This is a genomic window from Bradyrhizobium betae (assembly GCF_004123905.1).
In the GTDB taxonomy this organism is placed as follows: Bacteria; Pseudomonadota; Alphaproteobacteria; order Rhizobiales; family Xanthobacteraceae; genus Bradyrhizobium; species Bradyrhizobium betae_A.
Window position 1 is genome coordinate 113,786 of record NZ_MZXW01000024.1, and the last position, 57,259, is coordinate 171,044.

The 57,259-nt window shown below is 64.9% G+C and carries 53 protein-coding genes (2 of these 53 cut by a window edge); 25 read left to right on the forward strand and 28 right to left on the reverse strand.

The genetic code is table 11. The features are described 5' to 3' along the window. Positions 1-70, reverse strand: the start of a protein-coding gene (locus B5V03_RS22165) for a hypothetical protein (protein ID WP_129272515.1). The gene continues 257 nt to the left of window position 1, outside the view; only the first 70 of its 327 coding nucleotides appear in the window; its start codon is at positions 68-70; the stop codon falls past the left edge of the window. Positions 71-654: 584 nt separating this feature from the next. Here B5V03_RS22165 and B5V03_RS22170 point away from each other — a divergent pair. Then, entirely contained in the window at positions 655-1,335 is a 681-nt protein-coding gene (locus tag B5V03_RS22170; protein ID WP_129272516.1) for a helix-turn-helix domain-containing protein, read from the forward strand. 92 nt (positions 1,336-1,427) lie between these two features. Here the strand turns inward: B5V03_RS22170 and B5V03_RS22175 are convergent, their stop codons facing one another. From B5V03_RS22175 to soxC, 6 genes are all read right to left on the reverse strand, one after another. Next, a complete protein-coding gene (locus B5V03_RS22175; RefSeq protein ID WP_129272517.1) occupies positions 1,428-2,186 on the reverse strand; it encodes an outer membrane protein in 759 nt (252 codons plus the stop codon). Between the two features lie 161 nt (positions 2,187-2,347). Beyond that, a complete protein-coding gene (locus tag B5V03_RS22180) occupies positions 2,348-2,614 on the reverse strand; it encodes a hypothetical protein (protein ID WP_129272518.1) in 267 nt (88 codons plus the stop codon). 201 nt (positions 2,615-2,815) lie between these two features. Next, positions 2,816-3,133 (reverse strand): hypothetical protein, encoded by a 318-nt coding sequence (locus B5V03_RS22185; RefSeq protein ID WP_129272519.1) that lies wholly within the window; start codon positions 3,131-3,133, stop codon positions 2,816-2,818. 21 nt (positions 3,134-3,154) lie between these two features. After that, positions 3,155-3,625: a DUF302 domain-containing protein gene (locus B5V03_RS22190; RefSeq protein ID WP_129272520.1), complete on the reverse strand. Its 471-nt coding sequence runs from the start codon at positions 3,623-3,625 to the stop codon at positions 3,155-3,157. An 8-nt stretch (positions 3,626-3,633) separates the two neighbouring features. After that, positions 3,634-4,179: a c-type cytochrome gene (locus B5V03_RS22195; RefSeq protein WP_129272521.1), complete on the reverse strand. Its 546-nt coding sequence runs from the start codon at positions 4,177-4,179 to the stop codon at positions 3,634-3,636. Continuing rightward, positions 4,166-5,437 carry a sulfite dehydrogenase gene (gene soxC / locus B5V03_RS22200; RefSeq protein ID WP_129272522.1) on the reverse strand — a complete coding sequence of 424 codons (1,272 nt, stop codon included), beginning with the start codon at positions 5,435-5,437 and terminating at the stop codon, positions 4,166-4,168. Before soxC ends, B5V03_RS22195 begins: the two co-directional genes overlap by 14 nt. 226 nt (positions 5,438-5,663) lie before the next feature. Between soxC and B5V03_RS22205 the strand changes: the two genes are divergently transcribed. After that, complete coding sequence (locus B5V03_RS22205) at positions 5,664-6,161, forward strand: GNAT family N-acetyltransferase (protein WP_129272523.1); 498 nt, start codon at positions 5,664-5,666, stop codon at positions 6,159-6,161. A 12-nt stretch (positions 6,162-6,173) separates the two neighbouring features. On the opposite strand, the gene B5V03_RS22210 is transcribed toward B5V03_RS22205, so the two are convergent. Beyond that, positions 6,174-6,659, reverse strand: a complete 486-nt coding sequence (locus tag B5V03_RS22210) for a YkgB family protein (RefSeq protein WP_129272524.1) — start codon at positions 6,657-6,659, stop codon at positions 6,174-6,176. 680 nt (positions 6,660-7,339) lie between these two features. Between B5V03_RS22210 and B5V03_RS22220 the strand changes: the two genes are divergently transcribed. Together B5V03_RS22220 and B5V03_RS22225 are read left to right on the forward strand one after the other, a co-directional pair. Continuing rightward, on the forward strand, positions 7,340-8,854 hold the full coding sequence (locus tag B5V03_RS22220) for an ATPase domain-containing protein (protein ID WP_129272525.1): 1,515 nt from the start codon (positions 7,340-7,342) through the stop codon (positions 8,852-8,854). Next, a complete protein-coding gene (locus B5V03_RS22225; protein WP_129272526.1) occupies positions 8,851-10,557 on the forward strand; it encodes an ATP-binding protein in 1,707 nt (568 codons plus the stop codon). The genes B5V03_RS22220 and B5V03_RS22225 overlap by 4 nt, the downstream gene beginning before the upstream one ends. Before the next feature lie 38 nt (positions 10,558-10,595). Here the strand turns inward: B5V03_RS22225 and B5V03_RS22230 are convergent, their stop codons facing one another. From B5V03_RS22230 to B5V03_RS22245, 4 genes are all read right to left on the reverse strand, one after another. After that, the gene (locus tag B5V03_RS22230; RefSeq protein WP_129272527.1) at positions 10,596-10,829 is read right to left on the reverse strand and encodes a hypothetical protein; all 234 of its coding nucleotides are present in this window, start codon (positions 10,827-10,829) and stop codon (positions 10,596-10,598) included. A 33-nt stretch (positions 10,830-10,862) separates the two neighbouring features. Beyond that, positions 10,863-11,987, reverse strand: a complete 1,125-nt coding sequence (locus B5V03_RS22235; RefSeq protein ID WP_164988198.1) for a DUF2336 domain-containing protein — start codon at positions 11,985-11,987, stop codon at positions 10,863-10,865. Positions 11,988-12,314: 327 nt separating this feature from the next. Beyond that, positions 12,315-15,950: an AsmA family protein gene (locus B5V03_RS22240; RefSeq protein WP_129272529.1), complete on the reverse strand. Its 3,636-nt coding sequence runs from the start codon at positions 15,948-15,950 to the stop codon at positions 12,315-12,317. A 130-nt stretch (positions 15,951-16,080) separates the two neighbouring features. After that, on the reverse strand, positions 16,081-17,313 hold the full coding sequence (locus B5V03_RS22245; protein ID WP_129272530.1) for a cytochrome P450: 1,233 nt from the start codon (positions 17,311-17,313) through the stop codon (positions 16,081-16,083). Between the two features lie 134 nt (positions 17,314-17,447). Here B5V03_RS22245 and B5V03_RS22250 point away from each other — a divergent pair, with 134 nt between their 5' ends. Continuing rightward, entirely contained in the window at positions 17,448-18,059 is a 612-nt protein-coding gene (locus B5V03_RS22250; RefSeq protein WP_129272531.1) for a TetR/AcrR family transcriptional regulator, read from the forward strand. Positions 18,060-18,087: 28 nt separating this feature from the next. Here B5V03_RS22250 and B5V03_RS22255 read toward each other — a convergent pair whose 3' ends face one another. The 3 genes from B5V03_RS22255 to B5V03_RS22270 form a co-directional block, all read right to left on the reverse strand. Continuing rightward, positions 18,088-20,673, reverse strand: coding sequence for an EAL domain-containing protein (locus tag B5V03_RS22255; RefSeq protein ID WP_129272532.1), 2,586 nt, complete (start codon positions 20,671-20,673; stop codon positions 18,088-18,090). Between the two features lie 158 nt (positions 20,674-20,831). After that, entirely contained in the window at positions 20,832-22,133 is a 1,302-nt protein-coding gene (locus tag B5V03_RS22260; RefSeq protein WP_129272533.1) for an MFS transporter, read from the reverse strand. A 230-nt stretch (positions 22,134-22,363) separates the two neighbouring features. Then, positions 22,364-24,793, reverse strand: coding sequence for a putative bifunctional diguanylate cyclase/phosphodiesterase (locus tag B5V03_RS22270; RefSeq protein ID WP_129272621.1), 2,430 nt, complete (start codon positions 24,791-24,793; stop codon positions 22,364-22,366). Between the two features lie 280 nt (positions 24,794-25,073). On the opposite strand from B5V03_RS22270, the gene B5V03_RS22275 reads away from it, so the two are divergent. Beyond that, positions 25,074-26,240 (forward strand): ABC transporter substrate-binding protein, encoded by a 1,167-nt coding sequence (locus B5V03_RS22275; protein WP_129272535.1) that lies wholly within the window; start codon positions 25,074-25,076, stop codon positions 26,238-26,240. Here the strand turns inward: B5V03_RS22275 and B5V03_RS22280 are convergent. The 4 genes from B5V03_RS22280 to B5V03_RS22295 form a co-directional block, all read right to left on the reverse strand. After that, positions 26,237-27,214: a hydroxyacid dehydrogenase gene (locus tag B5V03_RS22280; protein WP_129272536.1), complete on the reverse strand. Its 978-nt coding sequence runs from the start codon at positions 27,212-27,214 to the stop codon at positions 26,237-26,239. The genes B5V03_RS22275 and B5V03_RS22280 overlap by 4 nt on opposite strands. A gap of 12 nt (positions 27,215-27,226) precedes the next feature. After that, on the reverse strand, positions 27,227-29,086 hold the full coding sequence (locus tag B5V03_RS22285; protein ID WP_129272537.1) for a TRAP transporter large permease: 1,860 nt from the start codon (positions 29,084-29,086) through the stop codon (positions 27,227-27,229). 1 nt (position 29,087) lies between these two features. Next, on the reverse strand, positions 29,088-30,119 hold the full coding sequence (locus B5V03_RS22290) for a TRAP transporter substrate-binding protein (protein ID WP_129272538.1): 1,032 nt from the start codon (positions 30,117-30,119) through the stop codon (positions 29,088-29,090). Positions 30,120-30,458: 339 nt separating this feature from the next. Next, positions 30,459-30,902 carry a DoxX family protein gene (locus tag B5V03_RS22295; RefSeq protein ID WP_129272539.1) on the reverse strand — a complete coding sequence of 148 codons (444 nt, stop codon included), beginning with the start codon at positions 30,900-30,902 and terminating at the stop codon, positions 30,459-30,461. Positions 30,903-30,998: 96 nt separating this feature from the next. Here B5V03_RS22295 and B5V03_RS22300 point away from each other — a divergent pair, with 96 nt between their 5' ends. From B5V03_RS22300 to B5V03_RS22310, 3 genes are all read left to right on the forward strand, one after another. Then, complete coding sequence (locus tag B5V03_RS22300; protein ID WP_129272540.1) at positions 30,999-31,919, forward strand: LysR family transcriptional regulator; 921 nt, start codon at positions 30,999-31,001, stop codon at positions 31,917-31,919. A 144-nt stretch (positions 31,920-32,063) separates the two neighbouring features. Then, positions 32,064-33,563, forward strand: a complete 1,500-nt coding sequence (locus B5V03_RS22305; protein WP_129272541.1) for a caspase family protein — start codon at positions 32,064-32,066, stop codon at positions 33,561-33,563. Positions 33,564-33,763: 200 nt separating this feature from the next. Then, complete coding sequence (locus tag B5V03_RS22310) at positions 33,764-35,437, forward strand: SulP family inorganic anion transporter (protein WP_129272542.1); 1,674 nt, start codon at positions 33,764-33,766, stop codon at positions 35,435-35,437. Between the two features lie 71 nt (positions 35,438-35,508). Here B5V03_RS22310 and B5V03_RS22315 read toward each other — a convergent pair whose 3' ends face one another. Both B5V03_RS22315 and B5V03_RS22320 read right to left on the reverse strand, forming a co-directional pair. Beyond that, positions 35,509-35,847 (reverse strand): hypothetical protein, encoded by a 339-nt coding sequence (locus B5V03_RS22315; RefSeq protein WP_245502294.1) that lies wholly within the window; start codon positions 35,845-35,847, stop codon positions 35,509-35,511. Between the two features lie 121 nt (positions 35,848-35,968). Continuing rightward, on the reverse strand, positions 35,969-36,934 hold the full coding sequence (locus B5V03_RS22320) for a Spy/CpxP family protein refolding chaperone (protein WP_245502295.1): 966 nt from the start codon (positions 36,932-36,934) through the stop codon (positions 35,969-35,971). A 42-nt stretch (positions 36,935-36,976) separates the two neighbouring features. Between B5V03_RS22320 and B5V03_RS42410 the strand changes: the two genes are divergently transcribed. Next, the gene (locus B5V03_RS42410) at positions 36,977-37,342 is read left to right on the forward strand and encodes a hypothetical protein (RefSeq protein ID WP_245502296.1); all 366 of its coding nucleotides are present in this window, start codon (positions 36,977-36,979) and stop codon (positions 37,340-37,342) included. A 71-nt stretch (positions 37,343-37,413) separates the two neighbouring features. Here the strand turns inward: B5V03_RS42410 and B5V03_RS22325 are convergent, their stop codons facing one another. Next, positions 37,414-38,838 carry an FAD-binding oxidoreductase gene (locus B5V03_RS22325; protein WP_129272545.1) on the reverse strand — a complete coding sequence of 475 codons (1,425 nt, stop codon included), beginning with the start codon at positions 38,836-38,838 and terminating at the stop codon, positions 37,414-37,416. 87 nt (positions 38,839-38,925) lie between these two features. Here B5V03_RS22325 and B5V03_RS22330 point away from each other — a divergent pair, with 87 nt between their 5' ends. Then, positions 38,926-39,432, forward strand: coding sequence for a thioesterase family protein (locus B5V03_RS22330; RefSeq protein WP_129272546.1), 507 nt, complete (start codon positions 38,926-38,928; stop codon positions 39,430-39,432). A 3-nt stretch (positions 39,433-39,435) separates the two neighbouring features. On the opposite strand, the gene B5V03_RS22335 is transcribed toward B5V03_RS22330, so the two are convergent. Next, the gene (locus B5V03_RS22335; protein ID WP_129272547.1) at positions 39,436-39,606 is read right to left on the reverse strand and encodes a DUF1328 domain-containing protein; all 171 of its coding nucleotides are present in this window, start codon (positions 39,604-39,606) and stop codon (positions 39,436-39,438) included. Positions 39,607-39,847: 241 nt separating this feature from the next. On the opposite strand from B5V03_RS22335, the gene B5V03_RS22340 reads away from it, so the two are divergent. From B5V03_RS22340 to B5V03_RS22375, 8 genes are all read left to right on the forward strand, one after another. Further along, complete coding sequence (locus B5V03_RS22340) at positions 39,848-42,451, forward strand: ATP-dependent helicase (protein ID WP_129272548.1); 2,604 nt, start codon at positions 39,848-39,850, stop codon at positions 42,449-42,451. Between the two features lie 8 nt (positions 42,452-42,459). Beyond that, positions 42,460-42,750 (forward strand): type II toxin-antitoxin system HicB family antitoxin, encoded by a 291-nt coding sequence (locus B5V03_RS22345; RefSeq protein WP_129272549.1) that lies wholly within the window; start codon positions 42,460-42,462, stop codon positions 42,748-42,750. Between the two features lie 88 nt (positions 42,751-42,838). Next, positions 42,839-43,255: a hypothetical protein gene (locus B5V03_RS22350; RefSeq protein ID WP_063921531.1), complete on the forward strand. Its 417-nt coding sequence runs from the start codon at positions 42,839-42,841 to the stop codon at positions 43,253-43,255. Beyond that, positions 43,255-43,923, forward strand: coding sequence for an OmpA family protein (locus B5V03_RS22355; RefSeq protein WP_129272550.1), 669 nt, complete (start codon positions 43,255-43,257; stop codon positions 43,921-43,923). The genes B5V03_RS22350 and B5V03_RS22355 overlap by 1 nt, the downstream gene beginning before the upstream one ends. Before the next feature lie 172 nt (positions 43,924-44,095). Then, complete coding sequence (locus B5V03_RS22360; protein WP_129272551.1) at positions 44,096-44,614, forward strand: DUF962 domain-containing protein; 519 nt, start codon at positions 44,096-44,098, stop codon at positions 44,612-44,614. A gap of 29 nt (positions 44,615-44,643) precedes the next feature. Next, a complete protein-coding gene (locus B5V03_RS22365) occupies positions 44,644-45,675 on the forward strand; it encodes an NAD-dependent epimerase/dehydratase family protein (RefSeq protein WP_129272552.1) in 1,032 nt (343 codons plus the stop codon). A gap of 27 nt (positions 45,676-45,702) precedes the next feature. After that, entirely contained in the window at positions 45,703-46,329 is a 627-nt protein-coding gene (locus B5V03_RS22370) for a methyltransferase family protein (protein ID WP_129272553.1), read from the forward strand. Between the two features lie 364 nt (positions 46,330-46,693). Next, positions 46,694-47,998, forward strand: coding sequence for a PQQ-dependent sugar dehydrogenase (locus B5V03_RS22375; RefSeq protein ID WP_129272554.1), 1,305 nt, complete (start codon positions 46,694-46,696; stop codon positions 47,996-47,998). Positions 47,999-48,216: 218 nt separating this feature from the next. Here B5V03_RS22375 and B5V03_RS22380 read toward each other — a convergent pair whose 3' ends face one another. Then, complete coding sequence (locus tag B5V03_RS22380; protein ID WP_164988200.1) at positions 48,217-49,041, reverse strand: aspartate dehydrogenase; 825 nt, start codon at positions 49,039-49,041, stop codon at positions 48,217-48,219. Positions 49,042-49,079: 38 nt separating this feature from the next. Beyond that, positions 49,080-49,997, reverse strand: a complete 918-nt coding sequence (locus B5V03_RS22385; protein ID WP_129272556.1) for a LysR family transcriptional regulator — start codon at positions 49,995-49,997, stop codon at positions 49,080-49,082. Positions 49,998-50,219: 222 nt separating this feature from the next. On the opposite strand from B5V03_RS22385, the gene B5V03_RS22390 reads away from it, so the two are divergent. From B5V03_RS22390 to B5V03_RS22410, 5 genes are all read left to right on the forward strand, one after another. Continuing rightward, positions 50,220-51,518 (forward strand): MFS transporter, encoded by a 1,299-nt coding sequence (locus tag B5V03_RS22390; RefSeq protein ID WP_129272557.1) that lies wholly within the window; start codon positions 50,220-50,222, stop codon positions 51,516-51,518. 21 nt (positions 51,519-51,539) lie between these two features. Further along, positions 51,540-52,613 (forward strand): tartrate dehydrogenase, encoded by a 1,074-nt coding sequence (locus B5V03_RS22395; protein WP_129272558.1) that lies wholly within the window; start codon positions 51,540-51,542, stop codon positions 52,611-52,613. A 215-nt stretch (positions 52,614-52,828) separates the two neighbouring features. Further along, positions 52,829-53,284: a small heat shock protein HspD gene (hspD, locus tag B5V03_RS22400; protein WP_129272559.1), complete on the forward strand. Its 456-nt coding sequence runs from the start codon at positions 52,829-52,831 to the stop codon at positions 53,282-53,284. 121 nt (positions 53,285-53,405) lie between these two features. Beyond that, positions 53,406-53,723: a hypothetical protein gene (locus tag B5V03_RS22405; protein WP_129272560.1), complete on the forward strand. Its 318-nt coding sequence runs from the start codon at positions 53,406-53,408 to the stop codon at positions 53,721-53,723. A gap of 28 nt (positions 53,724-53,751) precedes the next feature. Beyond that, positions 53,752-53,988: a hypothetical protein gene (locus B5V03_RS22410; protein WP_129272561.1), complete on the forward strand. Its 237-nt coding sequence runs from the start codon at positions 53,752-53,754 to the stop codon at positions 53,986-53,988. A 337-nt stretch (positions 53,989-54,325) separates the two neighbouring features. Here B5V03_RS22410 and B5V03_RS22420 read toward each other — a convergent pair whose 3' ends face one another. From B5V03_RS22420 to B5V03_RS22430, 3 genes are all read right to left on the reverse strand, one after another. Beyond that, a complete protein-coding gene (locus tag B5V03_RS22420) occupies positions 54,326-55,258 on the reverse strand; it encodes a LysM peptidoglycan-binding domain-containing protein (RefSeq protein ID WP_164988201.1) in 933 nt (310 codons plus the stop codon). Positions 55,259-55,401: 143 nt separating this feature from the next. Further along, positions 55,402-55,731 carry a hypothetical protein gene (locus B5V03_RS22425; RefSeq protein WP_245502297.1) on the reverse strand — a complete coding sequence of 110 codons (330 nt, stop codon included), beginning with the start codon at positions 55,729-55,731 and terminating at the stop codon, positions 55,402-55,404. 109 nt (positions 55,732-55,840) lie between these two features. After that, the gene (locus B5V03_RS22430; protein WP_129272563.1) at positions 55,841-56,704 is read right to left on the reverse strand and encodes a DUF3313 domain-containing protein; all 864 of its coding nucleotides are present in this window, start codon (positions 56,702-56,704) and stop codon (positions 55,841-55,843) included. 167 nt (positions 56,705-56,871) lie between these two features. Here B5V03_RS22430 and B5V03_RS22435 point away from each other — a divergent pair, with 167 nt between their 5' ends. Continuing rightward, positions 56,872-57,259 carry the 5' portion of a TetR/AcrR family transcriptional regulator gene (locus B5V03_RS22435; RefSeq protein ID WP_129272564.1) on the forward strand. Its footprint extends 275 nt past the window's final position, so 388 of the gene's 663 nt are visible here — the first part of the coding sequence; its start codon is at positions 56,872-56,874; its stop codon lies off the right edge, out of view.

The following is a 57,259-nucleotide window of genomic DNA, read 5'->3' on the forward strand; positions in this document are numbered from 1 at the left end:
ACCAGTTCAAAGACATCGATGCTGCGCACGCGAACGCAGCAGCCGCGATTGTAAGCCGTTTCGCATCCATATTGGCCTCCGTCGGCTGGTGAACTCCAGCATGCGGAGCATGGAATGGCGTCACGATGGAGTGTTGCGCTAGATCAAGCCGGGGCCGCCGATCTCGCCCGTCGATCTGCGCCGTTCAAACCAAGTGAGGTCACGATACGTCAGTGAGGCTGAGCTGGATGGATGGCTGATTCACTCCGGCTCAATTCGTTAGTGCATCCGAAACCACGCTTCTGGCGTTTCGCCCAGATGGAGCGAACGCCTCAGTTCGGTTGCGGCGGCCATCGGCGACCCAGTGGAATCGCATGAAGTCCATGCAAGGCTGCGCTCAAATCTCAACTGTTGCTTTGACGACTTTGCCGATTTGATACTATTCGTCTGGTGTCTCCCGATGCGACCGTCCCGCTCGCGGTCACGGCGGCGACTCACATCTACTGCAGTCGGACCAGCAGCATTTTCTGTCTGCTCGGACAGCGAACTTCAGGGACGCTGGCCATCGCTTCATCTTTCAAACAAGCTCTAGAGCGACGGAAGTGAAAGTATGGCCTGATTGTTGCGGCGAACGCCGCGCCGACCGATCGATCTCGGGGATGAGGAGTTACTCCGATGCTTTTTCACTCGACCTGGACATCCCTCCCCCGCCCGCATTCCTTCAGCGAATTCGGAATGACGGCAGAATCGAACCCATCAATCAGCCTGAACGAATTCACCTACAGACGAGGCCGCGAGATCTATGGTGAGAAAGAGCCCGCCGACTATGTTTACCAGGTGATGTCGGGCGCGGCTCGAAGCTACAGGTTGTTGTCCGACGGGCGCCGACAGATCAGCGCCTTTCATCTTCCCGGGGACATCTTCGGACTGGGAAACGGCGTTCACCGCTTCACGACGGAAGCGGTAATTGACACGGCTGTGAGATTAGTCAAACGCGAAAGCCTCGAGACCCTTGCGAACAATGACAACGCCTTGGTCAAGAATCTGCTCTGCATGACCACGACAAATCTCCAGCACGCGGAAGACCACCTGCTCCTGCTCGGGCGCAAGACCTCGATGGAGCGGGTTGCTGCCTGCCTGATCGAAATGGATGGGCGGCTCATCGCCGCCGGCGTTCTCGCGCTACCGATGACCCGGCGCGACATCGCGGACTATCTTGGCCTGACGATAGAGACCATCTCGCGGTCGCTGTCGTGTTTGCGCGAGTTGGGCGTCCTGCACTTCATGGACAACAACCAGCGTCACGTCGTCATCATGGACAGAAACAAACTCGCCGAACTCGACCGGCAGAATTGACGTTGAATGCGGCGGACATCCTCGCGTTTGTTCGCCTAAGAAAAAGGCCCCGGTCGACGCCGGGGCCTTGAGTTCACTGGGAAGACCCAGGGTCAATAGCGAGCCGTGACCGGCGCCCCGTATCCGCCGAAGCGATAGTTCAACCGAAGCGTGACCATGTCCACATCCTGGGTGACCCCGCTGCCGGTGAGGGTCAACCCTCCGGGCGTGACCACGCCGGCAAATCCCGCATTGTCACGCCCCATCCAGAGATGGTCGTACTCGATGCCGAACGACCAGTTCGGCGTGAAGCCGTATTCCCAGCCGACACCCAGGGCTCCGCCCCAGCGCGTGTGGCCTGCCGACGCCAGGCCGACACCGGTGACATTGTTGAATATATCGAAGCGATTGCGTGTCACGGCGGCGCCGCCCTTCACGTAGAGCAGCGAGGCGTTCCAGGCCCAACCGAGTTGGGCCGTAAACAGTCCGATACCGTCGATCTTGCCTGTGGTCGAGATCAATGGATCGATCAGGCTGACACGCGTATTCTTGATTTCGGCCCAATCGCCCTGCGCCTCCAGGCCGAGCACAAACTGATTGGTTTGCCAGCGATACCCGATCTGTCCGCCCGCGAGACCTCCGGAGCGATCTGCGCAACCAGCTGCAACTGTCCCTGCGGGCGTTACGAAGTCCACGCAGCCATGGCTCTGCCCCCAGCCGCCGTTGCCGCCAATGTAGAAGCCGCTCCAACTGTAGACCGCCGCCAGCGGCGCCGGCGGCGGCGCCGCTTTGACGGCCATGTCGGCCGCCATGGCCGGGGCGGTCATGCTCAGCGCTGCGAAGCCGATCGCAGCTATCGAAAATGCCTTCATCGTCTCATCCCCTTTGGTCGTATTCTTTCGTCAGAACGAGCCCCTTATGCAGGGTGGCGTGCACAAGTGCTGCGAACAACCTGAAGGTTAGGCGCAAGGAAGCTCTCGGCCCGTAACAAAATGGCAACACTGAAGGCCGATTGCTACGCACGCTAACGTGCTCAGTCGACATCGGATGTTCCAGGCGCTGCGGCGCCACCCTGCCCCTCCGCAAGCCATGCGGCGATGCAGGATGCTGGAATGACCCGCCGGGGAAGATGAGGATTGATCGTGCCAGCGAAGACAGCGAGGCCCTCATCTAGCTTTGCGCGCGCGAACAGCTTGGCATCGCCCTCTGTCGCGAATGTCTTGGTCTCGCGCGGGCTCCGCTGTCTCACGAGCAGGCCGCGCTTGCGAATTTCAAAGGTGACGTACCAGGTCGCGATCATGGAGCACACCAGGATGGCACCAGCCCTTATGGCTGGTGTGGTGCGGCTGGCATTGGCATCCTTGATTCAAATCAAGCTCCTCGCTTGACCACATTCGCGAACAGTGGACACGCAGAGTACCGGGAGCCCGGAGTGAGCGCCGCCCGGAAAACCAGGAGCGCGATCGTGCCTTCGATCTCGCCGGCAGGACCGTATCGCCCGCTAGCGCGACCGGTCGCTCCCTTCCGCCGGATCGTTCTCCGGCTCCGGGATCAGCACTGCGGGTTCGTCATAGCCTTTGCGGCTGCTGTAGAACACCAGCGCCATCAGGCCGACGCCGACGATTAGCGAGAACACGACGCCGAGCACCAGCGCGACATAGCCCGACGCCGGCACACTCGTGTCCGTGCTGGTCCAGCCGAGATAGCCCAGAACGCACGCGGCCACGAGCATCCCGCATAACAGCGCGATGACCAGCCATCTCGCGAGCTTGCCGCCTTGCGGAGCGGATGATGTCTGTTGCCCGTCGGTGCTGTTCATGGACCTCTCCTCAAGCGCACGTTAGGGCGCAGTCGCCTTGGTTGCGATCGCATGCAGGGCGCCGGTCATTGCGGCAACGGCAGCCTTGGCCGGCTCGCCAACCCCGTGACGCCCGGCAAGCCAGGCCGGATCATTGTAGGACAGGAAGGTCGCGCCTTGCTCGTCCTGCCAGACCAGCGCCTTCAGGGGCAAGTCGATGCCGACAGTCTGCGCCTGCTGCATCAACGGTGTGCCGCCCTTGGCGTTGCCGAAGATCAGCAGATCAGTCGGCCGCAACGTCTGCCCCACGGCCGTGGCGCCCGCGGCATGATCGACACGGGCAAACACGGTGAGGCCCTTCGCCTTCACCTCGGCCTCAAGCCGATTCATGGTGTCTTCGGGCCCGAAACTGCTCTTGATGGTGATGAGTCCGTCGATGGCCATTGCCTGCGTCTCCCATGAACCTGTCGCTGCAATAAGAGCGAGGATCGTGATCAGTGCCGAAGACCTCATGACCCCGCTCACTTCTTGCGGAACAGTCTGGCGGGATCGAATTCAGGCTCCGGAATGAAGCCGTCGCGATTGGGCATCTTGATTTTCGGCAAGCTGTCCTTGTCGACCTTGCCGTCCGCGGCAACGATGCCGTTGAGGCTGAGGATGTAGGCGGTGACGGCGTAGGTCTCATCAGTGCTGAGCGAGCCCGGCGTCGGATACGGCATCGCGCGACGAACATAGTCGAACAAGGTCGTTGCATAGGGCCAGAAGCTGCCGACGGTCTTGACCGGCATGCTGGAGGTGAGCGTGCCCTGTCCACCGGCGAGGCGATCCTTGATGCCGCCCTGGCCGTTGTCGCCATGACAGGCTGCGCAATTGTTGGCAAAGATCTGCTTGCCCTGCACCGCCGTACCACTGCCGTCAGGCAAACCCTTGCCGTCAGGACCGACGTCGATGTCCCACAGCTTGATTTCCTCCGGTGTCGCCGGACGGCCGAAATCGAAGGCCAGTGCGGGTGCTGCGAGTGGGCCGATGGCGAGCACGCCGGCGAGAACCAACTTATGCGAGGACATTGCGAACCCTCCCGGCCTCGTCGATGCTCCAGGTCTGCTGGGCATTGTAGTGAAACAGCGCATTGGTCCCCATCGCGGCGATGAAGGACTGCCGGTCCGGCTGAACATTGCCGTGATCATCGGTCGAGCGGCTCACGATCTTCGTCGGCTTGCCATCCCAGACCCAATCCATCTGGAATCGCATCTGCGCCTTGGACAGCACCGGCTGGCTCAATTGCGCCTGTGTCCAGGTCTTGGCGCCGTCGGTCGAAATATCGACCTTGGCGATCTTGCCATGGCCGCTCCAGGCAAGACCCGAGATGCGGTTATAGCCCGGCTGGATCTGCATCATGCCCGAGGGCTGGGTGATGACGGAGTTGGTTTCCATCCTCAACTGGAATTGTCGCGCCTTGCCGTCGGCCAGCAGCTGCGTGTAGCGCGCGGTCTCCCAGCGCGTCATCCAGGGCGCGTTGCCGAATTTGAGGCGGCGCAGCCATTTGATGTTGAGATTGCCCTCGAAACCCGGCATCACCAGCCGCATCGGAAAGCCGTGCGCGGGCCGCAGCGGCTCGCCGTTCTGCCCATAGGCGACGAAGGCCTCATTCACGATCTCGTCCGTGAGGGGGATGCTGCGGTCGACGCCGGCGCCGTCGCCGCCCTCCGCGAGCATCCAGCTCGCGTTGCTGTCCTTGCTCACGAGGTCGATCAGGAATTTGAGCGGCACGCCGGTCCACTCATTGGTGCTGACGAGGCCATGCGTGTTCTGCACGGTGATGTCTGGATCGGCCTTTTTCCAGTTTTCCCATCCGTTGCCGGTGCATTCGATGAACACGATTCGCGTGATCGACGGCATCCGCTTCAAATCTTCGACGCTGAAGATCAGCGGCTTCTCGACCATGCCATGGATGAGAAGCCGGTGCTGCGCGGGATCGATGTCGGGTACGCCGGAATGGCTGCGCTCGTAATGCAGGTCGGTCGGCGTGATGTTGCCCACCAGCCTTTGGTGCGGCGTCTTGGAATTGATGGCATCGCCGGGGTCGATGTTGCGCTTCCCCGGCGTGGATTCGGGGATGCGATCGATCTTGGCGAAACGGGATCGGTCGCTGTGCGCGCTCAGATCGGCGCCGGGCCCGCGATCGGGGACGTCGGCCAGCGTTTCGGCACCGGCCGCCCCGGTCGCGACCGCGCCAAGAACGCCCGCCGAGAGGCCCCCCACGAAGCCGCGGCGCGAAACATTCGCAGGCCGCGGCAACAGATCGTCTGGCGCCTTGAACGACATCTGTATCATCTCCCGTTGAAATCGTGCGTTTTGGAAATCGCGGCCGCTTTCGTTGCGCGACATTTAGCGCAGGCCGTGGAAATTGCTCGTTAGGTTGTGTTAGTAATCATGAGGAGCCATCGAGGCAGGGCTGCTTGCCGGTTGACCCGTCGGGCAAAACACCGGAACAATGGCATCATCGGCTTCACCGTCATCGAGATCCCGACCCAAGCGACTGCCTGCTTCCATGGATCACTTCAGCACGACGAGACTGACCGCCGAGAGGCTGAACGAAAGTCACCTCGTCGATCTCGTCGCGTTGCATCTTGATGCAGAGGTGTCCCGCTATCTCGGCGGCGTGCGCCCGGCGGAGACCACGAAGACATATCTCGCGACCAACATCGCCCATTGGGATCAGCATGGCTTCGGGCTGTTTGTGCTGCGAACGAAGGACGGCGCCTTCGCCGGACGGGCGGGCGTCCGGCACCTCCTGGTGGACGACGTCGACGAGATCGAGATCTTCTACGCGTTCAAGCGCGAATTCTGGGGCCAGGGGCTCGCGAGCGAGATCGCGGACGCGCTGACCGAGATCGGGCTGTCAAAGCTCGAGCTGCCGTCCCTCATCGGCGTCGTCTACGCCGGCAACGTCGCATCGCGCCGCGTGCTGGAGAAATCGGACTATCTCCTGGAGCGAAACGCGATCCGCCACGGCAATGACGTCGTGATCTACCGCAAACAACGGTGAAAGACCCGACGCTCAGCCGGTGCGCAGCCGGGCGACCGATTGCGGCAGGGAGGCGAGAAACAGCACCACACAGACGCACAGCAGGACGATGTCCTTGAACAGGAATTCGCCGGTCAGATTCCAGGCCATCGGATCGGTTGAAAGGCTCCACGTGACCACGCCCGGCGTCGTGAAGAAGAACGACCACGTGACCGCGAAGGTCACCATGCCCAAGAATGAGCCGAGCGCGGACAGGACCGGGCTGAAGCTGCCTGCCGCGAGCAGCGCGGCACTAACGAATTCGGCGACACCGAGAAAATACGCCTCTCCCCGCAAGCCGAACACCGACAGCCAGGAGATGAATGGGCTGTTGATGATGAACTGGACGATGCCCTGGGCCGATTGCAGCGTGAACTTCTGCATCCCGAACGATATGAATATGATCACCATAACCCAGCGGAGAATGGCGAGCGGACGATAAGAACCGCCACCATTCTCAGCGATATTGAACCCTTTCATACGACGTGGTCTCCCCGGATTGTTGATCCATTAGCGCGCAAAAATGCGTTAGCTAAAGGCTGTACGAAGACGAGCTTCGCTCGTTACCTGCATCCGCAGGTTCGTTAGATCACAGCTGCGTGCAATCCGCGTGTCCGCACGAAGCGTCGCCCGTTGGTGCAATCCGGGATCTCGACGCGGACGATCTCTCGGACTACAGGCTATGCTCCGGAGCTACGGACTGCCCCGGTTGACCCGGTGGGCGAGACACCGGCACGATGGCATCGTCGGCCTTCAACGCCGTCAGGATCGCGACGAACCCCAGATCGCTGCCAGCTTCCGTGAATCGCTTCAGCACGGAAAGGCTGATCGCCGAGCGCCTGCACGCAGATCATCTCTCCGACCTCGTCGCGCTGCATCTCGATCCCGAGGTGTCCCGCTGTCTCCGGTCGCGTACGTGCGCCCGAGGTCACACCGCGTCCAGCGGTGACAGTCCGGTTCGCACGGATGGGACATTCTTCCTGGATTCCCGCATCATTTTTGCAAACGCGGCTCCGGCGGGCCCCTTTCTCCGGACGGGAACCCGAGGCGAACCCAAGAGTTCTTTACACAGACCTTTTCGAGCTCGAGTCCCGGTCGCTGGCACCAGGGATCCTTGAGACACACACCAGCCATCGAGGAAAGAAGTGCAGGGGGGTTCAATGACCGGTACGTCCACGGACGCTCCAGACAGTGGCCCCAAATATCTGCCACGGGTTTCAACCGGCAGTGCCGGCCTGGATGACATTCTGGGCGGCGGCTTCGACGCCAATCGGATGTATCTGTACGAGGGACGGCCGGGCACCGGCAAAACAACGATCGCGCTGCAATTCCTTCTCAGTGGCGTGCGTGACGGCGAACGTGTGCTCTATATTTCCCTCTCCGAAACCAAGCGGGAGCTGACCGTGGTGGCCCAGCGGCACGGCTGGTCCCTGGAAGGCGTCGACATCTTCGAGCTGGTGCCGCCGGAGACGACGCTCGATCCGGACCGCGAGCTCACGGTTTTTCATCCCGCCGAAATGGAGTTGAGCGAAACGACCGGCCTGATCTTCAAGGAGGTCGAACGGATCAATCCAACGCGCGTGGTGCTCGACAGTCTGTCCGAGCTTCGTCTGCTTGCCCAGAACCCGCTTCGTTACAGGCGGCAGGTGCTGGCCCTGAAGCATTTCTTCACCAACCGCAACTGCACGGTCGTCCTGCTCGACGATCTCTCATCGTCTCAAGACGACCTGCAACTGCATTCGATCGCGCATGGCGTCGTCATGCTCGAGCAGCTCGCGATCGGTTACGGGGCAGAGCGGCGCCGGATCCGCGTGATCAAGATGCGCGGCATTCGATTTCGCGGCGGCTTCCACGATTTTACGATCGAAAGAGGAGGCGTGCGGATCTTCCCCCGGCTCGTCGCGGCCGAGCATCACAAGCCGTTTGCCGGCGAGTTCACTCCCAGCGGCAACGCCGAGCTGGACCAACTCCTGGGGGGCGGCCTCGAACGCGGTACCAACGCGCTCTTCATCGGCGCGGCCGGCGTGGGCAAATCCTCGCTCGCGCTCACCTATGCGATAGCGGCCGCGCAACGTGGCGAGCATGCCGCCTTTTTCGCCTTCGACGAAGGACGCGGGACCGTGGAGGCTCGCGCCCGGGCGCTCGGCCTGCCGCTCGAAAAGTACGCCGATTCCGGGCTTATCCGGTTCCAGCAGATCGATCCGGCCGAGCTGTCGCCGGGTGAGTTCGCGGCAACCTTGCGCAGCAGCGTTGAAGTCGACAACGCCCGCGTGGTCATCATCGACAGCCTGAACGGCTACCTGAACGCGATGCCGGACGAGCGGTTTCTCATCCTGCAAATGCACGAATTGCTGACCTACCTGGCGCAACAGGGCGTGCTCACCATCCTGATCCTCGCCCAGCACGGGCTGGTCGGCCCGATGGAAACGCCGCTCGATATCAGCTATTTGAGTGATTCAGTGCTGATGCTCCGCTATTTCGAGTTCGGCGGAACGGTGCGTCGCGCCTTGTCGGTCGTCAAGAAGCGCAGCGGACGTCACGAACATACCATCCGGGAATTCCGGCTCGGCAGCACCGGTGTCAAAGTCGGACCGCCGCTCAAGGAATTCATGGGCATCTTTTCGGGCAATCCGCGTTATAGCGGCACGGATATTCCGGAAGAAGCAGCTGGATGAGCGCCGATCGGGATCACCGCGTTCTCATCTTTGCGCCGATCGGCCGCGACGGAGCGGCATCGGCCGAGCTTTTCCGCAGCGCGAATCTGGGGGCGATCAACTGCCGAAGCCTGCCTGAACTCGTCAGCGAGATGACCGCCGGCGTGGGCGCCGTCTTTCTGGCCGAGGAGGGATTGTTCGGGAAAGACACGGGGCCTCTGGCACAATGGATCGCGAGCCAACCGCCCTGGTCCGACCTTCCGTTTGTCGTTCTCACCAGCCATCGCGAGCAGCCGGCCGTCATCGCCTGGCGGCGCGATATTGTCGCGCTGCTCCGCAACGTTTCACTGCTCGAACGGCCGGTTCAACCGATCACGCTGACCAGCGCGGTTCAATCAGCGATCCGGGCACGGCGCCGCCAATATGAAATCCGGGCCCTGCTCGCGGCGCGCGAGCAGACTGCGCAGGAGCTCGAGAAACTGGTGGTCGAGCGGACGCGAGAGCTCGAAGAAGCCAACGAGCAACTTCGCCTCGAAATGAACGAACGCACGCGCGTCGAGGAGACGCTTCGCCAGGCTCAGAAGATCGAGGCCATCGGCCAGCTCACCGGCGGCGTGGCTCACGACTTCAACAACCTGCTGATGGTCATTTCCGGCGGGCTCGACATGCTCGACCGCCAGACGGATCCAAACCGCCGCCGGCGTCTGATGGACGGGATGATCCGGGCTGCGCAGCGCGGCGCCAGCCTGACGAAGCAGTTGCTGGCCTTCTCGCGCCGGCAGAAGCTCCGGCCGGAGCCGGTCGACGTCGCCGCCCAGATCGGCGGCATGCGGGAACTGCTCGATCGCAGCCTGCGGGGCGACGTCCACGTCGAATTCGATTTTCCGGACTCACTATGGCCGGTGGAGGTCGATCCCGGCGAGCTCGAGCTCGTCATTCTCAACCTGGCTGTCAACGCCCGCGACGCCATGCCGAACGGCGGGACGATCGTCGTGCGCGGGGAAAATCTTCCCGGTCTGAACGACGATGAGGTTGCAGGCGACTATGTACGTCTGTCCGTCGTCGACACGGGCGTCGGCATGGCTCCGGAGATCCAGTCGCGCGTATTCGAGCCTTTCTTCACGACCAAGGACGTCGGCAAGGGGTCCGGACTTGGGCTCGCGCAGGTCCACGGATTCGCCACCCAGTCCCGGGGCACGGTCCGAATCCAATCGGAGGTCGGCCGAGGCACCAGCATCGAGCTGTACCTGCCGCGATCGTCTGGTGTTCCTTCAAAAGAGCGACATCTCGTCGACCTTACCCGGGTGCGGCCGAAGAAGAGCAGTCATGGCCGAATTCTCCTGGTCGAAGACGATGACGAGGTGGCCGCCCTTGTCGGCGAGATGCTCGGCCAGCTCGGTTACGAAGTCACGCGCGCCGCCAGCGCCGCGGCGGCTCTCGGCGCCTTGGCCGATGGCCGCTCCGTCGATCTGATCTTCTCGGACATCATGATGCCGGGCGGCATGAACGGCGTCGAGCTCGCGCGGGAGATCAGGAAGAGACGAAGCGACATACCGGTGCTGCTGACCAGCGGATACGCCGAAGCCTCGGTCCACGAGGCGCAGATGGCGGGTGTTCAGATTCTGGCGAAACCCTACCACATCGACGAGCTGGCCGCGGCGCTGAGCACGGCAAAGTCGGGGCTTCGGCTTGACGCGGAAGCCAAACGCTCCAGTTCCTGCTGACGTCGCAAGCTTCTGCATCGCCGGCGGTTGATGGATGCCTATCGGAAATACCCCAGCACGAGATCGAGGTCCGCATTGCCGGCGGCCGTGCCGTTCAGCTCCGCGTCGATGACGCGGCGGCAGGCTTCGATCGCGGCGTGGTCGCCGAGATCGTTGGCGGCCTCCAGCACGAGCCAGGCGACGTCGACGGAAGCCTTCTCGGAAGCCGATCCGCCCGTCTCGGCGTTGAGGCTTTTGTTCTTGCGAATTGCGGTGCCGAATTGAGGCAACATGGCAAATACTCCCCTCTCGCTCAGTGCAACTGCTTAGTGCACCTGGAGCTCGGGCTGACGGCCCGTGGTGGAATCGGCACCCGCGCCGGTCTTGCGCGACTGGTAGAACTTCAAGACACTGCGCGAGGTCTCGGTCTTGAGCTTGCCGAAATCGCGTTCGTTGTCGTGGAGTTCACGCGCCGTGATCAGATGATCCTTGGCCCCGAGGAACAGCAGCGACATGGTCGTGTCCCAGGAGAAGTCGAGCGCCTTGCACAGCACCAGAAGTATCTCGCGGTTGCGGTCCATCATCGCGCGCTCGATCACGTCGACCGGCAGCGCCGACAGCAGCGACAGGCCGATCTGCACCTCGTCGAAGCGATGCTGGCGCGCATAGTTCGAGATCGAGTCCTGGTTGAGGTTGCCCTGGCGGTATTGCGTCGTCACCACGCGCTTGGCGACGAAATAGCTGCGCGACGAGGGACCGAACTTGGACTGCAGATCGCCGGTGACCTCGGTCACCGAACTCTGGATCTGCGCCATCATCTCGGGCCGCTCGCTCTCGAGCCGGCGACGGACGTCTTCCGACGCTTTCGAGATGAGCTGCTGGAAGACGTGGCGCGGCACGTCTTTGCGGAGGCCAAGCTGCTCGGCGAGAATCGAATCGCCCTCGGCGCGACGGACCATGTGCAGCAGACCCGAACCGGAGAAGCGCGCGCCCTCGTTTTTCGCGACTGACGTCACGACCTCCTGGTCGCCGCGCTTGACCAGCACGTCGGTAACGGCCTCGCCGATCGACTGGCGCTGGGAGATCGCGAGCAGGTGCGCCTGGCCCTTGGTCAGGGCGCTCTCGACCAGCATCTTCTCGTCGATACGATTGGAGTCGCGCAGCACCGGGCCGGCGACGGCGATCTCGTCGTCGAGGGCGAGTTTTGCGATGACGTTGAGCGGGGCGTGATCGCACGCCGACATCACGTCCGAGAGCTGCGCCCGCGCGGCGACCTCGATCTCATCGGCGAGCTTGCCGATGACCTCGCCGAACATGCTGATCTCGTCGTCGCTGTAGCGGCCGGTGATCAGAATGTCAGTCGCATGCCACAACGCCCGCGTCCGGCTTTCGTCGGTGCCGCGCGCGATCGCGTCGTCCAGATCCTGTAGAAGCGTTTTCGCCCCGTTCATCTCGATCACCCCAGTTCTTGGTCGTTCGTTGACGAGCCATCCCGCCTGTACGGGCGCGATGCCGAATTCCTCTGGGAGCCGAGACTAGGGAACAAACGCGAGAATCCGGTAAAATCGGTGAAGCAGTTTTGCCGAGCAAAATTCGTTAAAATGCGGGGGAATGGGTTTACTGGCGAGTGACGCCCCCGGCGTCATGGCCGGGCTTGTCCCGGCCATCCACGCCTCACCGCACGGCAAGAAGAACGTGGATGCCCGGGGCCTTCGCCTCGCCGAAGCGGCTTCGGCCGCGCAGGCGGGACAAGCCCCCGGGCATGACGATCCCCTACCTCACGGATTCTGTGGCGTCAGCACCAGCGGCGGCTTTGGTTTCGGCTTTGCGGGCGCAGGGCCCGGCGCGGGTCTCACCTCGATCGGGGGCGGGAGCGGGGCGACCTGCTGGCTTGCGAGCGGCGGGCTTGTGAGCGGAGGACTTGGTGCGGCAGGAGCAGCCTGCGGGGCCTTTGGCGTCGGCGCGGCCTTGGGCTTCGGCTGTGTTGCGCGGCGCGGATCGCGACCGGGCATCGGTACGTCAGTCAGCGACGGCTCCGGCGCCGGATCGGGCGAGACCAGCGTCGGCAGCGCGGCGGTGGCCGGCGGCGGTTCGCCGCGCTCGATCGCATCCAGCCGGCGCGTCTCGCGATCGATCGTGCGCACCGCAAGCCACGAGGACAACGGCGCGAGATCGACGGTGCGGTTGAGCCTGTCGGGGGGACCTGCCGCGAACAGCTGGATCTCCGGCGGCGCACCCGAGAGCCCGGTCATGATCGGCGTCAGGCTGGCGCGGATGTCGGCCTGGTCGGCAGGGATGTCATAGCCGCCGGAGACGATGGCGCGGGCATTCTTGGCTTCCAGCGGCGTCGCGCCGACGCGCAAACGCCCGTCGCGGATCGTGAACGGGATCTGCGCCGAGGCGACCGCGATCGGACCCGCCGCCAGCGCGGGCTCGACCAGCTGCCGCAGCCTGTTATCGTCGGAGACTTGGCCGCCGTCGCTGGCACGGATAGCTATCTCGAAGGCCCGCGGATTGAGGCCCGCGATCTCGGCGGAGTCCAGCGTCACCGTGCCGTTGCCGGCGAGCGCGCCGGTGAGCGCTGCGACGCTGCGGCCCTGGCTGGTCAGCGCCATCTGCATCGAGGCGCGTCCCTTGGGCAGCGCGAGATCGCGGTAGCGCAGCGTGGTCGCATCGACATTGGCAAGCTCGATGCGCGCATTCATCGCAACGCCACCCACGCCGTTGCGCGCATCGAAACTCGCCGAGATCTCGCCACCGCCGACGCCGCCCTTGAGGGCATCCAGCGCGAGCGATTGGCCGTCGCTGCGGATCGTGCCGCCGAAGGGACGCAGCTCGAGCCCGCCGGGCAATGTGCCGCGCAACGCCTGGAAGGCGATGCGACCCCGCCAGCCACTGATGAGCCCCGCACTCAGCGGCTCGCTCGCATCGTGTCCAGCCGCACCAATCGCCATCGCCAGCGCGGGCGCAAAGTCGAGCGTATCGAGGCCGACTTCGCCGTCGACGCTCTTCTCCTGATCGAGCGTGACCGAGAGACGACCGCGCAGGCGCGAGCCAGCCGCGTTGCTGTCGAGATCGTCGAAGGTCAGGCGATTGCCGGAGAGCGTGAGGCGAGACGACAGGCTGACGCTCTGCGCTGACAACTTGTCCGCCGTGCCAGTGCCGAACAGCGGCGCGAGGTTGACGTTTCGCACGCGCAGATTCACGTTGGCTTTCGGCTCCGACAGTTCGACACTGCCCTGCGCGTCCGCATCGAGCCCGCCGCCGCTGAGCTTTGCGTTCAATTGCAGCGGCCTCCGCCACGCGCCGCTCAGCTTGCCCTCAAACTGCGAGGCGCCCTCGCCTGCCGCCACGACGCGATCGAGGCCGACCAGCGCCAGCAATGCGCCGGCCTGCGGCGTCGACACTTTCGACTCCAACGTGAAATCGCTGTTGCGCAAGCGCTCGATGTCGATGCCGTTGACGGCGGCGAGCGGCGTCTGCGCGACCAGCGTCGCGGTGGCCTTCAGCTGTGGCGCGTCGAGCTCGAGCACGGCGCGGGCGTCGCCGCGATCGGCATGCTCGGCGTTCTTGTCGAGGCTGAGGTCGAGCTTCAGGCGCGTCGCACCGGGCAGCGATGGCAGGGCATCGAAGCGTGCGCGCAGCGAGGGCGCAAACGGCTCGATCAGCGCGGTCAGCTCGCGCAGTGAATTCGCCGAGGATTTCAGCGCGAGCTTGCCGGTGGCCCCGGTGCGGTCAAAACTGCCGCTCGCCTCGGTGGTCACGCCGCTGGTCTGACCGAATCGCAACTGCTCCAGCGACAGGGCATTCGGACCGTAGCCGAGCTTGGCCGCAAACGGCCGCAGTTCCTGGCCGGCGGAGATGGCGCGGCCGATATCGAGCGAGAGTTTTGCTTCCTCCGGCCATTCGCCTTGCGGCCCTGCGAGCGCGCGCACAAAACTCGCGGCGGCGTCGAGGTCGAGACGATCCGCCCTAAGCTCGGCGTCGATCCGCGAGCCTTTGCTGGCGCCTGTTTGCACGAAGCCGATGCGGCCCTCCACCGTGCCGCCTTCGACGTCGGCTTTCAGCTTGTCGATGGCGAGATGGTTGGCGGCGATGGTGACGTCGCCGGCGAGACGCAGCGGCCGCGTGCTGCGGCGGTTGATTTCGCTGCGGCCCTGAAGCCAGGCCACCAGCGTATCGGGATCGGAGGACTCGACGCTGAGACGGCCGCTAAAACTGTCGGCGCCGGGCGTCGCGCCGTTGAGCGAGAGCTGCGTCATGCCGGGCGCGCGCAGCTCGAGCCGCTGGAAGGTCCAGGATCTCCCGTCGGTCCTAAGCTCGGCCGCGATATTCTGGAGCGGACGGCCGCCGAGCATGATCTGGTCGGAGTTGAACTCGATCTGCGCCGGAATCGGCGCCTGCGGGATCGCCGCCAGGCCTGCGCGCAACGCCGGCAGGACACGCAGCGGCTCGGCATCGTCTTTGCTGGCGAGCTTGTCGGCATCGATCTGGCGCGCCGAGAGCACCGCGCGCAGCAGCGGCGAGGCGCCGAACCTGAGGTCGCCGATGCCGCCGAGCTTCAGCGCGTTGTCTTCGACGCCGAAGTTCACATCGATCTGGTCGAGCTTGGCGCCGGCCGGATCGGCCTTGAGTTTTGCGGTGACCTTCCACGGCGTCGGCCCCGCCTCGCCCGTCTTCTTCGCCGCGGGCACGGCGAGCGTCAGCGCACCGTCGAATTTCGGCAGGCGGTTGTCAAAGGCAAGCACGCCTTCGAGATCGGCGAGGATGGCGCGCTGGCCGGGATCGACGTTGAGATGGAGACGGGTGGCGCTGCCGTCGGCGCTGGGGCCGGAGGAGATGCGGAACGGGTAGCGCGTGCCTGATACCGTGACATTGCCGTCGCCCCGCACCGAGCCGGCGAGCGAGCGGACGTCGCCGGAGAAGGCGATGTCGTTCAGCTCCAAGGTCGAACGGCTGGCGGCATCATGCAGGGCGATGCGGCCGGTGAGGTTCAGCCGTTCGATCGCCAGCGAGGCCAGATTGAAGGTGCCGCTGGCAGTCGACGGCAGGTCGACCCGCCCCCTGGCATCGAGGCCGAGATCCACCGCCATGCCGTTGACCGTGAGCTCGGTGGCGCGCCATTCGCCGCGCATCAGGGAGCTCAGGCTGAACTCGACGTCGAGCTTGTCGGCGCGCAGGCGCCCGAGATCGTTGTTGCCGCCGAAGGTGACCGAGCGCAGCCGCAGGGTCGGCGCCGGCAGCAGCCGCGCGTCGAGCTCACCCGCCACGCGCACCGGCACGCCGATGATCCGGCCAGCCTCCGCCTCGAACTGGGGCCTGAACTGGTTCCAGTCGATGAAGTAAGGCCCGATCAGCGCGGCGAGCAGCGCTAAGATAAAGGCAATCGCCAATCCGAGCAGCGTCGTCTGCACGGGTCTCCCCTCGGCCAAACCGGCCCGGGCCAAACCTGAGGGCCTCAGGCGCGCCGGAACTTCCCCTTATATAAGGGGAAGTGTGGCGAAGTCACAGCGACTGTTGCGCGCGGAGGTTAACGCGCCGGCCTTACCAGCTGGCGGGCAACTGCGTCAGGCCGCGCAGCACGAAAGTCGGCCGCCATTTGGGGTTCTCGACGTCGTCGATGCGCAAGTCCGGCAACCGCCGCAACAGCGTCGCGATGGCGATCTCGGCCTCGATACGCGCCAATTGGGCCCCCAGGCAGAAATGGATGCCGCCGCCGAACGACAGCGGCCTGACGTTCTGCCGGGTGACGTCGAGCCGCTCGGGGTGATCGGGATAAACCGCCGGGTCACGGTTGGCGGAGCCGAGCAGGCAGAGCACGGTCTCGCCCTTCGGGATCCGCTTGCCGCCGAGATCCTCGATGTCCTCCAGCGCCACGCGCCCGGTCATCTGCACCGACGAATCGTAGCGCAGGAATTCCTCGATCGCACCCACCATCAGTTCCGGCCGCGCTTTCAGCAGCGCGAGCTGGTCCGGATTGCGGTGGAGCGCCAAGAGGCCGTTGCCGATCAGATTGACGGTGGTCTCGTGGCCGGCGCCGAACAGCAGGATGATGTTGGCGGTCAGCTCCTCGTTGGTGAGCTTGTTGCCGTCTTCCTCGGCCTGCACCAGTTGGGTGATGAGATCGTCGCCGGGATTTTTGCGGCGCAGCTCGAACAGCTGCTGAAAATACATCTGCGCCATCATGTTGCCGGCGTTGCCCTTGGCGATCTCCTCCGGCGAGAGCGGCACGGGATCGAGCAGCCGGCCGCCGTCGCGCGAGCTGTTGTAGAAGGTCTGGCGATGGTCCTCGGGGATGCCGAGCATGTCGCAGATGATGGTGACCGGCAGGCGGAAGGCAAAGTCCTCGATCAGGTCCATATGGCCGCGATCGATCACGGCATCGATGGTCTGGTCGACGATCTCCTGGATGCGCGGCCGCATGTCCTCGACGCGGCGCGCGGTGAAGGCCTTGACGACGAGGCCGCGCAGGCGGGTGTGGTCGGGCGGATCGGATTGCAGCATCCAGTGGCTCATGCTGCGAAACACCGGCTCGTCCATGATCTTGTCGCTGTAGCGGCGCTTGGAGCGCTCGACAAAATCCTTGCCGAAACGCTTGTCGCGCATCACGAGGCTGACATCGGCATGGCGGCTGGTGACGAACTGGCCGAACGGCGTCACGTGGATCGGATCGACCGTGCGCAGCCGGTCGTAATGCGGATAGGGATCGCGGATGAAGTCCGGCGACAGCGGGTTGAACAGCGGACTACCGTCGGCGCCTTGCACTTGCTCGTTCATGGTGACCTCAATCGGTTGCCGCATGACACGAATACGCTGAGCGCAGCCCCGCTGCCCGGCGTAACCATCCCCTTGTAGAATTATCAACTCGATACATTGTTGTATCGAATTGCATTCTGCCCTAACCTGGCGCGATGTCAAGGGTGAGAACACGGCCGACCAGGGACGATACGCGCGACAAGCTGTTCGAGGCGGCCGCGCGCGTGTTCGAGGCGGACGGCATCGGCGGCGCCAGCATCGAGGCGATCGCAGCCGCCGCCGGCTTCAGCCGCGGCGCGTTCTATTCGAATTTCAAGAGCAAGGACGAATTGATCATCGCCATGATCGAGGACCATGTCGACCAGTCGATCCGGCGCAACATGGACATCCTCGCCCAGCACGACAATCTCGACGATTTCATCGCCGCGTTGAAGTCGATGGACCGCACAAGACAGGACCCGCTCGGCCGCTCGCCGCTCCTGCACATGGAAATGATCCTGTTCGTCGCGCGCGCCGAGAAGCGCCGACCGGAACTTGCCAAGCGACTGCGCGCGCGGCGCAAGCTGATCGCCGACATCGTCGAAGCCACGCTCAAGAGCAACGGACGGAACGACAAACTGAACCCACTCTGGATGGCGTCCGTCGTGCTGGCGCTGGAAGACGGCTTTCGCCTGCACCGACTGATCGATCCGGAGACGACGCCGGCCGACAGCTTTTTGCGCGCGATCACCGATTTACGGCGGAGGACGGGGTTGGCGTCGGGGTGAAGGCGGTCTGGTTCGCCCAGTACGTGCCCTAAGCCGACCGCCTCACCTCAACCGCCCCCACCGCCGCAATATCCAGCCTTCCCAGCATCGCCCTCGCCTGCTCGGCGCAATGCTCGATCAGCCAGCGCTCGAAGGCAACAGGCGGCAGCGCGGGGGCGTAAAGAAAACCCTGCACGACGTCGCAGCCGAGCTCGGACAGCACCTTGCGTTGGCCCTCGGTCTCGACACCTTCGCCGACGACGGTCATGCCGAGGCCCTGGCCGACGCGCACCACGGCGGTGGCGATCGCGAGGGCGCCCGCATCCGTCTCGATGTCGCGCATAAAACTGCGGTCGATCTTGAGCTCGCGGATCGGCAGATGGGCGAGCCGGCTGAGGCTGGAATAGCCGGTGCCGAAATCGTCGACCGAGAGTCCTACGCCGAGCTCGCGGATCGCATTCATCGTCTCGAGCGCGGCGACGCCGTCCTGCATGAACGCGCCCTCGGTGATCTCGAGCATCAATGCATCCGACGGCAATTCGTATTCGGCGAGGATGTCCTTGAGCCGCGCGGCCAGCGTGACATTGCGGAAATTGATCGGCGACAAATTCACCGACACGCTGGGGATGTTGAGCCCGGCGCGGCGCCAGCTCGCCATCTGCCGGCAGGCCTCGCGCACCGACCACAGGCCGATCTGCTCGATCAGGCCGCAGTCCTCGGCGAGCGGGATGAATTTTGCCGGCGAGACGTCGCCGAGCACGGCATCGTGCCAGCGCGACAGCGCCTCGACGCCGTGAATGGCGCCGTCGCAGCTGCGGATCTGCGGTTGGTAGCTCAGCGTCAGCGCGCCCTCCGCGATGGCCTTGCGTAGCGCTGCGATCAACGCCAGCCGCTGCTCGGTGAGCCCGTTCATCTCGGCGCTGAACATACGATGGGTCGAACGTCCCGCCTGCTTGGCCATGTACATGGCGGCATCGGCCTGCTGCATCAGCGTGTCGATATCCGTCGCATGATCGGGATAGAGGCTGATGCCGATGCTGGCCGACATCGGCATCAGCTTTGATCCGAGCCGCAGCGGCGCGGCGAGCGCTTCGGTGATTTCGGCCGCGACGCGCTCGGCGCTGTCGGCGTTGCGCTGCGGCAGCAGGATGACGAATTCGTCGCCGCCGAGCCGGCCCAGCATGTCCTCGGGGCCGATGTGCTCGCGCAGGCGCTGCGCGAGCTGGATCAGCAGCTCGTCGCCGGCGGCATGGCCGAGCGTGTCGTTGACGTCCTTGAAATGATCGACGTCGAGGAAGGCGAGCGCGACATGGCTGCCGGTCGGACAGGCGTCGATCGCGGTGGTGATCAGGTGCCGCAACTGCGCGCGGTTCGGCAGGCCGGTGAGGATGTCGTGATAGGCGAGCCGCGCGATCTCGGCGCGCGCTTCCTTGCGCTCGATCGCGAAGGCACCGAGATCGACGCAGGCATCGACGATACGGCGATGCCAGTTGCTCGGCGCGCGCGGTTCGCGATAGTAAAACGCGAAAGTGGCTATGACCCGGCCGTCCTTGGCCTTGACCGGGGTCGACCAGCAGGCGCGCAGGCCGATCGCGAGCGGCATCGCCTTGTAAGGCTGCCAGCGCGGATCGGTCTCCAGGTCCGTCGCCAGAACCGGCTCACCGTAGAAGGCCGCGGTGCCGCAGGAGCCGACATTAGGGCCGATCGCGATGCCGTCGAGCGCGCGGGAGTAGTCCTCGGGCAGGCTGGGGCCGCCGAGCGGATGCACCAGGCCCGCGGCGTCGATGTGAAGCAGCGAGCAGACCACGTCGGGCGCGATCTCCTCGACGCGGCGGCACAGCCTGTCGGCGATGTCGGTGATCGGCACCTCATCGGCCAGCGCGCCCATGATGAGCTGCTGGAGCGAGCGCAGCTGCTTGGTCTCGGTGATGTCCTCGAGCAGCGCGAAGATGTGCCTGACCCGGCCCTTCTTGTCGCGGAAGGCATCGAGGCGAGCGCACACCCAGATCTCCTCGCCGTCCTTGTTGTAGACCAGCGTCTCGATCTCGCCGCGCCGCGCACCGGCCGTCAGGCGCTTGACGAGCCTGGCGACGCCCTTGCGATCGGTGTGGCAGCCGGCGATGAGCTCACCGGCGCGGCGCCCCACGGCCTCCTCGCTGGTGTAACCGAACAGCGCCGTGAACGCCGAATTGACGTAGACGATGTTCTGATCGACGTCGGTGATGATCACCGCGCGGTTGGTCTGGTCGGACACGGCGTGGAGCAGCCCGATCCTGACGCGGCGGTCGGCATCGGCGGTGACGTCGCGCGCGAACACGATGCGATGGATCGCGCCGCCGACGGCCGCCGACGACATCACGATCTGCGCCTTGATGCGGCTGCCGTCGCGCCGCACGAGGCTGATCTCCTCGCGGAAGTCGGCAACCGGATCGGCCTTGAGGCACCTGAGCGTGAGAATGTCGGCATCGCGGCCGAGCACATCGGTGCGTGCAAGCTTCCAGATCCGCTCCGCGGCGGTGTTGAAATGCGTGATGCGATGCGCGTCATCAACGATGACGATAGCATCGTCGGCGCATTCAAGCGCGGCGCGCAGCACGTCCGGCATTTCCGTCACTAAGCAGTCGGCGGCAGACATCATTGAACCCGGAAGGCATCGGGAAAATACGGCAATCGGCCCGAAGCTAACGCTCCGATGGTGTCCAAGACGTTTTTGCAATCCCGCCGCACCGCGCCAAGACGCGACATACTTAACGTTCCGCGAAAAAGCGAAGGTATCTTGATGCGTTCCGGAACTTACTCGGCTGCGGGTCGGGGGCTAAGCCTGCACAGCCGGCCGGCAACAGCCCGCACCTTGCCCGGCGAGGCCTGCCAGACCGACAGTGCCGACAATCCACTCACGGCGATGGCGATGGCGAAGGCGAGCGTGTAATCGCCGGTGCGATCATAGAGGAAGCCGGTGAGCCAGGGACCCGCTGCGCCGCCCGCCAATGCCGCGAGCATGATCATGCCGAAAATGCTGCCCTGGTGCCTGCCCTGGAAAATCTCGAACACCACCGCGCCCATGATCGAGGTGAGGCCGTAGCCGAGCGCGCCTTGCGTGAACACCATGACGTAGACCAGCAACAGCGACGGCTGGAATTTGAGCGCGATCAACGCCGCAAAGCAGATCGCAAAGCCCGCGCAGCTGATCGCCCACACCCACTCCCGACCGATCCGGTCTGAGACATGGCCGAGCAGGATCTGGCCGGGGATGCCGAGCAGGCTGACGGTACCGAGCGCCCAGACCGCAACGCTCGGGCTGAAGCCGATGTCGAGCAGGAATTTTGTCTGGTGCACCTGCACCGCGTACCAGATGTACAGGCCGCAGAAATAGCCGAGCGCGATCCACCAGAAGCGCGCGGTCGCGACGGCGCGCTTCAGCGTCCACTCAGTGTTGGCCCAGACGGGATCGACGACGTTGGAGATTGGTTTTGCGGCCCCCGCGGCCGGGGCGGCATCGCCGTCCGGCCGAAGGCCGATATCCTCGGGGCGCTTATGCAGGAACAGGTTGATGGGCGCCAGCACGGTCAGGACGAGCAGGCCCATTGCGGTGCAGGCGGTGCGCCAGCCGGTCTGCTCGATCATGTGCTGCACCCAGGGCAGCAGCGTCATCGAGCCGATGCCGACGCCCGCAAAGGCGATGCCGATGGCGAAGCCGCGCTTGCGGATGAACCAGTTCGGAAGGAACAGCGACTGGCCGGAATAGCCGAGACACACTGAGCCTGCGCCGACCATGACGCCGATGGTCATGTAGAGATGCCAGGGTTGGCTGGTGAGCGGGGCGAGCAGCAGCCCGCCGCCCATCAGCACGACGCCGAGCTCCATCACCGCGCGGGGACCGGCGCGATCCATCAGACGGCCGATCAGCGGACTCGCCACGCCTGAGGCCACGAAGCCGAAGGAAAATGCGCCCGCGGTGATCCCGCGCTCCCAGCCGAACTCGGAGATGATCGGCGGAAAGAACAGAGAGAAGGCGGTGCGCGCGTTGACGCCGATAGCCATGGTGACGAAGGTCACCGCGACCACGACCCAGCCGTAGAAGAACGGAAGCCGCATGTTTTTCTTATTTCATCCCTAGACGATCCTAACGACCATCCGGAGCTGCCTGGGTCAAGCGATTTTCGCGACTGCACGTTGGGCGGGCCCATCGCTTTTGAACATTCACAAGAGGTCGTCATGCCCGGGCTTGTCCCGGGCATCCACGTTCTTTGTGCCGCGAGAAAGAAAGACGTGGATGGCCGGGTCAGGCCCGGCCATGACGCTGGGGGCGACCAACGCTCATATGCTCAGGCCGCGTCTAGCTGCGAGGTGCGAACGGAGTCGTCGAACGTGATCTGGTCGACCGGCTGCGGACGCCCGAACAGATAGCCTTGCGCAAAATTGACGCCGAGCGCCGTCAGCCGCTCGAATTCTTCATTCGTCTCGACACCCTCGGCGGTGACCGACATGTCCAGCCCGCGCGCCAGCGTCACGATCGAGGCGATGATGGCGGAAGAGCGCGGCTGATGCGTGAGGTTGCGGATGAACGACTTGTCGATCTTGATCTTGTCGAACGGGAAGGTGGTCAGATAGCTCAGCGACGAATAGCCGGTGCCGAAATCGTCGAGTGCAAGCTCGATGCCGAGGTGCTTCAACCGTTCCATGAAGGCGAGGTTCTCGACCCCGCGTTCCAACAGCACCGATTCGGTGATCTCGATCTCCAGCCGCTGCGGCGGCAGGCCTGACGCCGCGAGCGCCGCGCTGATCATCTCAAACAGCTCGGCTTCCTTGAACTGGATCGGCGACAGGTTCACGGCGACCATGAGATTGGCGGGCCAGCCGGCCGCGTCCGCGCAGGCCCGCCGCAGCACGAACTCGCCAAGCGGAACGATCAGCCCGGTCTCCTCGGCAAGCGGAATGAACTGGTCCGGCGGAATCAATCCGCGCGTCGGATGCCGCCAGCGCACCAGCGCCTCGAAGCCGCGCCGCTCGCTGCTGAGCGCGTCGACGAACGGCTGGTAGTGCACCTCGAGCTGGCAGCGTGCGATGGCGTCGCGCAGATCGCCTTCCAGCGTATTGCGCGCCTCGAGCTCGGCCGACATCGCCCCGTCGTAGATGGTGAAGCAGTTGCGGCCGGCCGATTTCGAGCGGTAGAGCGCGAGGTCGGCCTTCTTCAGCAATTGCTCGTGGTCGCTGCCGTGGTCCGGCGCGATCGCGATGCCGATGCTGGTGCCGATCTCGACGCGATGTCCGGGCAGCAGGAACGGCTCGGCGACGAGCTTGGCGATCCGCGCCGCGAGCTCGGTCGAGCAGGCGCGCTGATCCTCGCAAGCGTCCTGGATGATGGCGAATTCGTCGCCGCCGAGCCGCGCCAGCACGTCGCTCGCGCGCAGCGCCGATCTCAGCCGCTGCGCCACCTGGCGCAGCAGCACATCGCCGGCGCCGTGACCGAGGGAGTCGTTGACGTTCTTGAAGCGATCGAGGTCGAGCATCAGGATCGAGAAGGTTGAACCTGAATCGTTGAGCTGGCCGTTGAGCTCGTCGAGCCGGGCGAGGAAGAAGGCACGGTTCGGCAAGCCCGTCAGGATGTCGGTCTGGGCGAGCTCGAGCACCCGGCGGTTCGCCAGCGACAGCCGCCGTGAATTGCGGCTTGCGAGCATCAAATAGGTCGACAGCGACAGCGTGAGCAGCATGCCGACGATGAGAACCGCGGCCGCGCGGTCGTAGGCCGTCTCCAGCGCGCCGCCGGCGGTCGGCGTGGCGCGCACCTGCCAGTCGGTGTCACCGATCTTGAGACCACCGGACCAGTGCACGCCCCGGGCGACATCGCGCATCGACTGCGGCGCCGTGGCGGCCGACGAAAAATCCGGCAGCATCTCTTCGAGGCTGACAATCCGCCCCGTGAAGGGCGGATAGATGTTCACACTGACCGCGGGGCTTGCTCCGGTGGTCACGCGAATGGACTGGATCAGCAGCGGCAGGTCGAAGACACCGACGACGAAGCCGGCGAGGTTGCGGCGGCGATCCGCGACCGTCTCGCGCGACGTCCCCTTGGCATAGACGGGAATGGCAACGAGGATGTCGGGCTGCCGGCCACCTTCCTTCGGTTCGTAGAGGTGCGTGCGGATCGAAGCGACCCGGTCGTTGTCGCGCGCGCGCTCCAGCGCCGCGCGACGTTCAGGGATGGTCGCGTAATCCATGCCGTAGACCGGCGAGGTCTTCGGCTGGGTCGAGTAGAACACCGGGAAATATTCGTCGCCCTGCGGCGCGACCGCCAAGGTATCGCCCTGAAGCGACTTGATGCGATAGCCCGATACGCCGTCCGCGATCGCGGCGGCCTCGTATTCGGCGCGCTCCTTGCGGTTGACGCGCGGCAGCCAGGCGATGCGCAGCATGCCGGGATGGCGCTCGAACAGGCGGGCGCTGAAAGTCTCGAATTCGCTGCGGGTGATTTCCTCGTTGGTCGATTCGAACAGCGTGCGCAGCGCGACGAGCCTGGAGATGTACTCGCCCATGCCGTGCTGCATGACGATCGCTTCGGTCTCGGCCGCGTTCTCGAACTCGATCCTGTTGACGCGATCTTCCCATCGCGCGACCGCAGCCGCACCCACGATCGAGAACAGAAGTCCGACGCCAATCGCGACCAGCGCAGGGCGATACAGCCCGAGCAGCGGCGCGGCGCGCCACCATCCGGTCCTCCGCTCCCGATCCTGATCGTTCTGATCGCGACCGCCCATCTTGATCCGCACGTCCCCTCGTCGGCCCACTTCTGGTTGAGCCACCGGAACCGCTATCGGACAAGGATCGGGGTTAAGAACCGTACAATTTCGGGATGCGGGTGTTTTCGCATTGCGCGACTTAGTTAACGATTGCCCTGCAAATCGCGGCAGTCTGAAAATAACTTGCCGGTTTTCCCCGGAGTCTTACGGACCATTGGTGCGGCGCGCCTTAGCGACCTGTTCAGCCCGCAGACCTATCGTTTCGGCCGAATTCGTCCAGCATCCGGCAAGCATCCTCATGACACGATCGCGATCCGCGACACGCCTCGCCTTGACCATCGCGTTGCTGGCATCAAGCCTGCTGCCTGCGAAGGCCGCCGAGGCCGGCGTCAGCGACGACGCGATCCTGTTCGGCCAGGCCGCCGTGCTCGAAGGCCCCTCCTCCGCGCTCGGGCAGCGGATGCGGCAGGGCATCGTCGCGGCATTCACCGAGATCAACGAAAAGGGCGGCGTCCACGGCCGCAAGCTCCAACTCGTCAGCCGCGACGACGGCTACGATCCCGATCGATCTGTGGCGCAGACGCTGCGGCTGATCGAGGAGGACAAGGTGTTCGCGCTGATCGGCGCGGTGGGCACGCCGACCGCGATCGCGACGATCCCGATCACCAGCGCCCGGAACGTTCCCTTCATCGGCCCGTTCAGCGGCGCCGAATTCCTGCGCGACCTCGAGCTCGCCAATGTCGTCAACATCCGCGCCAGCTATGGTGCCGAGGCCGAGGCCTGGGTCAAGCACCTCACCGAGGATCGCAAGTTCACCCGCATCGGCATTTTCTACCAGGACGATTCCTTCGGCCGCGACGGTCTTGCCGGCGTGAAGCGCGCGCTCGCCAAGCGCGGGCTCGAGCTTGCCGCCGAAGGCACTTTTGAACGCAACACCCGCGCCGTCGCCTCGGCCTGGCGGATGATCAAGCGCGCCGAACCGGAGGCCATCGTCATGGTTGGCACCTATGGTCCCTGCGCCGACTTCATCAAGCTCGCGCACCGCAGCGGCGCCTATCCGACCTTCGTCAACATCTCCTTCGTCGGCGCCAACGCGCTCGCCAAGGAGCTCGGCCCCGATGGCGAAGGCGTCATCGTCTCGCAGGTGGTGCCGTTTCCCTGGGATCGCTCGCTCAAGCTCGTCGCCGACTACCAGGCCGCGCAGAGGGCGTTCGACCCGACGCTGACACCGGACTTCGTGTCGCTCGAAGGCTACCTCTCCGGCCGCCTCGCGGCCGCGGCGCTGGAAATGGCCGGCCCGCAACCGACGCGCGCGAGCCTGTTGCACGCCATCAACGATGTCGGCCGCTTCGACATCAGCGGCAAAGTCGTCACTGTCGGCGTTCGCGCGATCGACACGCCACCAAAAGTGTTTTTGACGGTGATCCAGAAGGACGGCACGTTCAGGGCGGTGGACCGGCTTTAAGGCCGCCGCGTCCAGCGGTCGGCATTGACCGCTCCGACCGGCACCTCGCCTTTGACGATGGCCTCGACCTGCCGCACGGTTTCCAGCGACTGGTATTCGATCGCCTGCGGCGTCAGGCCGCCGATATGGGGCGTCGCGACGACGTTGGGAAGCTTTGCCAGCTCCAGGCTCGGCATCTGGTCGGGTGCGCGGCCGACATCCATCGCGACACCCGCGATGCGGTTTTCGCGCAGCACTCTCGCGAGCGCGGCCTCATCGACGAGATTGCCGCGGGAGAGATTGATGAAGACGGCGTGCGTCTGCATCCGCGCCAGCGCCGCCTCGCCGATCAGATTCTCGGTCTGCTCGTTGGCGATGGCGAGGCAGACGACATAGTCCGATGCAGAGAGAAGCTCGTCGAGACTGACCTGACGGATGGCGCTGTCGCTGACATCAGCGAAGGGATCGGCGACCAGCACCTCCATCCGCATCACCTTTGCGATCTCGGCAAGATAGCGCCCGATGCTGCCATAGCCGATGATGCCGATTTTGCTGCCCGCGAGCTGGCGGCCCATCCGCGCTTCGACCTTGCGGCCGGCGTGATAGTCGGCCGTCGTCCGCGACACGCCGCGGGAGAGATCGACCATGAAGCCGACCGCGAGCTCGGCCACCGCCTGCACGAAGCCGGGCCCGGCGCGGGTCACGAGCACGCCGGCTTGCGAGGCTGATTCCACATTGACGTTGCGGATGTCGACCGCGCAGCGGACGAAGGCCCGCAAACGCGGCAGTTGCGCAAAGATCTCGCCGCGTCCCTCGGTCATGCGATCGGCGACGATGATGTCGGCATCAACAGCCGCGCGGACGAGGCCGGCTGCGTCGAGAGTATCGTCGCTCTCATGCAGGATCACCTCCGCTGTCGCGCGAAGACCGTTGAGGCTGCGATCGCCATAGTAATTGCGCCGCATCTCCGGCGTGTGCGCGAGCAGGACTTTCACGACAAGACTCCGTCAGTAGCCGAATGCCCGCGGGAGCGCGGTCGAGAGCCATGGCACGAAGGCGATGACGAGCAGGCAGAGGAACAGCAAACCAAGATAGCCCATGATCGGCTTCACCGTCTGCTCGATCGGCACGTTGCCGATCAGGCAGGCACCGTAGAGCCCGAGCCCGAGCGGCGGCGCGAACAGGCCGATGCCCATCGCGATGACGAGCACAACGCCGAAATGCAGGGGATCGATGCCGAGCTGCACGGCGACCGGCAGCAGCAGCGGCCCGAAGATGATCAGCGCGGCCGCACCCTCCAGCACCGAGCCCATCACGATCAGCACAGCAATCGCGAGCAGGATGAACAGCCAGGTGCCTGAGGTCTTGGACAATCCCAGCATGAAATCGCCGACCGCATGCGGCACTTGCTGCAAGGTCAGCGTGAACGCCAGCGATTGCGCGGCGGCGACGATGAACAGCACGAGCCCCGCACGCGTCGCGGCCTGCACAAAACTGTGCGCGGCCGATTTGAAGCCGAGCTCGCGGAACACCACGCTGCCGACGACGAGCGCGTAAGCCACAGCGAAGGCCGAGATTTCGGTCGCCGTGGCAAAGCCGCTCTTGAAGCCGAAGAAGATCATGAAGATCAGGCCGAACGCGGCGATCGCGCCGCTCCACAGGCCCGACACCGGCGCCTGCGGCTCGATGTCCTCGGCCTCCGCCGGCGGCTTGCCGAAGATAATGGACACCGCGATCAGCACCAGCGCCATCAGCGCCGCCGGCAGCAGCCCCGCCATGAACAGCCCGCCGATCGACAGGTTCGCGACGAAACCCAGGATGATCAGGTTGATGCAGGGCGGGATCGTTTCCGCCATCACCGCGGACGCCGCGAGCAATGCGACCGCGCCACCGGGATTCTGCTTGGAGCGGCGCGCCGCCGGAATCAGCACAGAGCCGACCGCGGCGACGTCCGCCATCTTCGAGCCCGAGATGCCGGAGAATAGCACCATCGAGGCCACCATCACGACGTTCAGCCCGCCGCGCATGCGGCCGACGCCGCGCTGCAACAGCTCGATCAGGCGCACCGACATGCCGTTGGCTTCCATGAGATAGCCGACGAGGATGAAGAAGGGGATCGCGAGCAGCACGAAATTGTCGATGCCGCGCGCCATCTGCTGGGCGAAGATGACGCCGGGCAGCGCGCCCTCGACCCAGATGAAGACCAGCGCGGCCAGCGCCAGCGCAAAGCCGATCGGCAGACCGCCGAACAGGGTTGCAAAGAATCCGATCAGCATCAGCGTGCCCGCCGACGGCACCGTGGACGGCGACAGATAATCCCAGGCCAGATAAAGGCCGGTGACGATGACGATCGCAACGAGGCCCCTGACGATGTCGGGGAACGGCCTCGCGCAGAGATGGTCGATCGCGAACACCGTCATGAACAGCGCGCCGGCGCCCATCGGATAGAAGGTCAATTCCAGCGGCAGGCCGGATCCGGTGGTCTGGCCTGCGGTGAGCGAGCCCAGCTTGATGGCGTTATAGGCGACATAGCCCGAGATCAGCACGATCAGCAGCGCGCTGGCGGCATCGACCAGCGTGCGCAAGCGCGCCGGCAAGAGGTCGCGGAAGAACGAGACACCGACATTCTCACCGCGAGCGAGCGCGCTTGCCGCGCCGAAGAAGGCCGATCCAACCATCAGCCCACGCGCGACGTCATCCGACCATTCGACCGGTGCATTGAAGCAGAAGCGCAGCAGCACGGAGCCGCACACGACCGCGAGATCGGCGGCCAGAAGGATGGCCGCGATCGCGTCGCTGCAACGAAGCAGCAGCGCAATGCTCCCGTGGCGACCGCCCGAGAGCGGCACGGCGGCTGTTATCGTCATCTCAGGCTTGCGTCGCGCGGATGATGTCGATGACGGCCTTGGAGTCCGGCCGCGCCTTGATGAAGTTCTCGTGCTGCGGCGCGACGCGCTTCCTGAAGGCTTCGCGGTCGCATTCAGCCACCGTCACGCCCTTCTCGGCCAAGGCCGCCAGCGCTTCCTTCTCGACCGCAAGCCCATGGGCGCGGGTGTCGACCGCGGCCTTCTTGGCGGCATCGAGAAAGCCGTCGCGCAGCTTCGGGTCCATGCGGTTGTAGGTCATGTCGCTGAAATAGATCGCCAGCGGCGAGAAATTGTGCTGTGTCAGCGCATAGAATTTTGCCGTCTCGAAGAACTTGCTGGCCAAGATCGTCGGCGGATCGTGCTCGAGGCCATCGAGCACGCCGGCCTGCAACGCCGTGTAGATCTCGCCGAAGGCCAGCGGCGTCGCGGCGGCGCCCATCAGGCGCAGACATTCGGTGATGACGGGATTTGGCAACGTGCGGATCTTTAGGCCGGCGAGATCCTCCGGCGTCTTCACCGGCTTCCTCGCCAGCACGCTGCGCGAGCCGAAATTATAGGCCCAGGCGATGATGCGGATATTGCTGCCCTTGAGCAGCGCGTCCTCGATCGGCTTGGCGGCGCCGGACTCGAACGCCTTGGTCTGCTGCGGGAAGCTCGAGAACAGGAAGCCGAGATCGAAGGTGCCGACCAGCGGCACCAGATTGGCCGAGATCGACGAGCCCGACACCATGAGGTCGATGACGCCGAGCTTCACCGAGTTGATGACGTCGATCTCCTGGCCGAGCTGATTGTCCGGGAAGAAGGCGACCTCGACCTGCTCACCGAGCCCGTTGCCCTTCAAATTCTTGACGAGGTTGTCGTAGTAGACGCGGCCGTTGGCGAATTTGGGATCGTTCGGCAGAGAGGAGGAGCATTTCAGCTTCAGCGTCGCAGCTTCGGCGCGGCCGATGATGGCGGGAGAGAGCACGAGGCCGGCGGTGACCGCCGCCGATGACTTGATGAACGCGCGACGGTTCACGGGCACGATGGTCATGGTGCGGTCTCTCCCCGATATTTTTGTTTACGGCCGCGATCGTCGCCGCGGCTTGTTGCGCGAACTGTATGGCCAAAGCGACGCCACAGGCAAGGGCGCGGCCGGAAGTGCCGCGGTGCGCGAACGGCAGGGACGTCGGCAGAGACCGCAGCGGAGCGTCTGTATTTATAGGTGTTTTCGACAATGCCGCACGGCAGCGACAAGGCCTGCCATGCAAGATTGCCGCAGATCGATCCAATTCAGGCATGGATCAATGCCGAACGCAGATTGATGAGCACGCAGCAAAAAGAGCTGCGGGATCGTGCCCCGCAGCTCTCGTGTTCGAACGACGTCGTGACGTCAGCGCGAATGTGCGCCGCTGAGCTGCCCGCTCGCCGCCGCGACATCGCGCGAGGGCCGCAGCGCATAGGCGCCGTCGCCGAGCAGGGCCTGCGCCGCGAGCGCGATCGCCCAGAAGGCGGGGAATTCCCAACCGCCCTTCGGATTGGTGAAGAAGAAGCCGGCGGCGCCGTGCACGGTGAAGATCGCACCGAGCAGGATCGGAATGCCGGCCAGCGCCGCATAGCGGGTCCAGACGCCGAGGATCAGGGCAAAGCCGCTGAGCACTTCCACGGTCATGATGAGATAAGCGAGTTCCGGCGGGAAGCCGAGGCTGCCAAAGAACTTTGCAGTCCCGGCGGGCGTGAACACGAACAACTTCAGGCTGGCATGGGCCAGGAACAGCGCGCCCAGCGTCACGCGCAACAGCAGCGCGGCGTAGGGAACGGTACGGGAATCGATCATGGCGGTCTCCTTTGCTGCACTGCGCTATGATCTATTCCCGTTCAAATGATAATCGGCTAATATGGAAATATACTTCACACCTATAGAGTGAAATAGATGCTCGACCGGCTGACCAGCCTGGAAGTCTTCGCCAAGGTGGCAGCCAACGGCAGCCTATCGGGTGCGGCCCGGGCGCTGGGCCTGTCGCAGACCATGGTGACCAAGCACGTCGCCGCGCTCGAAGCGCGGCTCGGCATAAAACTGTTCCACCGCACCACACGGCGGCTGTCGATGACTGAGGCCGGCCGCCTCTATCTGGAATCCTCCGAGCGCATCCTCGCCGATATGGAGACCGCGGACGCCGCGGTCGCGCGCGAGCGCGTCGAGCCGCGCGGGCTGCTCCGGGTCAACGTGCCCGTCGTGTTCGGCACGCGGCAGATCGCTCCGCTGATTGCGGAGTTCCTGGAGCGCCATCCCGAGGTCACCGTCGAGCTCGGCCTCAACGACCGCCTCGTCGACCTCGCCGAGGAAGGCTGGGACCTCGCGATCCGCATCGGCAAGCTGCGCGACTCCAGCATGGTCGCGCGAAAGCTCGCACCGAACCGCCTGGTGGTCTGCGCGGCCCCCTCATACCTTGCCAAGCACGGCATGCCGCGCAGCGTTGCCGACCTCGCCGAGCATAATTGCCTCGGCTACACGCTGACGCAGCAGGGCAGCGCCGCGGAATGGCCGTTCGGCGTCGACGGCGAGATCCGCATCCAGATCAGCGGCACCTTGCGCGCCAACAATGGCGATGCGCTGCGTGCGGCGACACTGGCCGGCCTCGGCCTCTCGCGGCAGCCGACCTTCATCATCGCCGACGATCTGCGCGCCGGCACGCTGGTCGCGCTTCCGCTCGACCAGCCGGAAGTCCAGACCTCGGCGGTGCATGCCGTCTACCTGCCCGATCGCCGGCCGCCAGCGAAAGTGCGCGCCTTCATCGACTTTCTCGCCGCGCGCTTTGCACCTGTTACGCCCTGGGATCGCGGACTGTTCTGACGCTGCATGGCCTGGCGCGCCAATTCCGGCAGACCTCCTGCCCGATTTGTCGCACGCCCAGCGTGATCCAGCGCACAGACCGTGTCATGGCGCCGACGTAGAAAAGGTGACATCCTCACGCCCGTTGCCGATGGAGGTGACATCATGCGCCGTCCAATTCTCAGTCATTTATTCCTTGCTTCGAGCCTCCTCGCGCTCACCCAACTGATGACACCGACACAGGCCGCGGCCGAAGCGCGGCTCGCACTCGTGATCGGGCAATCCTCCTATCGCACCGTGCCGGAGCTGCCCAACGCCGCCAACGACGCCAAAGGCATGACAGAACTGCTCGGCAATGCCGGCTTCACCGTCACCACGGCCGCCAATCTCGGCCAGAACGAGATGCGCACGGCGATCTCGGATTTCGCCGGCAAGGTCAGCGCCAGCGGCGCCGACACCGTCGCGCTGGTGTTCTATGCCGGCCACGGCCTTCAGATCGACGGCGAGAACTATCTCGTGCCGGTCGATCTCGATCCCAAGCGCGAGGCCGACATTCCGCTCCAGGGCGTGCGGCTAAACGATCTGCTCAACACGCTCGGCGCGCTGCCGACGCGGGCGCGCATCTTCATGCTCGATGCTTGCCGCAACAATCCGTTCCCCGCGCTCAGCGGCGCCGGCCACGGGCTTGCGATGGTCGACACCAAGGCCGGCGCGCCCGGCTCCTTCATTTCCTATTCGACCTCGCCCGGCGCCGAAGCCGAGGACGGCTCCGGCATCGACAGCCCCTACACCACGGCCGCGCTGACCGTCGCCAAGCAACCGAACCTGCCGATCGAGGAAGTGTTCAAGCGCATCCGCGTCGCCGTGGCGCAATCGACCGACGGCCGGCAGATCCCCTGGGAAAGCTCGTCGCTGACGACCGACTTCAAGTTCTTCGGCGGCGAGAGCAGCAGCGGCGGACAGCCCGTTCTTCCGGGCGCGTCCTCGATGGCGCTTGCCAGCGGCACGCGCAGCGTCGCGGACTGGCGCAAGGATTTGCAGGGCAAGGACGCCAAGGTCGCCTATGAGCTCGTGATCACCGACGACACCGTGGAGGCGTATCAGGCCTATATCGAGCTCTACACGCAGGACACCCGCACGCCGCGTCTGCGCACGGTGCTGGAGCGCCGGCGCCAGATGCTAGCCTGGGAGCGCGCCACCGCGATCAACACCCGCGCCTCGTTCGAGGCTTATCTCAACAACTGGGACAACAGCGATCTCGCGGCAACCGCGCGCCGGCTGCTGCTCCGCGTGCAGAACCGCAACTATGCCTTGCCGGTTGCGGCTGCGGCGATCCCTGCTCCGGTCGCCGTCGCGCTGGCACCGACCTGCCCGTGCTCGACACCCACGCCGCCAGCCTCGCCGGTCAATCCGGCGGTCGCCCCTGTAATCAAGAAGCGCGTCGACGATACGCCACCGAAGCGCAAGGTGGTCGAGACGCCACCCAAGCGCCGGCCGCCACCCGATGAAGTGGTCTACGAGCGCGCGCCGCCCCCCGGCCCGCCGCCCGAAGCCATCGGCGTCGGAATTGGGATCGGTCTCGGCATGGGTATGGGCATGGGCGGTCGCGGCGGTGGTTACGGCGGCCCGGGACGCGGCGACTACAACGGCCGCGGCAGGTATTGAGAGAACTTGCGCGAGGACGAATACGTCCTCCGTCATTGCGAGCGCAGCGAAGCAATCCAGGATGCCTCTGCGGAAAGATTCTGGATTGCTTCGCTGCGCTCGCAATGACGACCGATGTAGCGAAACTGCGTCTGCCACTTCCCGATACGGAAATGCTGTAGTCTTATCAGCCAACAAGCCTTTCCGGGGATTCCACATCGATGCCACACGACGCATCCGCCAAACATTCTTGGCCGCTCTTCCGCTCGCTCGCGTCCTATTCGCTACCCGGCGATCTCATGGCGGGGCTGACGCTGGCGGCGATCGCGATCCCCGAGCAGATGGCGACCGCACGGCTCGGCGGGTTCGCACCGCAGATCGGCTTCTTCGCCTTCATGGCGGGCTCGCTCGGCTTTGCGCTGCTCGGCGGCAATCGCTTCCTGTCGTGTGGCGCCGATTCCACGATCACGCCGATCTTCGCCGGCGGGCTTGCGGCGCTCGCTGCCGCGGGCTCACCTGACTATCAGGGCCTTGCGATTGCGCTGGCGCTGATGGTCGGCGCGATGATGCTGGCCGGCGGCGCGTTCCGCCTCGGCGGCATCGCCAATCTCCTGTCGATGCCGGTCATGATCGGCTTTCTCGCCGGCATCTCCGTCCACATCATCGTCTCGCAATTGCCGGGCGTGCTGGGACTTACGTCACCGAGCGGCCCGACGCTCGATCGCATCGGCGTGCTCGCGACCGAACTCGGCCGCACCAATCCTCTCACGTTCTGCATCGGCTTCGGCGTGCTGGCCGTGGTCTTCATCTCCGAGAAGGTCAGCGCAAAGATTCCGGGCGCACTGATCGGGCTCGTCGCCGCGACGCTGGCAACCATCGCGTTCGGCCTCGAAAGCAAGGGCGTCAGCGTTGTCGGCAGCGTGCCGGGCACGCTGCCGCGGCCGACCTTCCCCCAGCTTGCGCCGGAGTTTTGGGTGCGTCTCGTGCCGCTCGCCTTCGTCATCACGGTCGTGGTGATGGTGCAGACCGCGGCGACGACACGCTCGTTCCCGTCCGATCCCGACAAGCCCGCCGATGTCGATCGCGACTTCCTCGGCGCGGGCGCAGGCAGCGTGCTGGCAGGCCTGTTCGGGGCGTTTCCGGTCAATGCCAGCCCGCCACGAACCGGCATCGTTGCCGAGACCGGCGGACAATCGCAGCTCGCGGGCCTTGCCGCCGCGGCCATCGTGCTGGCGCTGCTCGCGTTCGGCACCGGACTGTTGCAGCACGTGCCGGACGCGGCGCTGGGCGGTATCCTGCTGTTCGTGGCGCTGCGCATCATCCGCCTGAAGCAGATCGTCACGATCTACAAGCAGTCGTTCAGCGAGTTCCTGCTGATCGCAGCGACTGCCGCGCTGATCATCGTGCTGCCAATCCAGCAGGGCGCGTTCCTCGGTATCGTGCTGTCGCTGCTGCACGGCATCTGGAGCACCACACGCGCCAGGCTGGTCGAGTTCGAGCGCGTGCCGGGCACCACGATCTGGTGGCCGGCGCATCCGCACATCACCGGCGAACGCATCGCCGGCGTCGCCGTGATCGGGCTGCAGGCGCCGCTGTCCTTCCTCAACGCGCCGGGTTTTCGCAGCGACGTGACGAAGGTGCTCAGTATATCGACACCGCAACTGCTGGTGCTTGAGGCCAGCGGCATGGTCGAGATCGACTTCACCGCCGCGCAGATTTTGCTCGACGTGTTCAAGGCGTGCGGCGAACAGGGTGCCACGGTCGCGCTGGCGCGGCTGGAGTCAGCGCGCGCGCAGGACGCGTTCGAGCGGTTCAAATTGTTCGATGTGCTGCCGCGGGAGCACGTCTTCCGCAGCGTCGACGAGGCCGTGCGCAAGCTGGCGAAAGCGGAATAGCTGGTCACACCGGCGGAGCCGCGAACTCGCTGCAACCTCTCCCGCTTGCGGGGAGGGAGCGCACGTTCCCTTCACTGCGCCAGCGTCGGGTGATCGCGCTGTATCGTCTCGCGAATCCAACTGGCATGGATCGCGCGGAACAGGATTTGCGCGGTCTTGAGGTCGTCCGCCTTCATGCAGAGATCGACGATGCGATGCACCGCGTCGTCGCGCATCAGCGCGTCGGAGATCTTCATCGCGATTTCCATCGCGACCTTCGCCGCGCGCTCATAGCGCTCGCTCTCGCGCTTGTCATTACGCGCGGAACCGGCCGCGCTCGCGGCCGCGGCGTCACAGATCGCGCGGATGCGCTCGGCGGCCTCGATGTCGCCGAGCGGTCCCTGAAGGGGCTCGTCCCAAACATCCGCCAACTTCTGCCTCGCAACCACTTCATCGCCCCGCCACCCGCGGTCTTCCAGCCGCGCGCACCATATTGGACAAGATCGGGATCGGCGAGCCGGTTTTTTCCGACATGCTTGGCTTGCAGCGCGCTCAGGACGTGCGCCGCGGCCCGATCGCCTCGAACTGGGCCTTCTGCTCGTCACTCAGCGTGGCGTAAAAATCCTCCAGCGCCGTGCGAACCGACTTGACGCCGTTCAGCATCAATTCGAGCCGCTGGCGGATCGCGGCCATTCGCGCCGGCGGCGTCATCACGTCGTTGGGCTGGCAGGCCGCCTTGAGCGATGCGCTGACCTTGGCGCTGGTATCCTGGAGCACTTGCAGCGCAGCGCGCTGGGTGTCGTCGGGATGGAGCCTCGCCTCGATGTCGGCGCCCGGCCAATCGAGTGCAGCAGACGCTCCGCAATTCTGGACCAGCGATCCAGTGGTCGTGTTGGAAGCCGTCGCGCGACGCTGATCCTCAGCCAGCGCGTTGATGCGCGCCTTCTGCTCGTCGGCGAGCGAGCCATAGAATCGATCCAGTGCGGGCTGAACGAAATCGACGGCCTTCTCCATCGCCTCGATGCGCTGCTGCATCGCCGCGAGCCGGCCGGGCGCCGTCGCCGCGACCTGAGCCGGACAGGACGCGCGGATCAGCTCCGCCGCCTGGATCGAGGCATTGCCGAGATCGTCGAGGCTTGCGCTTTGCGCCTCCGTCGGCTGCACCGCGGCTGCGATCTGGTCGATCGGCAAACCGACGATGTCGCGGCGGTCGCTGCCGCAGAGCTGATCGAGCGCAACGCCTCGCGCTTGTCGCCGTCCTTGCGGGCGTTGCGGCAGATAGGCCGAGAGACCGTCATAGCCATAGGGCCCGAAGATGCCGGCATAGATGTCCGGATAGCCGTAGCCCCAGAAGCCGAGACCGTCGCCCCAGATCGTGTAGTCGTAGAGGTCGTTATAGGCGAACGGCCAGAACAGCGGTCCGACCCAGCCATAGCCGCCCCCCGCATGCTGCCACCATCCGCTGCTTGCACCATGCCAGCCGGCGAGTGCGGCAGCGGCTGCGATCTGGGCCCGCACCCCCGGATTGCTGATCAGCCGGCCATTGCGGAAGGCGGCGGAGTGCGCGTTGAGGGCATTGCGAAAATTCGCGGGATGGACGCCCGCATTGCGGATCTGACCGAAGTTCGGGCCACCATGTCGGGCTCCGGTTGCGAACCGCACCCCGCCATGATGCCCGCCGCCATGCGCGTGCCCGAAACCGTGACCACCGAAATGACCGGCGCCGTGATGGCCACCGCCATGACCACCGAAATGCCCACCACCATGGCCACCTCCGTGCCCACCACCATGACCGCCACCGCCGTGACCGCCACCGCCGTGACCGCCGCCGCCCTTCCCCAAAGCCGTGCCTGCCAGCATGCAGGCAAGCGCGATCACGGCAATTCCAATGACCGGTCGCAACATCGCATCCTCCCGCGCCACTGAGACATCGGAAACTGACGGTATTGGAACCGGCCGGCTTGCCGAAAGTTCCCGACCGCGACGCAGCAGACCGCTTACGCCTCCGGCACGATCTTGCCGGGGTTGAAGATGTTTAGCGGATCGAGCGCTTTCTTCAACGCCCGCATCGCATCGATCGCCTCGGGACCAAGCTCGGCCTTGAGGTACTTCTGCTTGCCCTGGCCGATGCCGTGCTCGCCGGTGCAGGTGCCGTCCATCGCCTGCGCGCGCTCGACCAGGCGATGCATGAACTCCTCGCCGCGCGCCATCTCGTCGGCATCGTTGGTGTCGCAGACCAGCGAGCAGTGGAAATTGCCGTCGCCGACATGGCCGACGATCGGCGACAACAGATTGAGCCGCTTGAGATCTTCCTCGGTCTCGTTGACGCAATCAGCGAGGCGCGAGATCGGCACGCAGACGTCGGTCGCGACCACGCCGATGCTGTCACCGGGGCGCAGCGCCTTCACGGACCAATAGGCATCGTGCCGCGCCTGCCACAGTTTTGTGCGATCCTCCGGCTTGGTGGTCCAGGAGAAATCGCCGCCGCCGCAATCTTTCGCGATCTCGCCGAACGCCTTCGACTGCTCGGCGACCTCGATCTCGCTGCCGTGGAATTCCATCAAGAGCAGCGGCGTCTCCGGCAGCGTCAGCTTCGAATAGGCATTGCAGGCCTTCACCTGCGCGGCATTGAGCAGCTCGATGCGCGCCACGGGAATGCCGGTCTGGATCGCCAGGATCACGGCCTGACACGCCCCCTGCACGGTCTCGAATGACACCGCGCCGGCCGCGATCGTCTCGGGGATGCCGCGCAGGCGGATCGTTAATTCGGAGATGATGCCGAGCGTGCCTTCGGCGCCGATGAACAGATGGGTGAGGTCGTAGCCCGCCGAGGATTTCTTGGCGCGCGTGCCAGTCGTGATGATCTCGCCATCGCCGCGCACCACCTTCAGCGCCAGCACGCTGTCGCGCATGGTGCCGTAGCGCACCGCATTGGTGCCGGAGGCGCGGGTCGAGGCCATGCCGCCGAGCGAAGCATCCGCGCCGGGATCGATCGGGAAGAACAGGCCCTGGTCGCGCAGATGCTCGTTGAGCGCCTTGCGGGTGACGCCGGGCTGGATCACGCAGTCGAGGTCCTCGGCGTGCACTGCGAGCACCTTGTTCATGTCGCGCAAATCGATCGAGATGCCGCCGGCCGGTGCGTTGACCTGGCCCTCGAGCGAGGTGCCGGTGCCGAAGGCAATGACGGGCACGCCATTCTTCGCGCAGATCCGCACCACGTCCTGGATGTCGGCGGTCTCCTGCGCCATCACCACGCCATCAGGTGGCTGGTTGACGATCCATGTGGTGGTATGGCCGTGCTGCTCGCGGACGGCCTGCGAGGTGATCAGGCGGTTGCCGAAGCGTGCGGCAAGCTGCTCCAGCGCGCTCGCGAGGGCTTTCGGCGCCGGCCGCGGCGGATTATTGGTGATGGTGGTGCCCACGGAAATTCCTCCGACGAGAAGAGACCGTGGCAAAGGACATCTTACCGGTCAAGTCAAGCGACCGGATGCATAGCCAGGGAATGAAACATGCCGGAGAGTGCCGACAAAGCCCCAACGCCTGAGCCGTTCCGCGCCTCGATCATGCAGGTCGAGCCGCAATGGATCGACTATAACGGCCACCTCAACATGGCCTATTACAACGTGATGTTCGACCGGGCGATCGACGAGCTCTGGCTCGAGCTCAGGATGGGGCCGGCCTACAAGAAGGAGCGCCACGGCTCGACCTTCACCGCCGAATGCCATGTGCGCTATCTGCGCGAGATCCATCTCGGCGATCCCGTGCAGATCCTGGTGTGGCTGCTGGAGGCCGACGACAAGCGGCTGCACACGTTCGAGGAGATGCGGCACGCGACCGAGGGCTGGCTGTCCGCCACGTCCGAAAACATGTCGCTGCACATGGACATGAAGGCACGGCGCGTTGCGGCCTTTCCGCCCGATGTCCGAGAGCGCGTCGTCGCGGTCACCAAGGCCCACAGCGCCGTCGCACGGCCCGAGGGCATCGGCCGGAACGTGGCGATGCCCTCGAAGCGGTAGCCGCTAGATTCTGCGGCCGCGGGCCAATCCGACCACGGCCGAGACCAGGAACAGCACGATCGCGATGAAGAAGATGATCTTGGCGATTTCGATCGACGCGCCGGCGATGCCGCCAAAGCCCAGAATACCGGCGATCAGTGCAATAACCAGAAACGTCACAACCCAGCTCAACATGGCCCGAACCTCTGTTTAGATGACTGCCTGCGATCGGCGCGGCTGGCGCGCCTCACTTGCCCAAACAATCTCCAGCCCGAAACATTGGTTCCGCCCAGTTGCCGCCGGAAATTCGCCTCGCGGCGAGGAACAAATCGCCCCGCCGCGCACGTGGAAAACCCGTCCCCGGCGCCCCATATAGGCACCAATCCCTGTTAAGAAGGCTCCCTTCCGCCACCCCGCGGTGCCAACGTGGGGCCAAATGATTCGCATGACCGAGCCGAGCAAAATCACGTCCCAGAGCGTCCCCGACCACCAGCCCGCAGCCGGCGGCATCGCCGCGCGTGCGCGCGCCTCGGTGGGACCGAAATACCTGTCCGGGCTCAATCCGGAGCAGCGCGAGGCGGTGGAGACGCTGGACGGACCGGTTCTGGTGCTGGCCGGCGCCGGCACCGGCAAGACGCGGGTGCTGACCACGCGCATCGCTCATATCCTGAGCCAGGGTCGCGCCCGCCCCGCCGAGATCCTGTCGGTGACCTTCACCAACAAGGCCGCGCGCGAGATGAAGCACCGGCTCGGCCAGATGCTCGGTCACGCCGTCGAAGGCATGCCGTGGCTCGGCACCTTTCACTCCATCGGCGGCCGCATCCTGCGCGCCCATGCCGAGCTGGCACAGCTCAAGTCGAATTTTACTGTGCTCGACACGGATGATCAGGTTCGTCTGCTCAAGCAGCTCCTGCAAGCGGACAACATCGACGACAAGCGCTGGCCCGCGCGCATGCTGGCCGGTCTGATCGACGGCTGGAAGAACCGCGGTTTGACGCCGTCGCAGGTGCCATCAGGCGAAGGCGCCGTGTTCGCCAACGGCAAGGGCGGCAAGCTTTATGCGAGCTACCAAGAGCGGCTGAAGATCCTGAACGCGGCCGATTTCGGCGATCTGCTGCTGGAGGACATCCGGATCTTCCGCGAGCATCCGGACATCCTGCGGCAGTACCAGCAGCGCTTCAAATTCATCCTGGTGGACGAATATCAGGATACGAACGTCGCGCAGTATCTGTGGCTGCGGCTGCTGTCGCAGGCGCCGTCGTCTCCTTCCTTCACTTCTCCCCGCGCGCGGGGAGAGGTCGCATCGCAAAGCGATGCGAGTGAGGGGGAGTCTCCGCGCACCGAGCTCGTTGAGAGTCTCCCTCACCTCGACTCTCTCCCCGCAGGCGGGGCGAGAGAGCAGACGCCCCACGTCAAGAACATCTGCTGCGTCGGTGACGACGACCAGTCGATCTATGGCTGGCGCGGCGCCGAGGTCGACAACATCCTGCGCTTCGAGCACGATTTCCCGGGCGCAAAAGTCATCCGCCTCGAGCGCAACTACCGCTCGACCGGCCACATCCTCGCCGCCGCCTCGCATCTGATCGCGCACAACGAAGGCCGGCTCGGCAAGACGCTGCGCACCGAGGACCATGACGGCGAGAAGGTCACGGTCACAGGCTCGTGGGATTCCGAAGAGGAAGCCCGCGGCATCGGCGAGGAGATCGAGCAGATCCAGCGCAAGGGCGAGAAGCTCAACGAGGTCGCGATCCTGGTGCGCGCGTCGTACCAGATGCGCGAATTCGAAGACCGTTTCGTTACGCTCGGCCTGCCCTATCGCGTCATCGGCGGCCCGCGCTTCTATGAGCGCGCCGAAATCCGCGACGCGCTGGCTTACTTACGCGTCATCAATTCGCCGGCCGACGATCTCGCCTTCGAGCGCATCGTCAACACACCCAAACGTGGGCTCGGCGATGCCACCGTGCAGATGCTGCACGACCACGCCCGCAAGCGCCGCATTCCCTTGTTCGAGGCGGCACGCGCCGTGATCGAGACCGACGAGCTGAAGCCGAAGGCGCGCGGCAGTTTGCGCGACGTCGTCGCCAATTTCGACCGCTGGCGCGCCCAGCGCGAGGTCACCGCGCACACAGATCTCGCCCAGATCGTGCTCGACGAGAGCGGCTACACCGAGATGTGGCAGAAGGACCGTTCGGCGGACGCCGCCGGCCGGCTCGAGAATTTGAAAGAGCTGGTGCGCTCGATGGAGGAGTTCGAGAACCTGCAAGGGTTTTTGGAGCACATCTCGCTGGTGATGGACCGCGACAGCGGCGCCGATGAGGACGCGGTGTCGCTGATGACGCTGCATTCGGCCAAGGGTCTCGAATTCGACAACGTGTTCCTGCCCGGCTGGGAGGAAGGCCTGTTCCCGAGCCAGCGCACGCTGGACGAACAGGGCCGCGCCGGCCTGGAAGAAGAGCGCCGGCTCGGCCATGTCGGCATCACCCGCGCCCGCCGCCGCGCCATGATCTATTTCGCGACCAACCGGCGCATTCATGGCACCTGGTCGACCACGATCCCGTCGCGCTTCCTCGACGAATTGCCGGCAGCCAATGTCGAGATCACGGAATCCAAGGGCGGCTCGGCCTGGGGCGGCACCGGCGGCTACGGCGCCTCGCGCTTCGACGACATGGAGGCGTTCGGCTCGACCTATTCGACGCCGGGCTGGCAGCGCGCGCAAGCCAATCGCAACCGGGGCGGCGGCGGCCGCACCGGCGGCGGAGGCGGCGGCTTCGAGGAACAGGCCTCGTCGTTCTCGTCCTCCTCGTCTTCCGGTCCGGATTTCGGCAGCTTCTCCTCGCGCCGCCGCGGTCCCATGACGATCGAGGGCGAGCTGGTCGCCAAATCGACCGGCACGACCTCGGAATTCTCGCTCTCCGACCGCGTCTTCCACCAGAAATTCGGCTATGGCCACGTCACCAAGATCGACGGCAACAAGCTCACCATCCATTTCGACAAGGCCGGCGAGAAGAAGGTCGTGGACAGTTTTGTGCAGCGGGCGTGAGGCCCGGCATGGCTCAGTACGTCGCCATCATCGAGGACGCCGGCCCGGACGACGCCGTCAGCTTGTGGTTTCCGGACCTGCCCGGCTGCATTTCCGGCGGCGACGATGTCGACGAAGCCCTGGAGAGTGCGCCCGAGGCGCTCGCCTTCTATGCGCAGGAGCTGATCGCGGACGGTCAGCAGCTTCCCCCGCCGCGGACATTGGACGGGCTCAGGGCCGACCCTGAATTTGCCGACGACCTGGGGAAACACACGGCCGTCCTGATCGAATGGCCGCCCCGCGAAGACGCCGAGGAGTGAGGACCGTTCGCCGCACCGGCGCAACTCTCGACCGTTCCGGGGTGAACAGCCCTTGACCATCGCGAACTTCCCCGTATCAGATGCGCCCATGGTCCGGGGCTCCATCACACTGATCTTGCTGGCATTGGGGATGCCGTCGCTTGCGGCGGCAGAGACCATGAGCTTTGGCGATTCGATCGGGCTTTTGGCCAAGAGCTGCGGGGCGGAAATCGTCGCCAATTGCCGCGGCGTCAATCCGGACTCGACCCGCCTGAAGGAATGCCTGTCGCGCAACCGCGACGTGCTGTCCCAGCAGTGCCAGAGCGACTATCTCGGCGCCTTCGATGCCATCCAGAAGCGCGTCGCCGCGCGCGTCACCGTGGCGAACGCCTGCCAGCGCGAGATCGTCAAGGTCTGCGGCGGCTCGACCAAGGAGACCAGCAAGTCGATCCCCTGCCTGGTCTCGACGCCCAAGGGCATCAGCAACAACTGCCTGAAGGCCGTCGACGACGCGGGGTATCGCTGATGCGTGCGCGCAGAATTGCCATCACGCTTGGTATGACTTTTGGCTTTGCCCTGCTCGCGGGCGCAACAGGCGCGCAGACCACGCCACCAACCCGCGACGACATCGTCGGCAAGCTCAACCATTTCGAACAGGCCGCCGAGGTCGACCTTCCCGCGCTGAAGACGCAGGTGATGGAGCGCGCCAAGGCCAGGATCAAGAACGATCCCGGTCCGGTGAACCGTCCGCCGATCGCGCCTGATCTGGCCAACCTGCCCACCTTCACCACGCAGATCCAGTTCGACGCCGACACGCCGATCATCCAGCCGGCCTCCTACCAGACCGTCGGCCGCATCGCGGACGCGCTGGTTCATGCCTCGCTGCTGCCCTACACGTTCCTGATCGTCGGCCATGTCGAATCCAACACCAAGACGCGCGAGGCCAACGCGATCCTGAGCCAGCGCCGGGCCGACGCGATCCGCGACGTGCTGGTGAACACGTTCAAGATCTCGACGAAGCGACTGCATCCGATCGGCCTCGGCGAGGAGCAGTTTCTCGACCGCGCCAAGCCGACCTCTGCCGTCAACGGCCAGCTGCAGATCGCAACCTTTGCCAAGGTGCCCGAGGAGGCGCCTGCGCATCCGGCTGCGGCACCTGCGCCTGCGGCGAAAAAACCTGCCAGGAAGCACTGACCGAACACACCTCGGCGTCTGGCGGAACCCTTTGAAGTTCTGACCGTTTTGTGACCTGTCTCACAGCGCGACAGCACGGTTTCGCGCGACACTCGCGCCGGTTTGTGCACTGCCCTATCCAGTGCTATAGCCACTGTTCGTCCTTCCCGCCCCCACGCTGCACGAGACCGAGATGGCTGGCTATTTCCAACGCCAACTGGCCGATTACGTCGAATATCATCGCGATCCCTGGAACTGCGCGATGCACGTGGTCGGCATCCTCCTGCTCTTCACCGGCGCCGTGCTGCCGCTGACCCTCGTGCATTTCTCCGTCTTCGGGGTCGAGGTGAGCCTGGCGGTGATTTTGGCCCTGCCGGTGCTGGTCTACTGGCTGATGCTGGACGCCGGGATTGGCCTCGGCATCCTCGCGGCGATGATCGTGCTGCTTTCGGTCGCAACCGCGATCGGCAATCAGGTCTCGCTTGTCATGATGTGGTCGATTTTTGCGGTGCTGATCGGGTTCGGCGTCGCATCGCAGATCGTCGGCCACAGGGTTTTCGAGGAACGGCAGCCGTCGATGGTGGACCATCCCACGCATTTCCTGCTTGGACCGATGTTTGTCATGGCAAAATTATTCATTGCACTGGGCTTCCGTCGCGACCTTGCCGCGATTTTGGCGCCTGTTCCGACCAATTCCCTTTCAACCCGATAGCTCCAGAAGCGAAACAGCAAACCTTCTTCATGGCTCTCGTACTGGTTACCGGTGGCAGCGGTTTCATCGGACATCATCTCGTAGAAGCGCTCCGCGCCCGTGGGCAGCGGGTACGCGTTCTCGATGTCCGTTCCCCGGCCGCGGCCAATGCCGACGTTGAATATGTCCACGGCTCGGTGCTGGACGCTGCTGCGGTCGAGGCCGCGCTGGGCGGCGTCGATCAGGTCTATCACCTCGCCGGCCTGCCCGGCATGTGGGTCGCCAACAAGCAGGACTTTCACGACGTCAATTGCCACGGCACCGAAGTGGTGCTCGCCGCCGCGATGAAGCGCGGCGTGTCGCGCTTCCTGCACTGCTCGACGGAATCGATCCTGTTCCCCTATTCGGACCTGGGCGGCGCTGCCGCCGAGGAAGCGCTGCAGCCGGCCGACGCGATGCCGGGCGCCTATACGCGGTCGAAATCACTCGCCGAGCATTTTGCGGCGAAGGCTGCGGCCGCGGGCTTCCCTCTGGTGATCGGCACACCGACCATGCCGATCGGTGCGGCCGACCACAATCTGACGCCGCCGACGGCGATGCTCTGGTACTTCCTCCAGAAGAAGGTGCAGCCGCATCTCAACTTCCTGGTCAATCTCGTGGACGTCCGCGACGTCGCGATGGGGCTGGTGCTGACCATGGAGCGCGGCCGCATCGGCCAGCGCTATATCCTCGGCGGCGACTGCGTGCCGCTCGGCAACATCTTGCGGATGATGTCGGCGATGAGTGGCCGCCGGCAGTTCCCGGTCGTCGTGCCCGGCAGGATCGCCGAGTTCTCCGCGATCATGCTCGAATACATCTCTGACAACATCACGCGGCGGCCGCCGAATGGCACCGCCGAGGGCGTGCGCATTGCGCTCGCCGCGAGCGATCTTTCGATCGGCAAGGCCCGTAACGAGCTCGGCTATTCGCCGCGCCCGATCGAACCCGTGCTGCGCGAAACCATCACCCACCTGCTCGCCCGCAACGGCCAGCAGCCCTCCGGCGCCATCGAGCATCACGCGCTGTCCTCGCGCGCGAGCTAAAGCCGCCGCCCAACGCAAAGAACCTTCATGTCCTTCGATTTCAGCAAGCTTCTCTCTGTCGCCTGGGGCGGCTGGACCACGACCTGGCCGACTGAAGTCCTGGCCCTGATCTGGCTCGCCTTTCTCGCCAGCTGGATGGGCGCCTCATTCTGGCAGGGGCGGACCAAGAAGCAGGTCATGACACTGGAGTCGCAGCGCTATCGTCTGCCGATCCTGGTCGGCGGCATCCTGTACACGCCTTGGATTGCGGAGATCCTGGGTTGGAAGCCGCTCTGGGTGCTCGGCAACACCGGCATCACCATTGCCGCCGTCCTCTCGGTCGCCGGCATCGCCTTCGCCTGGTGGGGCCGGCTGCATCTCGGAAAGTTCTGGTCCAACACCATCACCCACAAGGAAGATCACCGCGTCATCGACACCGGCCCCTATGGCATCGTGCGCCACCCGATCTACACCGGGCTGATCTTCGGCATGCTGGTGACCGGCGTTGCGATCGGCCTGGTGACGACGATCCTCGGCGCCATCCTGATCTCGCTCGGCATGTGGCAGAAGGGCCGGATGGAAGAGGTGTTCCTGTCGAAGGAGCTCGGCGAGGACGCGTATGGCGCGTACTGCCGCCGCGTGCCGATGATCATTCCGTTTTTGTCGCCGCGGTGACGCGGGCTACGCCCACCACTTTCTCGCGCAACATTTGCTGCCAATTCTGTCATCCTTCGAGGGCCGCTGAAGCAGCGGCCACCATAGGATGGCGGGGATGGCTTGGCGCGCTTGGAATAGTCCGCCAGGAACAGCCTTCGCACCTCTCTCCATGCAAATTTGATCGGCAGCCATTCCGCGGGAATAGACCTCCATCGCGTTCCCCAGCGGTTGACCTTTTTACCGCCAACCCGTTGGATGCGCGCGCAACGAGGCACGACGACATTCATCGTGGATCTGGAGAGGTCGACGATCAGGCCTGAGCCCGCGCGGGGCTTTGGGCGATCCGTTGGACTGTGCCTCAAGGGTTCGACAGGGGCTTCTCATGACGTTTTCCAGCATCTTCGCGCAGTTCGTCGCAATCCTCGGCGGCATCGCGCTGCAATGGCGGAAGCTGACGGGCACCGAGTTCGCGCCGGCCTGGGGCCAGTCGCCGGCCATTCCCGAAGCGAAGCCCCAAGGCGCGATCCCGACCTTGAAGATGCCGACCGCCCGCGGCTGGAGCGAGGGGCAGAAGCCGACCGCCGCGCCCGGGCTTAAGGTCAACGCGTTCGCAACCAATCTCGACCATCCGCGCTGGATCGAGGTGCTGCCCAACGGCGACGTGCTGATCGCGGAGGCGACACAGATCGCAGGCGCGCCGAGAAGCGTCTTTCACTATGCGATGCAGGCGACGATGCGGCGTGCCGCGGCGCTCGGCGTTTCTGCCAACCGCATCACGCTGCTGCGCGACAAGGACGGCGACGGCGTTGCCGAAGTGCGCGGCGCCTTCATGGAAAACCTCAGCCAGCCGTTCGGCATGGCGCTGATCGGCGACACCTTCTACGTCGGCAACACCGATGGCGTGATGGCTTTCCCTTACGTCGCCAATGCCGACAGCATCACCGCACCGGGCAAGCGGCTCACGACTTTCAAGCCGAGCGGGCATTGGACGCGTAGCCTGCTCGCCAGCCCCGACGGCAAAAAACTCTATGCCGGTGTCGGCTCGCTCAGCAACATCGCCGAGATGGGCATGGAGGTCGAGGAAGGCCGCGCCGCGGTCTACGAGCTCGACCTCGTCGCCGGCACGCATCGCATTTTTGGCGCCGGCCTGCGCAATCCGGTTGGTCTTGCCTGGGAGCCGACGACCGGCGTGCTCTGGACTGTCGTCAACGAGCGCGACGGCCTTGGCGACGAGACGCCGCCGGACTATCTCACCTCGGTGCGCGACGGCGGCTTCTACGGCTGGCCCTATTGCTACTGGGGCAAGACGGTGGACGACCGCGTGCCGCAGGATCCGGCGATGGTCGCGAAGGCGATTCAACCGGATTACGCGCTCGGCGGCCACACCGCCTCGCTCGGCCTGTGCTGGATGCCCGCAGGGACCCTGCCCGGTTTCCCCGACGGCATGGTGATCGGCCAGCATGGCTCGTGGAATCGCAGCACGCTATCCGGCTACAAGCTGGTGTTCATTCCGTTCGAGAACGGAAAGCCCTCGGGCCCGGCGCGCGACATCCTGTCGGGCTTCCTCGCGCCGGACGAGAAGGAATCCTACGGCCGCCCCGTCGGCGTCGTGATCGGCCCCGACAAAAAGTCGCTGCTGATGGCCGACGACGTCGGCAACGTGATCTGGCGCGTCACGGGGGCGTAATAATAAGAAATGTGCTGGAATCGCCACGAGCGATCTCATATGCATTCCGTCATCCTGAGGTGCGAGGCATGGGACGCAGCGCGTCCCATGGGGAGCCTCGAAGGATGAACGGCCACGATGCAGCCGGGCCGTCGCCCTTCGAGGCTCGCCGAAGAGGCGAGCACCTCAGGGTGACGGTGATAGAGCGCGCCGCCGTCTGGCCATAGAGCCTCAACCCATCACGTCCCCACGCACAGCGTGGCACGCTGCTTCCTCAGCAGCGCGATCACGGACAGAGCGGTGATCATCCCGGTCTTGGGATTTTCGGACGGGATGTTCTCGATGCCCATCGAGAACCGCGCCGAATCCGCCTCGACCTCGATGCGATGCACATTGCGCGTCACGGTCGGATCGGCCCAGACCTGCATCTGGGTGCGATCGGGCCCGATGCCCGCCAGCGACAGCGCAACCGCGACATTGACGTTCGCCGGAAAACCCTTCGCCGCTTCGCGCGCGCTGCCCTCGAACAGCTTTAGCGGCTCGCGCAGATTGTCGATGTCGATGTTGTTCTCGACGATGAAGGGCGCGCCCTTCAGGCCGTCGATCGGCTTGCGCGTCACCATCTTCACCGAGTGGATGGTGCCGACCACGGCGGCGTTGACGGCATCGAGCCCGATCAGTGCGCCGGTCGGGACGAGGATGCGGCCGCCATTGGTACGGGCGAGATCGACGAGATCAAAATTGTCGAGCAGCCCGCCGACGCTGACCACGACCGCGGCCCTGCCGCGCTTCACAGCAGGCTCGACGATCGCGCGCAGCTGGCTGCTAGGAGCGCATTCGACGACGATATCAGCGGCGTCGCCGAGCTGGTCGATGGCCAGGATTTGCGGCGGACGGCGCAGGCCGCTCAGGAACGCCTGATGTTTTGCGGGATCGCGCACGGCGATGGCAGACAGTGTCAGCCCCTCGACGCCCTGATCGAGCGCGGCTGCGATCTTGCTGCCGATCGAGCCCAGCCCTGCGATGGCCACCCGCAATTCGTTCTGAGCGTTCTGATCCGTCATCGTATCCCACCGTTTGTCCAAGCCAGTGTCATAGCCGCTCACGCCTCCCGCGCATAGCTGCGCAGGCGCCCCTCGAGCACCGCCAGCATGGCATCGCGGGCCGGATCGCGCGAGCCGCGCAGCCAGGCCGCGGCGAGCGGCAGCCGGCCGACCGGGCCGATTTGTTTCGGCCGCAGCGGCACGAAGCGAACACCTGTCACCGCCATGCGCGTGGTCCAGCGCGGGACGATCGCGACCCCGAGCTTTGTTGCCACCAGATGGATGATGGTCTGCTTCTCGTCGGCGACCTGCACGATGCGCGGCGTGAGGCCGGCCTGCTCGAACAGTTTTATGGTGAGGTCGTGGCTGTGTGGACGTGAGCGGCGGTCCGGCACCAGCATCGCCTCATCCGCAATCTGCGCCAGCGTGATCGACTTGCGTTCGGCCAGCGCATGCCGCTGCGGGAACGCCACGATGGCGGTCTCCTGGAGCAGGTCGCGGAATTCGAGCCGCTTGTCCGGCTGGACCGGCGGACGGACGAAGGCGAGATCGAGCGCGCCGGTGAGGATCTTCGGCAGCAGCCGCACCGTCTTGTCTTCGAGCAGCTGCACCGCGATGTCAGGATGCTTGTCGCGGAAATCGCGCAGCAGCGGCGGCAACAGGCCCGCGGCTGCGCTGTCGATGGCGCCGACCCGAAGCCGTCGCGCGGCCCCCGCACGCGAGCGGCTGCGCAAATTGCTCTCGACCGCCTCGACGCGGGCGAGGATAGCGCGGGCGTCGCGCAGCAGCGTCGCACCGTCTTCCGTCAGTGAGACCGCGCGCGTGGTGCGCGCGAACAGCCGCGTGCCCAGATCCTCTTCCAATAACCTGATCTGCCGGCCGAGCGCGGACGGCAGCATCTGCAGCTGCTGCGCCGCATGGCCGAAATGCAGCTGTTCGGCCGCCGCCACGAAGCATCGCAACTGATGCAATTCCATCCAAGGTCCTCACATCTCGCCCAGGTCATGCCCGGGCATCCACGTTCTTCGTGCCGTACCGCAAGGCGTGGATGGCCGGGTCAAGCCCGGCCATGACGTCTTGGCGGCCTTCGAGGATTATATCATTTTTTTGTATAAACCAGCGCCAATTGAGTATGCCGCCTGCCCCCGCCTAGGCTTGCCGCCTCACAACAACAAGCTGGTGTTCCAGGGGAGGCGAGGATGGCGAGCGAGATTCAGACGCGCGTGCTGCGCAAGATCACCTGGCGCATCGTTCCCTTCATCATGCTGCTGTACTTCGTGGCCTTCATCGACCGCGTCAACATCGGCTTCGCCTCGCTGACGATGAACAAGGACATCGGCCTGTCGCCGACCGTCTACGGGTTCGGCGCCGGCATCTTCTTCTGGGGCTATTTCCTGTTCGAGGTGCCCTCCAACATCATCCTGCACAAGGTCGGCGCGCGGATATGGATCGCACGCGTGATGATCACCTGGGGCCTCGTCTCGGCCGCGATGGCGTTCGTGCAGGGCGCAACCAGCTTCTACATCCTGCGCTTCCTGCTCGGCGTTGCCGAAGCCGGCTTCTTTCCCGGCATCATCCTCTATCTCTCCTACTGGTTCCCGGCGCGCCAGCGCGCCGCGGTGACGGCGCTGTTCATGGCAGCCGCTCCGCTCTCGACCGTGCTGGGCTCACCGATATCAGGCGCACTCCTGGAAATGGACGGCCTGTTCGGCTTCAAGGGCTGGCAGTGGCTGTTCGTGCTGGAGGCGCTGCCCGCCGTGCTGCTCGGCTTTGTCGTGCTGGCATTCCTGACCGATCGGCCGGAGAAAGCGAAATGGCTCGCGGATGACGAACGCCGCTGGCTGGTCGAAACCATGAATGACGAGACCACCAGCAAGGCCGCGACCGCGAGCCACAGCATCTGGCGCGGGCTTGCCGATCCGCGCGTGCTGGCGCTGTCGCTGATCTATTTCGGCACCTGGGCCGGGCTCTACACGCTCGGCGTCTGGGCGCCGCAGATCATCAAGCAGTTCGGCCTGTCCTCGCTTCAGGTCGGCTTCCTCAACGCACTGCCGGCAACCGCCGCTGTCGTCGCCATGATCCTGTGGGCGCGGCATTCGGACCGTACCGGCGAGCGCACCTGGCACGTCGTGTGGGCCTGCCTGATCGCTGCCATAGGCCTCGCCTATGCCGGGCTTGCGAGCGGCGTGGTCGCCGTGCTGGTCGCGCTGGCGCTCGTGAACATCGGCATCTCCTCGGCAAAACCGCCGCTCTGGAGCATGCCGACGCTGTTCCTGTCCGGCCCTGCGGCTGCAGCCGGCATCGCCACCATCAATTCGATCGGCAATCTCGGCGGCTTCGTCGGTCCCGCCATGATCGGCTGGATCAAGGACCAGACCGGCAGTTTTGTCGGCGGACTCTATTTCGTCAGCGGCCTGCTGGTTCTCTCGGCGGTCCTGACCCTGCTATTGTCGCGCGCGCAGACCGCGCCCGTCGAACCCGTCCCGCAATCCCGCTAATCTCTCTCACGGAGCACTTCCATGCGCACCCATTCGATCGCAGCCATTCCCGCCGACGGCATCGGCCCCGAGGTGATCTCGGCCGGAATCCGCGTGCTGGAGGCGCTGGCAAAGCGCAGCGGCGACATCGCCTTCAACGTCAAAACCTTCGACTGGGGTTCGGACTATTACAAGAAGCACGGCGTGATGATGCCGGCCGACGGCCTTGCCGAGCTGAAGAAGTTCGACGCGATCTATTTCGGCGCCGTCGGCGCGCCCGACGTGCCCGACCACATCACGCTGTGGGGCCTGCGCCTGCCGATCTGCCAGGGCTTTGACCAATACGCCAATGTGCGGCCGACCAAGATCTTGCCGGGCGTGGCCTCGCCGCTGCGCAATGTCGGAATCGGCGATCTCGACTGGGTAATCGTGCGCGAGAATTCGGAAGGCGAATATGCCGGCATGGGCGGCCGCGCGCACAGGGGCCTGCCGGAAGAGGTCGGCACTGAAGTCGCGGTGTTCACCCGCGTCGGCGTCACCCGCATCATGCGCTACGCGTTCCAGCTGGCGCAGTCGCGGCCGCGCAAATTCCTCACCGTCGTGACCAAGTCGAACGCGCAGCGCCATGGCATGGTGATGTGGGACGAGATCGCGGCCGAAGTCGCCGGCGAATTCCCTGATGTGACCTGGGACAAGATGCTGGTCGACGCGATGACGGTGCGCATGACGCTGCATCCGAAGAGCCTCGACACCATCGTTGCGACCAACCTCCACGCCGACATCCTCTCCGATCTCGCCGGCGCACTGGCCGGCAGCCTCGGCGTCGCGCCGACCGGCAACATCGATCCGCAGCGCCGCTTCCCCTCGATGTTCGAGCCGATCCACGGCTCGGCCTTCGACATCACCGGCAAAGGCATCGCCAACCCGGTCGCGACGTTCTGGACGGGCGCGCAGATGCTCGAGCATCTCGGCGAGAAGGACGCGGCAATGCGGCTGATGGCGGCGGTCGAGCGCGTCTGCGCCGCAGGCGTGCTGACACCCGATGTCGGCGGCAAGGCGACGACGAAGGAAGTCACGGACGCCGTGATCGAAGCGATCCACGGGTCGAATGTCTAGGGCTCAAACGAGCCACTAGCCGTCGCTCCCCGTTTCCGGAGAGGGGGTTCAAAAATTTTTGGACCCCCTCTTGAAACCAAAACGGAGTTTTTATATTTTTTTGCTGCCGCCGAGAGGTGGCATTCCCGACGCCTGAGGGGTCGGGAAAGGTTGAGACGGGCACCGGTCGTGTCCGGTGCCGCTCGTATCCATTTTGCTCTTTGGAGGATCTGGCTATGCGCACTTACGACTTCTCTCCCCTGTGGCGTTCGACCATCGGCTTCGACCGCCTCTTCGACCTCGTGGAGACGGCACAGCGTGCCGGCGAGGACAATTACCCGCCCTACAACATCGAACGCGTCAGCGAGGATCGCTACCAGATTTCGCTTGCGATCGCGGGCTTTTCACCAAACGAGATCTCGGTGACGGCCGAGCAGAACGCGGTGATCGTCGAGGGCAACAAGGCGGACAAGGCCGAACGCGAATATCTCTACCGGGGCATTTCCGCGCGGCCCTTCAAGCGGCAATTCAATCTGGCCGACTATGTTCAGGTGCAGAGTGCCGCGTTCGAGAACGGTCTGCTCAAGATCGAGCTGATCCGGGAAATTCCTGAAGCCATGAAACCGCGGCGAATTGCCATCAATGGCGCGCCGTCCGGCACCGTGCATCAACTCGAGGGCAAGGCCGCCTGATTTTCTCTTGTCGGAGACCTGGTGATCCCGCCCGCTTGTCAGGCGGGATCGACCATTGCCTTCGATCGCGCTCACGAATGCAAACCAGAGGTTTTATCGAAAGGAGAAGGAGAGAGACCTCATGATCGATCATGCTGACAACATCATCGACCTGAAAGCGATACTGCACCCCGGCTCTGTCTACGATCATCCCCGCGACGTCGTCGCGGATCCCGCTCTGTCGATCGGCGAGAAGCGGGCAATCCTAGCGTCCTGGGCTTCGGACGCTGCCAGCATTGCTTCGAACCCGGCGTTGAGGGAACTACCGGGCTCGAACAAGCCCGTCACCATCGACGAAATTCTGGAGGCACTTGCGACTCTCGACCACCATCCGAAGGGGCCTCCGGGTGGCAAGCCGGTCCGCAGGAGATCCGTCTCGCGAACCGATCTCGCCGCCTAGACGACGATTGCCAAACGGGATCACGACGATGATGGATGAAAAGCTGGCCCTGTTGCGCGCGCACCGCAACAACATCAGCCGCTATCGGCGGCTGCTCAAGACCGAACTGACCGAGTTCGAGCGGCAATTCATTGAAAAGCGCTTGGCCGAGGAACGTTCCGCGATCGAGCAGCTCGCCGGCTCCACCTTTCCACTCGCATTTGAAACTCCAAACCGGGCGGTCGAGAACGCATCCGCGTTCATGACAGCAAGCAGCCACGGCTAATTGAAATGTCCGACAACTTCCCGACGTTCGAAGTTTTCTTGAAAAGGTACGGCCGAAGGACATGGCGATGGCGTGTTTGCACGACGGAAGGACGCCTGGTCATGCACGGGTCCGAAAATGCCCGACCCGCGGCCAAATACGCGGCTGAAAGGGCGTTGTTTCAAATGCTTCTGACCGCGCCCTACCGACCGGCGAGCCATGCTTCCGCCATGGCTCGCTCCAATCTGTCGACACCTGCATCGAGATGGCTGCCCCGGCATCAGATGCGCGAATGACAAGACGAGGCCCGGGATGGCGTCAGGCGATGCCGGTCCCGGCCATGTCCGCTCGTGACCGCTTACCGCCGCGGCGCGGGCGCCGCCATCGCAGCCGCCGGCGCGGGCGGCGTCAAATGGCGCGGGACGATGATGGTTTGGCCGGGGGTGAGCTGCGCGTTCTCCGCCAGCGAATTGCTCTGCGCGAGCGTCCACAGCGGCACGCGATTGGCGGCTGCGATGCTCTCCATGGTGTCGCCGGCACGCACCGGCACCCGCACGCCGCTGTCCCACAATTCGACCAGCGTATCGCCCGGGACGAGATAGCGCAGCGGCACGGAATCGCCCTGGGCCTGCGGCTGAATGCGCGGCAACTGCGTCACCATCTCGATGATCTGGCGGTGGATGTCGTCCGACTTCTCGATGTTGATGTGAGAGACGCGGCTGTTCTCTTTCAAATCGTAGCTCGCATAATGGCCACGATAGCCCGGCAACGCCACCACATTGCCCCCACCGAGCACGCTATCGGAGAGGAAGATGTTGATGAAGCGCTCGACATTGAGCGGCACGTCATCGGTCGCGTGCGCGGGATCGATGGTGATGACGAGGCTGATCGGGATGTTTTCCTTGGCCGCCATCTCGGAGATGATGACCGAGCACAACCCGCCCATGGAATGACCGATCAGCACGATCGGCGCCGGCGTTTCCTTGTAGCTGGCGATGGCGCGATCGCCGATCCACCGGCAGATGGTGAATTCGTTGACGTCGGCCGAGAAGCCGGCCTTCGTCAGCTTCTCTTCAAGCCGGTCCATGCCGGTCGAGAAAAACGGGCCCATGGCGCCGCGGAACAGGTAGATCTTTGGCGGCGGCAGTGGCTCGACGGGAGCAGGAGGCGGCGGCGCGGTGGCCGTCGTCGCCGCGCGCTTCGACTTGGCAGGCGAGGCAACGGCCATGCCGGTGTCTAGGGCGAGCAGCGCAACCACTGCCAGCGCGACGACTCGCCTTGGATCAAGCATCAGTTCAGCAGTCCCACCACGGGAGGCCGCAGCCTCCCCACGGGGGCTTAGTGACCACCGATTGGGTGGATTTTGGGGCACGGAACCGGCCGACGACACCCCGTCGGTCGGGGCCCGCAGTCTCTTCCCGCGGCAGCCCGGCATCAACTGAACGGAACCCATGGCTGGGCTTCGCAGGCATCGAGGATCACCGAGATCTGGAGTCCCTTGTAGGCATCATCGTCGAAAAAGACCGAATAGGCGGGGCGTCTGCCGGCTGACGGCCCACGCTGCCTCAGGCAGACGAAATACGATCCCGGCCCGTGGTCGGTAGGGCGGACGGCGGTTGTCTCCAGTTCCCCGGTCAGCTTGGCCTCGGCGGCCCCTTTCTTGACGCCCTCCTGCACCGCCTTGGTGCTCGGTGCGCGCGGAGGCTGGTAGGCCGGAGGCAGATTCGCGCTCGACGCACACCCCGCCAGCAACAGCGTCAGCACGGCCGACAAGGCCGCCAGAGACGGGCGGCCGAAGGCGGACCTTCGAGGGAGGCGCCGTGCCAACTGATATCGTAGATACATCACTTACCCTCGGTGTCGCGCAGCCGCGTCACTGCGTCAGCGTCTGCTCCGAATTCACCTCGGGCGCCGGCGCCGGGGCCGGACCGCTGGTCGGGGTCTCCTTTGCGCCGGAATCCGTCCAGGCCGGCGGCAGGCCGAGCCCCTGCCCCGCGAAGCCGGTGATGCCGGGAAATCGTCCGAACGCTTCGCAGGCGACATATTTCGGCGCGCCGCCGAATCGCACGGGAATGCTGTCCATTGGCGGCAGCGCAGGCATACCGCCGAACGGCGACTCCCCGGTCGTGACCAGCTTGGCGAAGTCGGCGCCGAAATCGGCGGCGAGATCGTAGGCATCGCCTTCGTTGGAGACCCGGGCAGAGTTCGAGATGGAATTGGCGTTGCGCGCCCACACCATCGCCGCCTTCTGAAATCCGGCGAAGTCGCGCGCTTCCGCCTCGACCGACAGTCCGCCGAGCCCGACCGGAAGCCGCGGCACCGGCACGGGCACCGCGGGAAGGACAACGGTCTTGGCAATCGACAGCGCCTTCGATGCGCCGGAGGCGGTCGGGCTGGTCGGCGTCGCATGTGTCACCGTCGCCTGCACCGTGAGGTCGGCATCCTCATCGGCGGACACGATGCGGAAGCGCTCGCTCAGACGAAGACACAGCTCGCGGCTGATGGCGTTCGCGACCAGGCGCCGCTCCTTTTCAGTCAAGGGGACATCGGCCCGCGCGGGAAAGATGGTCGACGCGATCCGGATCGTCTTCGCCGCCAGCAAATCCTTCTTGTTCACCCGGATCTGCGATCGCGTCACCAGTCCGTTCGCGTCCGACATCCGGTCGTAGCTTTGAAGCGAGCCGGCGCGTTCAAGCGGTGCGGCCGCGCAGCCACCGAGGGCCAGCGCGAAGCTCATCAGGGCCGTCCGAGGAAAGCGCATTGTCCCATTCCCACAGGGGCGGCTTATTCGAGAGATCGCTCTCAGCCCCCATCCATCACCTTAAATAGATGGAACTCTCTAATTTTGATTTTCTCGTGACGAAACGTTGCTAGAATGTTGCTGGGAGATGGGAGACGCGCGCATTGAGGAAAGTCGACCCCGTCAAGCATGAGCAGAAGCGCGGCGAGATCCTCGGCGCAGCGATCCGCTGCTTCATCAAAGACGGTTTTCGCGGCGCCAGCACGACTGACATCTGCACTGAGGCCGGCATCAGTCCCGGCCACCTCTACCACTACTTCCCGAGCAAGGAGGCGATCATCGAGGCGATGATCGATCTGGGTCTTGCACATGCGGCGGAGCGGTTTGGAAAGATTATCGAGGCCGACGACGTCATCGAGGCGCTGCTCGTCGATATCGAGGACAACAGCCTGCGGTTTCGGCCCGCCCAACTTCTCAATCTGGATGGCCTCGCGGAAGCCGCCCGTAATCCCGAATTCGCAAAGATCATCGAACGGCACACCGCGGCAGTCC

Bases quoted from the DNA above. Each gene is read 5' to 3' on its own strand.
- B5V03_RS22170 (WP_129272516.1), top strand. From the start codon at position 655: ATGCTTTTTCACTCGACCTGGACATCCCTCCCCCGCCCGCATTCCTTC.
- B5V03_RS22175 (WP_129272517.1), bottom strand. From the start codon at position 2,186: ATGAAGGCATTTTCGATAGCTGCGATCGGCTTCGCAGCGCTGAGCATG.
- B5V03_RS22180 (WP_129272518.1), bottom strand. From the start codon at position 2,614: ATGATCGCGACCTGGTACGTCACCTTTGAAATTCGCAAGCGCGGCCTG.
- B5V03_RS22185 (WP_129272519.1), bottom strand. From the start codon at position 3,133: ATGAACAGCACCGACGGGCAACAGACATCATCCGCTCCGCAAGGCGGC.
- B5V03_RS22190 (WP_129272520.1), bottom strand. From the start codon at position 3,625: ATGAGGTCTTCGGCACTGATCACGATCCTCGCTCTTATTGCAGCGACA.
- B5V03_RS22195 (WP_129272521.1), bottom strand. From the start codon at position 4,179: ATGTCCTCGCATAAGTTGGTTCTCGCCGGCGTGCTCGCCATCGGCCCA.
- soxC (WP_129272522.1), bottom strand. From the start codon at position 5,437: ATGTCGTTCAAGGCGCCAGACGATCTGTTGCCGCGGCCTGCGAATGTT.
- B5V03_RS22205 (WP_129272523.1), top strand. From the start codon at position 5,664: ATGGATCACTTCAGCACGACGAGACTGACCGCCGAGAGGCTGAACGAA.
- B5V03_RS22210 (WP_129272524.1), bottom strand. From the start codon at position 6,659: ATGAAAGGGTTCAATATCGCTGAGAATGGTGGCGGTTCTTATCGTCCG.
- B5V03_RS22220 (WP_129272525.1), top strand. From the start codon at position 7,340: ATGACCGGTACGTCCACGGACGCTCCAGACAGTGGCCCCAAATATCTG.
- B5V03_RS22225 (WP_129272526.1), top strand. From the start codon at position 8,851: ATGAGCGCCGATCGGGATCACCGCGTTCTCATCTTTGCGCCGATCGGC.
- B5V03_RS22230 (WP_129272527.1), bottom strand. From the start codon at position 10,829: ATGTTGCCTCAATTCGGCACCGCAATTCGCAAGAACAAAAGCCTCAAC.
- B5V03_RS22235 (WP_164988198.1), bottom strand. From the start codon at position 11,987: ATGAACGGGGCGAAAACGCTTCTACAGGATCTGGACGACGCGATCGCG.
- B5V03_RS22245 (WP_129272530.1), bottom strand. From the start codon at position 17,313: ATGAACGAGCAAGTGCAAGGCGCCGACGGTAGTCCGCTGTTCAACCCG.
- B5V03_RS22250 (WP_129272531.1), top strand. From the start codon at position 17,448: ATGTCAAGGGTGAGAACACGGCCGACCAGGGACGATACGCGCGACAAG.
- B5V03_RS22255 (WP_129272532.1), bottom strand. From the start codon at position 20,673: ATGTCTGCCGCCGACTGCTTAGTGACGGAAATGCCGGACGTGCTGCGC.
- B5V03_RS22260 (WP_129272533.1), bottom strand. From the start codon at position 22,133: ATGCGGCTTCCGTTCTTCTACGGCTGGGTCGTGGTCGCGGTGACCTTC.
- B5V03_RS22270 (WP_129272621.1), bottom strand. From the start codon at position 24,793: ATGGGCGGTCGCGATCAGAACGATCAGGATCGGGAGCGGAGGACCGGA.
- B5V03_RS22275 (WP_129272535.1), top strand. From the start codon at position 25,074: ATGACACGATCGCGATCCGCGACACGCCTCGCCTTGACCATCGCGTTG.
- B5V03_RS22285 (WP_129272537.1), bottom strand. From the start codon at position 29,086: ATGACGATAACAGCCGCCGTGCCGCTCTCGGGCGGTCGCCACGGGAGC.
- B5V03_RS22290 (WP_129272538.1), bottom strand. From the start codon at position 30,119: ATGACCATCGTGCCCGTGAACCGTCGCGCGTTCATCAAGTCATCGGCG.
- B5V03_RS22295 (WP_129272539.1), bottom strand. From the start codon at position 30,902: ATGATCGATTCCCGTACCGTTCCCTACGCCGCGCTGCTGTTGCGCGTG.
- B5V03_RS22300 (WP_129272540.1), top strand. From the start codon at position 30,999: ATGCTCGACCGGCTGACCAGCCTGGAAGTCTTCGCCAAGGTGGCAGCC.
- B5V03_RS22305 (WP_129272541.1), top strand. From the start codon at position 32,064: ATGCGCCGTCCAATTCTCAGTCATTTATTCCTTGCTTCGAGCCTCCTC.
- B5V03_RS22310 (WP_129272542.1), top strand. From the start codon at position 33,764: ATGCCACACGACGCATCCGCCAAACATTCTTGGCCGCTCTTCCGCTCG.
- B5V03_RS22330 (WP_129272546.1), top strand. From the start codon at position 38,926: ATGCCGGAGAGTGCCGACAAAGCCCCAACGCCTGAGCCGTTCCGCGCC.
- B5V03_RS22335 (WP_129272547.1), bottom strand. From the start codon at position 39,606: ATGTTGAGCTGGGTTGTGACGTTTCTGGTTATTGCACTGATCGCCGGT.
- B5V03_RS22340 (WP_129272548.1), top strand. From the start codon at position 39,848: ATGATTCGCATGACCGAGCCGAGCAAAATCACGTCCCAGAGCGTCCCC.
- B5V03_RS22345 (WP_129272549.1), top strand. From the start codon at position 42,460: ATGGCTCAGTACGTCGCCATCATCGAGGACGCCGGCCCGGACGACGCC.
- B5V03_RS22350 (WP_063921531.1), top strand. From the start codon at position 42,839: ATGGTCCGGGGCTCCATCACACTGATCTTGCTGGCATTGGGGATGCCG.
- B5V03_RS22355 (WP_129272550.1), top strand. From the start codon at position 43,255: ATGCGTGCGCGCAGAATTGCCATCACGCTTGGTATGACTTTTGGCTTT.
- B5V03_RS22360 (WP_129272551.1), top strand. From the start codon at position 44,096: ATGGCTGGCTATTTCCAACGCCAACTGGCCGATTACGTCGAATATCAT.
- B5V03_RS22365 (WP_129272552.1), top strand. From the start codon at position 44,644: ATGGCTCTCGTACTGGTTACCGGTGGCAGCGGTTTCATCGGACATCAT.
- B5V03_RS22370 (WP_129272553.1), top strand. From the start codon at position 45,703: ATGTCCTTCGATTTCAGCAAGCTTCTCTCTGTCGCCTGGGGCGGCTGG.
- B5V03_RS22375 (WP_129272554.1), top strand. From the start codon at position 46,694: ATGACGTTTTCCAGCATCTTCGCGCAGTTCGTCGCAATCCTCGGCGGC.
- B5V03_RS22380 (WP_164988200.1), bottom strand. From the start codon at position 49,041: ATGACGGATCAGAACGCTCAGAACGAATTGCGGGTGGCCATCGCAGGG.
- B5V03_RS22385 (WP_129272556.1), bottom strand. From the start codon at position 49,997: ATGGAATTGCATCAGTTGCGATGCTTCGTGGCGGCGGCCGAACAGCTG.
- B5V03_RS22390 (WP_129272557.1), top strand. From the start codon at position 50,220: ATGGCGAGCGAGATTCAGACGCGCGTGCTGCGCAAGATCACCTGGCGC.
- B5V03_RS22395 (WP_129272558.1), top strand. From the start codon at position 51,540: ATGCGCACCCATTCGATCGCAGCCATTCCCGCCGACGGCATCGGCCCC.
- hspD (WP_129272559.1), top strand. From the start codon at position 52,829: ATGCGCACTTACGACTTCTCTCCCCTGTGGCGTTCGACCATCGGCTTC.
- B5V03_RS22405 (WP_129272560.1), top strand. From the start codon at position 53,406: ATGATCGATCATGCTGACAACATCATCGACCTGAAAGCGATACTGCAC.
- B5V03_RS22410 (WP_129272561.1), top strand. From the start codon at position 53,752: ATGATGGATGAAAAGCTGGCCCTGTTGCGCGCGCACCGCAACAACATC.
- B5V03_RS22420 (WP_164988201.1), bottom strand. From the start codon at position 55,258: ATGCTTGATCCAAGGCGAGTCGTCGCGCTGGCAGTGGTTGCGCTGCTC.
- B5V03_RS22430 (WP_129272563.1), bottom strand. From the start codon at position 56,704: ATGAGCTTCGCGCTGGCCCTCGGTGGCTGCGCGGCCGCACCGCTTGAA.